The 57671-nt window shown below is 47.8% G+C and carries 53 protein-coding genes, 5 tRNA genes and 1 pseudogene (2 of these 59 cut by a window edge); 40 read left to right on the top strand and 19 right to left on the bottom strand.

Annotated features, from left to right (window positions below; genetic code table 11):
* Window positions 1-1004, bottom strand: the 5' portion of a protein-coding gene (locus tag C9I89_RS12040) for an efflux RND transporter periplasmic adaptor subunit (protein WP_107283598.1). It extends 103 nt beyond the left edge of the window; the window shows 1004 of its 1107 coding nt (coding positions 1-1004); the start codon lies at window positions 1002-1004; its stop codon lies beyond the left edge, outside the window.
* Between the two features lie 28 nt (window positions 1005-1032).
* Window positions 1033-1599, bottom strand: coding sequence for a TetR/AcrR family transcriptional regulator (locus C9I89_RS12035; RefSeq protein ID WP_107283597.1), 567 nt, complete (start codon window positions 1597-1599; stop codon window positions 1033-1035).
* Window positions 1600-1800: 201 nt separating this feature from the next.
* Here C9I89_RS12035 and rep point away from each other — a divergent pair, with 201 nt between their 5' ends.
* Window positions 1801-3816, top strand: coding sequence for a DNA helicase Rep (gene rep, locus C9I89_RS12030; RefSeq protein ID WP_107283596.1), 2016 nt, complete (start codon window positions 1801-1803; stop codon window positions 3814-3816).
* A gap of 224 nt (window positions 3817-4040) precedes the next feature.
* On the opposite strand, the gene C9I89_RS12025 is transcribed toward rep, so the two are convergent.
* Complete coding sequence (locus C9I89_RS12025) at window positions 4041-4451, bottom strand: c-type cytochrome (RefSeq protein ID WP_107283595.1); 411 nt, start codon at window positions 4449-4451, stop codon at window positions 4041-4043.
* A 295-nt stretch (window positions 4452-4746) separates the two neighbouring features.
* Here C9I89_RS12025 and C9I89_RS12020 point away from each other — a divergent pair.
* The 9 genes from C9I89_RS12020 (at window position 4747) to C9I89_RS11980 (ending at window position 11414) form a co-directional block, all read left to right on the top strand.
* Window positions 4747-4823 (top strand) — tRNA-Arg (locus C9I89_RS12020).
* Between the two features lie 40 nt (window positions 4824-4863).
* Window positions 4864-4939: transfer RNA gene (locus tag C9I89_RS12015), tRNA-His, on the top strand.
* A gap of 92 nt (window positions 4940-5031) precedes the next feature.
* Window positions 5032-5108, top strand: a tRNA-Pro gene (locus tag C9I89_RS12010).
* Between the two features lie 9 nt (window positions 5109-5117).
* Window positions 5118-5193 (top strand) — tRNA-His (locus tag C9I89_RS12005).
* Between the two features lie 47 nt (window positions 5194-5240).
* A tRNA-Pro gene (locus C9I89_RS12000) sits at window positions 5241-5317 on the top strand.
* A gap of 638 nt (window positions 5318-5955) precedes the next feature.
* Entirely contained in the window at window positions 5956-7674 is a 1719-nt protein-coding gene (locus C9I89_RS11995) for a dipeptide ABC transporter ATP-binding protein (RefSeq protein ID WP_107283594.1), read from the top strand.
* A gap of 106 nt (window positions 7675-7780) precedes the next feature.
* Window positions 7781-9340 (top strand): ABC transporter substrate-binding protein, encoded by a 1560-nt coding sequence (locus tag C9I89_RS11990; RefSeq protein ID WP_107283593.1) that lies wholly within the window; start codon window positions 7781-7783, stop codon window positions 9338-9340.
* Between the two features lie 151 nt (window positions 9341-9491).
* Complete coding sequence (locus C9I89_RS11985; protein ID WP_107283592.1) at window positions 9492-10469, top strand: ABC transporter permease; 978 nt, start codon at window positions 9492-9494, stop codon at window positions 10467-10469.
* Window positions 10470-10472: 3 nt separating this feature from the next.
* Window positions 10473-11414: an ABC transporter permease gene (locus tag C9I89_RS11980; RefSeq protein ID WP_107283591.1), complete on the top strand. Its 942-nt coding sequence runs from the start codon at window positions 10473-10475 to the stop codon at window positions 11412-11414.
* A 267-nt stretch (window positions 11415-11681) separates the two neighbouring features.
* Here the strand turns inward: C9I89_RS11980 and C9I89_RS11975 are convergent, their stop codons facing one another.
* Window positions 11682-13049 (bottom strand): YjiH family protein, encoded by a 1368-nt coding sequence (locus tag C9I89_RS11975; protein ID WP_107283590.1) that lies wholly within the window; start codon window positions 13047-13049, stop codon window positions 11682-11684.
* Between the two features lie 363 nt (window positions 13050-13412).
* Here C9I89_RS11975 and C9I89_RS11970 point away from each other — a divergent pair, with 363 nt between their 5' ends.
* Window positions 13413-14576 (top strand): conjugal transfer protein TraF, encoded by a 1164-nt coding sequence (locus C9I89_RS11970; RefSeq protein WP_107283589.1) that lies wholly within the window; start codon window positions 13413-13415, stop codon window positions 14574-14576.
* Window positions 14577-14653: 77 nt separating this feature from the next.
* On the opposite strand, the gene gorA is transcribed toward C9I89_RS11970, so the two are convergent.
* Both gorA and C9I89_RS11960 read right to left on the bottom strand, forming a co-directional pair.
* Window positions 14654-16021 carry a glutathione-disulfide reductase gene (gene gorA / locus C9I89_RS11965; RefSeq protein WP_107283588.1) on the bottom strand — a complete coding sequence of 456 codons (1368 nt, stop codon included), beginning with the start codon at window positions 16019-16021 and terminating at the stop codon, window positions 14654-14656.
* A 170-nt stretch (window positions 16022-16191) separates the two neighbouring features.
* Complete coding sequence (locus C9I89_RS11960; protein WP_107283587.1) at window positions 16192-17031, bottom strand: 23S rRNA (adenine(2030)-N(6))-methyltransferase RlmJ; 840 nt, start codon at window positions 17029-17031, stop codon at window positions 16192-16194.
* A 224-nt stretch (window positions 17032-17255) separates the two neighbouring features.
* Between C9I89_RS11960 and prlC the strand changes: the two genes are divergently transcribed.
* Window positions 17256-19298, top strand: coding sequence for an oligopeptidase A (gene prlC / locus C9I89_RS11955; protein WP_107283586.1), 2043 nt, complete (start codon window positions 17256-17258; stop codon window positions 19296-19298).
* 85 nt (window positions 19299-19383) lie between these two features.
* Here the strand turns inward: prlC and gppA are convergent, their stop codons facing one another.
* Window positions 19384-20877, bottom strand: a complete 1494-nt coding sequence (gppA, locus tag C9I89_RS11950) for a guanosine-5'-triphosphate,3'-diphosphate diphosphatase (protein ID WP_107283585.1) — start codon at window positions 20875-20877, stop codon at window positions 19384-19386.
* Window positions 20878-20886: 9 nt separating this feature from the next.
* The gene (rhlB, locus tag C9I89_RS11945) at window positions 20887-22203 is read right to left on the bottom strand and encodes an ATP-dependent RNA helicase RhlB (protein ID WP_107283611.1); all 1317 of its coding nucleotides are present in this window, start codon (window positions 22201-22203) and stop codon (window positions 20887-20889) included.
* A gap of 113 nt (window positions 22204-22316) precedes the next feature.
* Between rhlB and trxA the strand changes: the two genes are divergently transcribed.
* From trxA to fre, 6 genes and pseudogenes are all read left to right on the top strand, one after another.
* The gene (gene trxA / locus C9I89_RS11940; RefSeq protein ID WP_107283584.1) at window positions 22317-22643 is read left to right on the top strand and encodes a thioredoxin TrxA; all 327 of its coding nucleotides are present in this window, start codon (window positions 22317-22319) and stop codon (window positions 22641-22643) included.
* A 195-nt stretch (window positions 22644-22838) separates the two neighbouring features.
* Window positions 22839-24104, top strand: a complete 1266-nt coding sequence (gene rho / locus C9I89_RS11935) for a transcription termination factor Rho (RefSeq protein WP_107283583.1) — start codon at window positions 22839-22841, stop codon at window positions 24102-24104.
* A 239-nt stretch (window positions 24105-24343) separates the two neighbouring features.
* Entirely contained in the window at window positions 24344-25339 is a 996-nt protein-coding gene (locus C9I89_RS11930; RefSeq protein ID WP_245905476.1) for a hypothetical protein, read from the top strand.
* A 165-nt stretch (window positions 25340-25504) separates the two neighbouring features.
* Window positions 25505-26956, top strand: a pseudogene (gene ubiD, locus C9I89_RS11925) (4-hydroxy-3-polyprenylbenzoate decarboxylase); the annotation flags it as partial.
* 36 nt (window positions 26957-26992) lie between these two features.
* A complete protein-coding gene (locus C9I89_RS11920; RefSeq protein WP_107283580.1) occupies window positions 26993-27274 on the top strand; it encodes a 2Fe-2S iron-sulfur cluster-binding protein in 282 nt (93 codons plus the stop codon).
* A 9-nt stretch (window positions 27275-27283) separates the two neighbouring features.
* Window positions 27284-27994 (top strand): NAD(P)H-flavin reductase, encoded by a 711-nt coding sequence (gene fre / locus C9I89_RS11915; RefSeq protein WP_107283579.1) that lies wholly within the window; start codon window positions 27284-27286, stop codon window positions 27992-27994.
* Between the two features lie 121 nt (window positions 27995-28115).
* On the opposite strand, the gene C9I89_RS11910 is transcribed toward fre, so the two are convergent.
* Together C9I89_RS11910 and C9I89_RS11905 are read right to left on the bottom strand one after the other, a co-directional pair.
* Complete coding sequence (locus tag C9I89_RS11910) at window positions 28116-28991, bottom strand: carboxylate/amino acid/amine transporter (RefSeq protein ID WP_107283578.1); 876 nt, start codon at window positions 28989-28991, stop codon at window positions 28116-28118.
* 153 nt (window positions 28992-29144) lie between these two features.
* Window positions 29145-29567, bottom strand: a complete 423-nt coding sequence (locus tag C9I89_RS11905) for a universal stress protein (protein ID WP_107283577.1) — start codon at window positions 29565-29567, stop codon at window positions 29145-29147.
* Window positions 29568-29830: 263 nt separating this feature from the next.
* Between C9I89_RS11905 and ftnA the strand changes: the two genes are divergently transcribed.
* From ftnA to C9I89_RS11865, 8 genes are all read left to right on the top strand, one after another.
* The gene (gene ftnA, locus C9I89_RS11900) at window positions 29831-30358 is read left to right on the top strand and encodes a non-heme ferritin (RefSeq protein ID WP_107283576.1); all 528 of its coding nucleotides are present in this window, start codon (window positions 29831-29833) and stop codon (window positions 30356-30358) included.
* Between the two features lie 72 nt (window positions 30359-30430).
* Window positions 30431-30769: a universal stress protein UspB gene (gene uspB / locus C9I89_RS11895; RefSeq protein ID WP_170107689.1), complete on the top strand. Its 339-nt coding sequence runs from the start codon at window positions 30431-30433 to the stop codon at window positions 30767-30769.
* Between the two features lie 146 nt (window positions 30770-30915).
* Window positions 30916-32103, top strand: a complete 1188-nt coding sequence (locus tag C9I89_RS11890; RefSeq protein ID WP_107283575.1) for a BaiN/RdsA family NAD(P)/FAD-dependent oxidoreductase — start codon at window positions 30916-30918, stop codon at window positions 32101-32103.
* Between the two features lie 564 nt (window positions 32104-32667).
* Window positions 32668-33372: a UTRA domain-containing protein gene (locus C9I89_RS11885; protein WP_107283609.1), complete on the top strand. Its 705-nt coding sequence runs from the start codon at window positions 32668-32670 to the stop codon at window positions 33370-33372.
* 8 nt (window positions 33373-33380) lie between these two features.
* Complete coding sequence (locus tag C9I89_RS11880; protein WP_107283574.1) at window positions 33381-34328, top strand: sugar phosphate isomerase/epimerase family protein; 948 nt, start codon at window positions 33381-33383, stop codon at window positions 34326-34328.
* A gap of 177 nt (window positions 34329-34505) precedes the next feature.
* Window positions 34506-34889 carry a RidA family protein gene (locus tag C9I89_RS11875; protein WP_211315248.1) on the top strand — a complete coding sequence of 128 codons (384 nt, stop codon included), beginning with the start codon at window positions 34506-34508 and terminating at the stop codon, window positions 34887-34889.
* A gap of 12 nt (window positions 34890-34901) precedes the next feature.
* A complete protein-coding gene (locus C9I89_RS11870; protein ID WP_170107688.1) occupies window positions 34902-36164 on the top strand; it encodes an MFS transporter in 1263 nt (420 codons plus the stop codon).
* Window positions 36165-36634: 470 nt separating this feature from the next.
* A complete protein-coding gene (locus C9I89_RS11865) occupies window positions 36635-37174 on the top strand; it encodes a DUF3332 domain-containing protein (RefSeq protein WP_107283572.1) in 540 nt (179 codons plus the stop codon).
* 41 nt (window positions 37175-37215) lie between these two features.
* Here C9I89_RS11865 and C9I89_RS11860 read toward each other — a convergent pair whose 3' ends face one another.
* The 6 genes from C9I89_RS11860 to C9I89_RS11835 all read right to left on the bottom strand — a co-directional run bounded on the left by C9I89_RS11860 (window position 37216) and on the right by C9I89_RS11835 (window position 43260).
* The gene (locus C9I89_RS11860) at window positions 37216-37797 is read right to left on the bottom strand and encodes a TetR/AcrR family transcriptional regulator (protein ID WP_107283571.1); all 582 of its coding nucleotides are present in this window, start codon (window positions 37795-37797) and stop codon (window positions 37216-37218) included.
* 84 nt (window positions 37798-37881) lie between these two features.
* Window positions 37882-39315 carry a coniferyl aldehyde dehydrogenase gene (locus C9I89_RS11855; RefSeq protein WP_107283570.1) on the bottom strand — a complete coding sequence of 478 codons (1434 nt, stop codon included), beginning with the start codon at window positions 39313-39315 and terminating at the stop codon, window positions 37882-37884.
* Window positions 39316-39464: 149 nt separating this feature from the next.
* Window positions 39465-40043: a tRNA-uridine aminocarboxypropyltransferase gene (locus C9I89_RS11850; protein ID WP_107283569.1), complete on the bottom strand. Its 579-nt coding sequence runs from the start codon at window positions 40041-40043 to the stop codon at window positions 39465-39467.
* Window positions 40044-40140: 97 nt separating this feature from the next.
* Complete coding sequence (locus C9I89_RS11845) at window positions 40141-41187, bottom strand: COG3650 family protein (RefSeq protein ID WP_107283568.1); 1047 nt, start codon at window positions 41185-41187, stop codon at window positions 40141-40143.
* Window positions 41188-41266: 79 nt separating this feature from the next.
* A complete protein-coding gene (locus tag C9I89_RS11840) occupies window positions 41267-42088 on the bottom strand; it encodes a Cof-type HAD-IIB family hydrolase (RefSeq protein ID WP_425440414.1) in 822 nt (273 codons plus the stop codon).
* A 179-nt stretch (window positions 42089-42267) separates the two neighbouring features.
* Window positions 42268-43260 carry an alpha/beta fold hydrolase gene (locus C9I89_RS11835; RefSeq protein ID WP_107283566.1) on the bottom strand — a complete coding sequence of 331 codons (993 nt, stop codon included), beginning with the start codon at window positions 43258-43260 and terminating at the stop codon, window positions 42268-42270.
* Window positions 43261-43578: 318 nt separating this feature from the next.
* Between C9I89_RS11835 and rhtB the strand changes: the two genes are divergently transcribed.
* The 3 genes from rhtB to C9I89_RS11820 all read left to right on the top strand — a co-directional run bounded on the left by rhtB (window position 43579) and on the right by C9I89_RS11820 (window position 46665).
* Window positions 43579-44196, top strand: coding sequence for a homoserine/homoserine lactone efflux protein (gene rhtB, locus C9I89_RS11830; protein ID WP_107283565.1), 618 nt, complete (start codon window positions 43579-43581; stop codon window positions 44194-44196).
* 104 nt (window positions 44197-44300) lie between these two features.
* Window positions 44301-45521, top strand: coding sequence for an EAL and HDOD domain-containing protein (locus C9I89_RS11825; RefSeq protein WP_107283564.1), 1221 nt, complete (start codon window positions 44301-44303; stop codon window positions 45519-45521).
* Window positions 45522-45660: 139 nt separating this feature from the next.
* Window positions 45661-46665, top strand: coding sequence for an acyltransferase (locus C9I89_RS11820; RefSeq protein WP_107283563.1), 1005 nt, complete (start codon window positions 45661-45663; stop codon window positions 46663-46665).
* A gap of 34 nt (window positions 46666-46699) precedes the next feature.
* Here C9I89_RS11820 and C9I89_RS11815 read toward each other — a convergent pair whose 3' ends face one another.
* On the bottom strand, window positions 46700-47032 hold the full coding sequence (locus C9I89_RS11815; protein ID WP_107283562.1) for a DUF2500 domain-containing protein: 333 nt from the start codon (window positions 47030-47032) through the stop codon (window positions 46700-46702).
* 257 nt (window positions 47033-47289) lie between these two features.
* On the opposite strand from C9I89_RS11815, the gene C9I89_RS11810 reads away from it, so the two are divergent.
* The 4 genes from C9I89_RS11810 (at window position 47290) to C9I89_RS11790 (ending at window position 50534) form a co-directional block, all read left to right on the top strand.
* Entirely contained in the window at window positions 47290-47658 is a 369-nt protein-coding gene (locus tag C9I89_RS11810) for a DUF4145 domain-containing protein (RefSeq protein ID WP_107283561.1), read from the top strand.
* A gap of 1143 nt (window positions 47659-48801) precedes the next feature.
* A complete protein-coding gene (locus C9I89_RS11800; protein ID WP_107283559.1) occupies window positions 48802-49425 on the top strand; it encodes a lysoplasmalogenase in 624 nt (207 codons plus the stop codon).
* A 105-nt stretch (window positions 49426-49530) separates the two neighbouring features.
* Entirely contained in the window at window positions 49531-49773 is a 243-nt protein-coding gene (locus C9I89_RS11795; RefSeq protein ID WP_107283607.1) for a YecH family metal-binding protein, read from the top strand.
* 167 nt (window positions 49774-49940) lie between these two features.
* Window positions 49941-50534 carry a YhgN family NAAT transporter gene (locus C9I89_RS11790; protein WP_107283606.1) on the top strand — a complete coding sequence of 198 codons (594 nt, stop codon included), beginning with the start codon at window positions 49941-49943 and terminating at the stop codon, window positions 50532-50534.
* A 59-nt stretch (window positions 50535-50593) separates the two neighbouring features.
* Here the strand turns inward: C9I89_RS11790 and C9I89_RS11785 are convergent, their stop codons facing one another.
* A complete protein-coding gene (locus C9I89_RS11785) occupies window positions 50594-50860 on the bottom strand; it encodes a DUF1145 domain-containing protein (protein ID WP_107283558.1) in 267 nt (88 codons plus the stop codon).
* On the bottom strand, window positions 50857-51462 hold the full coding sequence (gene rsmD, locus C9I89_RS11780) for a 16S rRNA (guanine(966)-N(2))-methyltransferase RsmD (protein WP_107283557.1): 606 nt from the start codon (window positions 51460-51462) through the stop codon (window positions 50857-50859). The genes C9I89_RS11785 and rsmD overlap by 4 nt, the downstream gene beginning before the upstream one ends.
* Before the next feature lie 84 nt (window positions 51463-51546).
* On the opposite strand from rsmD, the gene ftsY reads away from it, so the two are divergent.
* From ftsY to glpT, 7 genes are all read left to right on the top strand, one after another.
* Complete coding sequence (ftsY, locus tag C9I89_RS11775; protein ID WP_107283556.1) at window positions 51547-52815, top strand: signal recognition particle-docking protein FtsY; 1269 nt, start codon at window positions 51547-51549, stop codon at window positions 52813-52815.
* A gap of 3 nt (window positions 52816-52818) precedes the next feature.
* The gene (gene ftsE, locus C9I89_RS11770) at window positions 52819-53487 is read left to right on the top strand and encodes a cell division ATP-binding protein FtsE (RefSeq protein ID WP_107283555.1); all 669 of its coding nucleotides are present in this window, start codon (window positions 52819-52821) and stop codon (window positions 53485-53487) included.
* On the top strand, window positions 53477-54403 hold the full coding sequence (gene ftsX / locus C9I89_RS11765; protein WP_107283554.1) for a permease-like cell division protein FtsX: 927 nt from the start codon (window positions 53477-53479) through the stop codon (window positions 54401-54403). The genes ftsE and ftsX overlap by 11 nt, the downstream gene beginning before the upstream one ends.
* 149 nt (window positions 54404-54552) lie before the next feature.
* Window positions 54553-55413 carry an RNA polymerase sigma factor RpoH gene (gene rpoH, locus C9I89_RS11760; RefSeq protein ID WP_107283553.1) on the top strand — a complete coding sequence of 287 codons (861 nt, stop codon included), beginning with the start codon at window positions 54553-54555 and terminating at the stop codon, window positions 55411-55413.
* A gap of 472 nt (window positions 55414-55885) precedes the next feature.
* Entirely contained in the window at window positions 55886-56212 is a 327-nt protein-coding gene (glpE, locus tag C9I89_RS11755; protein WP_107283552.1) for a thiosulfate sulfurtransferase GlpE, read from the top strand.
* Window positions 56213-56215: 3 nt separating this feature from the next.
* Window positions 56216-57052: a rhomboid family intramembrane serine protease GlpG gene (gene glpG / locus C9I89_RS11750; RefSeq protein ID WP_107283551.1), complete on the top strand. Its 837-nt coding sequence runs from the start codon at window positions 56216-56218 to the stop codon at window positions 57050-57052.
* Between the two features lie 392 nt (window positions 57053-57444).
* Window positions 57445-57671: the 5' end (the start) of a glycerol-3-phosphate transporter gene (gene glpT, locus C9I89_RS11745; RefSeq protein ID WP_107283550.1), read on the top strand. Its footprint extends 1144 nt past the window's final position; the window shows 227 of its 1371 coding nt (coding positions 1-227); it begins with the start codon at window positions 57445-57447; the stop codon falls past the right edge of the window.

Raw genomic sequence — 57671 nt, 5'->3', positions numbered from 1 at the left:
TCACCGGCCTTCACACCATCAAGAATGTGGACCACATCGCCTTTACGTTCACCGGTTTTTACTACCGACTGACGTGCGCGTAAATCACCGTTTTCATCTTTACCTACCAGGTAGACGTTATCGCCATATAAGGTAAAGGTGATCGCTGTTTGTGGCAGAATTATTTGATTTTCCAGCGTTGGCAGAATGATGTGAGCACGGGCAAACATACCGCTGCGAAGTTGACCTTCGTTGTTTGGAATATCGGCTTGTACCTGGATCAGACCACTTTGATAGTTTACCGCGGGTTCAATCGCGCTGATTTTGCCGCTAAAGGGGGTTTCCGGATAGGCATCGACAAGAATCTCGATGTCCTGTCCCAGGCGGATATCAGAGATATCTGTTTGTGGCACAGTAAAGCGCAGTTTCATCAGTGTGGTATCTTCCAGGCGAACAACATCGGCACCCGGCTGGATATACTGGCCTAGGAAGACATTACGCAGGCCCACAACACCATCGAATGGTGCGTTGATATGACGGCGGTCAATGGTCGCTTTCAGGCTTTCAATATCGGCCTGAAGCGAGAAATAAGACGCTTCGGCATCATCAAAGGCTTCTTTTGAAATAGATCCTTTCTTATACAAACCCTGATAGCGGATATATTTTGCTTTTGCGGCCGGCAGACGAGCCTGAGTACTTTTCAGGTTTGCCATTTCAACATCTGAATCAAGCGCAACAAGTTGTTGATCTTTCTTCACCGTTGCACCAGATTCAAAGTCGATGCTATTGATCACACCTGATGCTTCTGTACTGATGGTGACACCCTGATTAGGTTCGATAAAGCCTATGGCTTCGATCGCGGGAACCCAGTTACCCGCTTTGGCATCCAAAACGGTGACTGGGAACTCAGGCTCAGGCATATTGGCCATGTATTCTGCTATTCCTCGTTGCTTGATCAGGTTCCAACCAATCACGCTACCAAACAGTAGTAGCGCAAGAAGTAGCATCACTATCCATTTTTTCATTTTATGGTGTGCTCCGGTATTGCTAATGTTAATGCTGAAGTATGGCGTCCCAAGAGGCATCGATGGCGGCTTCGAGAGCCTCATCACTGACCTTGAAAACACCGTTCACATGTTTGCGAGCCAGGCAACAGCTTGGCTCAAGGCTTAATACACTGAGAATTTCATTGTCGAGGTTTTTAAACAGGCCGCAGGCTTTACCTTCATCGAATAACTGGTCAACTTTGACAAACAGCTGTTTCTCCAGCAGACGCTGTTCATGGCTGTCACGTCGGGGCAAATTGTCAAATTGTCCGCGGTTTATCAGCGGTGCGTCACCTCTGGTCGCCATTTCCCAAATATTCAGGCACATGGTGTGAAACCGTTGTTTTAGCGGCATATCATCAGACACATTCTGGCTCAGTTTGATTGCTACGTAGCCCAAAATATGGTCATGAAGTTGATAGAGCAGATCGTCTTTATCTTCAAAGTACCGATAAATGGTACCCGCTGCGACCCCGGCTTCTTTGGCGACCATTTGCATGGATAAGCCGTGAAATCCGTATTCCGCAAGGAGCTTTTCTGTTGCCTGTAATATGCGCTCTTTTTTATCACTCATGGGCTTAAAATTTTGTAAATAAAAGTGGTGAATGAATGTTCATTCATTATTTTAAGATGCAAAAATAATTGTGCAAGTGTTTTCTTATGATTGCTATTGTCTGGAATGGATAAGCCATCCGGTTTGATAGACAAGCCACAAGAACCCGTTACAATGCGCCTGCTGATGCGAAAATGATCAAATACGAAACAGGATAAGCTGATGAAACTGAACCCAAGGCAAACAGAAGCGGTGAAAAACGTCTCAGGTCCATGTCTGGTGCTGGCCGGAGCAGGATCGGGTAAGACCCGAGTGATCACCAATAAAATTGCTTACCTGGTTCAGCATTGCGACTATAAAGCACGCAACATCGCAGCACTGACTTTCACTAATAAAGCCGCCCGCGAAATGAAGGAGCGGGTCGGGCAGACTCTTGGCCGCCAGGAATCTAAGGGGCTGATGGTTTCTACCTTTCATACCTTAGGTTTGAATATCATTCGTCGTGAATATAAAACACTTGGGTTAAAAGCCAGTTTCTCCCTGTTCGACGACCAGGATCAGATGGCATTGCTGAAAGAGCTGACCGAAGCAGAGCTTGATGGCGATAAAGATCTGCTGAAGCAATTAATGTCATCCATTTCCAACTGGAAAAATGACATGTTGTCTCCCGCAGATGCTAAAGCGCATGCCCAAAGCGAACGTGATCAGCTGTTTGCCTATTGCTATGAGATGTACCAGAGACAAATGAAAGCGTATAACGCGCTGGATTTCGACGATCTTATTTTAATGCCAGTGTTATTACTCAGAGATAACCAGGAAGTGCGTCAGCGTTGGCAGAATCGAATTCGTTACCTGCTGGTGGATGAGTATCAGGATACCAACACCAGCCAGTATATCTTTGTAAAATTACTGGTGGGTGAACGCTCGCGTTTTACCGTGGTCGGCGATGATGATCAGTCTATTTACTCCTGGCGTGGGGCGCAGCCTGAAAACCTTGGCTTATTGCAGAAAGATTTCCCGAACCTGCGCGTGATCAAGCTGGAGCAAAACTATCGCTCAACCAGCCGGATCCTGCGTACCGCGAATATCTTGATCGCCAATAATCCGCACCTATTTGAGAAAGCACTTTTTTCTGAGATCCCTGACGGAGAAATGCTCAAAGTCATTACGGCTAAAAATGAAGAGCATGAAGCGGAAAAAGTAGTGGGGGAGCTGATTGCTCATCGCTTTTTGAATAACACCGCCTATAAAGATTATGCGATTTTGTACCGAGGTAATCATCAGTCGCGGCTGTTTGAAAAGGCGATGATGCAAAACCGGATCCCTTATAAAATCTCTGGCGGTACCTCTTTTTTCTCGCGCTCCGAGATTAAAGATATTATGGCTTACCTGCGTTTGCTGACCAATCTTGATGACGATAATGCCTTCCTGCGTATTGTGAATACCCCGCGACGTGAAATTGGTCCGGTGACATTAGAAAAGCTCGGCACCTATGCCAATATGCGAGGCAAGAGTTTGTTTGCTGCCAGTTTCGAGCTGGGCCTGGAACAACACCTGAGCGGGCGAGGGTTGGAATCCCTGCAGCGTTTTACCCGCTGGGTGGTCGAGCTGTCTGATAATGCAGAGCGGGGTGATACGGTTGCTGCAGTACGACAGCTAGTTCGTGATATTAATTATGAGGACTGGTTGTACGAAAGCTCACCGAGCCCGAAGGCGGCGGAGATGCGGATGAAGAACGTCTCCGATCTCTATAGCTGGATTACCGCGGATCTGGAAGGTGATAACTATGATCAGGAAGTTAAGACGCTCAAAGAAGTGGTGCAGCGGCTGACACTTCGCGACATGATGGAGCGGGGTGAAGATGATGACGATGCTGATCAGGTGCAGTTGATGACCCTGCATGCATCAAAAGGTCTGGAATTTCCTTATGTTTATCTTATTGGGGCTGAAGAAGGTATTTTGCCGCATCAGACCAGCATTGATGAAGATAATGTCGAGGAAGAGCGCCGCTTAGCCTACGTCGGGATCACCCGGGCCCAGAAAGAGCTGACCTTTACCTTGTGCAAAGAGCGTCGCCAGTACGGTGAATTGATCAAACCGGAACCGAGCCGTTTCCTATATGAATTGCCTCAAGATGATCTGGCGTGGGATGTTGATAAACGCCCGGTGACTCAGCAGGAAAGAATGCAGAAAGGTCAGTCTCATATTGCCAATATTCGGGCGATGCTTAAGAAATAGGTTGGTAGGTACGAGTTCTTGGTTCCTAGGAAAAGCGGGTAGAGCGGTGTTGTGGCCCTAAGGATTTATGGCATCGCTTAGTTTTGGCCGCCGTCGATCAGGAAAGCAAAAAAGGGTTGGTGCGCCGGCATCAACCCTTTATTTTTTCTAGTTTCTAGTTTCTAGTTTCTAGTTTCTAGTTTCTAGTTTCTAGTTTCTAGTTTCTAGTTTCTAGTTTCTAGTTCTTACAGCCCTTCAATCATGAGATTGATAGCAGCGACGATTTCATCATCGCTACAGTCCATACAAGAGCCTTTTGCTGGCATGGCATTAAAGCCATTAATAGCATGATCAGTCAGCACATCCAGGCCTTGGGCAAGGCGTGGGCTCCAGTCATTCCCATCACCTTTCTTCGGTGCGTTCATTACCCCAGTGCCATGGCAGGCGACACAGAAGGTGCCATACACGGCATCGCCCGATCGAGGGCCTGAAGCCGCTGCGGTTTGTTCAGTAGCAGCACCTTCTAAATAAACCGCACCGACAGGTTTGATCCGTTCTGCGATAGCTTCGTCTGACATATCTGCAGCCACTGCAGATCCGGCAAAGGTTAATGCAGCTAAAGTGGCCACCATTAGTTGTCGAAGAGAAAATTCCATTGAGCTCACCTTACACTTCCAGATTATTTATGTGCGATTGCCACAGTCTTCTTATGTGAATTGTTGTTTGTTGTACTTGTTGAGACAAGGCAGTGATTATTTACAGAATGTTTAAAATGTAAAAACCAAGTGAGTATATCTGCTAAATTTGCCGTGATAAACATGGTGGCCGTGTTTGTATGATGCGAATCAATACTTATTTGTTCATATTTAAAGCGAACGATAAAAAAAAGAAAAAAAAGACTAGACGAGGGGCGGCGTGATCCGTAATATTCACCTCCGCCGATAGGGCAAGGCGCCCGTAGCTCAGCTGGATAGAGCGTTGGCCTCCGGAGCCAAAGGTCGAAGGTTCGAATCCTTTCGGGCGCACCAATCCGGTTTATTGGCAAGAAACAAAATTAGTAAAACATTGGTGGCTATAGCTCAGTTGGTAGAGTCCCGGATTGTGATTCCGGTTGTCGCGAGTTCAAGCCTCGTTAGCCACCCCATATTTTAGAAGATTGATTTTATCATCAGTTTTCTCAGGCAAAAGCCTGGAAGTATCGACAACAAATCGTTCGATACAAGCAACAGATTTCGTCGGTGAATAGCGCAGTTTGGTAGCGCATCTGGTTTGGGACCAGAGGGTCGGGGGTTCGAATCCCTCTTCACCGACCACTTACAATGGTGGCTATAGCTCAGTTGGTAGAGTCCCGGATTGTGATTCCGGTTGTCGCGAGTTCAAGCCTCGTTAGCCACCCCATATTCAGGTAATGCACGCATTTCCTTGGCAATAAGCCTAAAACTGTTCGGTGAATAGCGCAGTTTGGTAGCGCATCTGGTTTGGGACCAGAGGGTCGGGGGTTCGAATCCCTCTTCACCGACCACATTAAGAAAGCCCCGTCGAAAGACGGGGCTTTTTTTTTGATCAAAACTCAGTGAATAGCGCAGTTTGGTCGAGCATCTCCGGCTTCTTAACCTTGATTTTTTAGCCAGCCCTCCTCTTGAGCATGTCAGCTAAGCATTTGGCCTACGACCTTGACTCCCATTAATAACTCTCATTTTCTGTAGTGGTATTCACTAACTATTCGGTTCAAAACTAGATATATATCTCACATCCCCCGCTATACTTAATGGAAATCACCATAAAGAGCCTATTTCGTGGTCGTATGTTTATGGCTTGTTAATGGGTGCTGGTTTGCCGCGTGATGTTTTATGCACTCTTTATTTCTTTTAAAGTAATAACTTATAACTCAAGCATTAGAGCTAAATGCTGCTATCATGGCGCGTGTCAGGTGAGGTCGGAGCTGATTTCATACTTGGCATGTTCGCTTCCCTTAAAAAGGATAGTGACTATTTATTCGTTGTTTTCTCTATTTTTCAGTTTTTCACTTTGTGTTGTTGATTTTCTGTGAAATTTTTGACAGATTGTTGAATGAGCAAAGGTCCAGCCATTTATGCTGGAAGCGAAAGGATTCAGTTTTTCAGACAGGGCAGAACGCTGCCAAGCAGTTGAGGTCTGGTAATGGCATTATTAGAAGTAAAAAATCTCCGTATAGAATACCCGTCACGTCACGGTACGCATGCGGCGGTAAAATCGCTGTCGTTCTCGATTGAGCGCGGTGAAATCGTCGGCGTGGTTGGTGAGTCGGGTGCGGGTAAATCCACCGTGGGAAATGCGGTGATTGATTTGCTGAGCCCTCCGGGACAAATTCCCAGCGGTGAGGTATACCTGGATGGTGAAAAAATATCGGGACTCTCGCCTGAAAAAATGCGGAAAATTCGCGGATCTAAAATCGGCTTTATCTTCCAGGATCCGATGACGTCACTTAATCCGCTTTTTACAGTTGAGCAGCAACTGACCGAAACCATCTTAACTAATCTTAAGGTGAGTAAAGCAGAAGCGTATTCCCGTGCAATAGGTCTGATGGAGCAGGTGGGGATCCCTGAACCAGAGCTGCGTATCAAACAATATCCGCATCAGTTTTCCGGTGGTATGCGTCAGCGTGTGGTTATTGCAATTGCACTGTCTGGTGAACCTGATCTGATCATTGCCGATGAGCCAACGACAGCACTGGATGTCTCGATTCAGGATCAGATCCTGACCCTGATCCGTGACCTGTGTATTAAGAAAAATGTCGGTTGTATGCTGGTGACTCACGACATGGGGGTGGTCGCCAATGTCACCGATCGCGTTGCGGTGATGTATCGTGGCGATCTGGTTGAAATCGGTACCACAGAGCAAGTACTCGGTCGTCCTAATCACCCCTATACCCAAAGCCTGATTTCAGCGGTACCGCGTTCTGATGTGAAATTAGAACGTTTCCCACTGGTGAGCTATATCGAAGAAGCACAAGAGCTGACTCAGCTGGATGTAAAAAATCACTGGCTGGGGCAAAGTGAAGATCAGCGCAGCTACACCGGTGCATTATTGCAAGTGGAAAACGTCAATCTGCGTTTTGTAACCAAAGATTCATTTTTCGAAAGCCGCCGTGAATATGTTCAAGCCTCTAACAATGTCAGCTTTGAAATCTTCGAAGGTGAAACATTCGGTTTGGTCGGTGAGTCGGGTTCGGGCAAATCGACGATTGCGCGGGTAATTGCCGGTCTGTATCCGCCAAATTCCGGGAAGGTGACTTTTGAAGGTATCGATCTGACCGCATTGAAGAGCGAAAAAGAGCGTCGTCCCTTGCGTCGTCAGATGCAGATGGTGTTCCAGAACCCATATTCTTCAATGAACCCGCGAATGAAGATCTTTGACATTATCGCCGAGCCTATCCGTTTCCATAAATTGACCGACAATGAAGCACAAACCCGTCAGATTGTGCATGATTTGCTGGATCACGTTGGATTAGGCCGTGCTGCCAGTGTGAAATATCCCCATGAATTCTCAGGTGGTCAGCGTCAGCGTATTTCGATCGCCCGTGCGCTGGCAACCCGTCCTCGCCTGCTGATTTGTGACGAACCGACATCGGCACTGGATGTATCGGTACAGGCACAAATTCTCAATCTGCTAAAAGATCTGCAGGATGAACTGAACCTTACCATGCTGTTTATCAGTCACGATCTGCCGGTTATTCGCCAGATGTGTGACCGTATCGGTGTCATGCAAATGGGAACCCTGTTGGAAGTCTCGCCTACCGAGCAACTGTTCACGGCACCTCAGCATGAGTACAGCAAGCACCTGATTTCACTAATGCCTGAATTTAAGGGCATGAGTCAGGAAGGATTGAAGTTAGCTTAACCGTTGGTCTCTGACTGGGGATGTTATCTTGGTTGGATTCAAAAAAACTAATAACAAGCAAACATAACAGCAAGGGAGCTTTCTCCCCGCATAAAGGAGCTATGCAATGAAAACCATCAAGAGCAAGCTGGCAGTCGCTTTAATCGCCGCAGGTCTGAGTTTTAGCGCAGCAGCAGCTGACATCAAAGTAGGCTACAGTGCTGACCCTGTTTCACTGGATCCGCATGAGCAACTTTCCGGTGGTACGCTGCAATTGTCCCACATGGTCTTTGATCCATTGGTACGTTTTACCCAGGATATGGATTTCGAACCACGTCTGGCACAAAGCTGGGAGCGTGTTGATGACACCACTTTCCGCTTCAAACTTCGCCAGGGCGTGAAGTTCCACTCTGGTAACACCATGAGTGCGGATGACGTCGTATGGACGTTCAATCGCCTGAAGAATTCGCCAGACTTTAAAGCGATCTTTGAACCGTATACCGAGCTGAAGAAAGTTGACGATTACACCGTCGATCTGATCTCAAGCGGCCCTTATCCGCTGGTACTGCAAACTGCTACTTATATCTTCCCAATGGATAGCAAGTTCTATAGCGGCAAAACAGAAGACGGTAAAGACAAAGCTGAGCTGGTTAAGCACGGTAACTCTTATGCTTCAACTCATCTTTCCGGTACCGGTCCGTTCATCGTGACAGAGCGTGAGCAGGGCGTAAAAGTTGAGTTTGAACGCTTCAGCGATTACTGGGATAAGGCATCGAAAGGCAACGTCGATAAGTTAACGCTGGTACCAATCAAAGAAGATGCCACCCGGGTAGCGGCACTGCTTTCCGGTGGTGTTGATATGATCCACCCTGTTGCACCGAACGATCATGAGCGTGTTCAGAGCGCAGAAGGTATCGATCTGGTGACCCTGCCTGGCACGCGTATTATTACCTTCCAGATGAACCAGAACAGTAATGAAGCGCTGAAAGACGTCCGTGTCCGTCAGGCGATTGTTCACGCCATCAACAACGAAGGCATTGTGAAGAAAATCATGAAGGGCTTTGCTACCGCTGCAGGTCAGCAGGGACCATCAGGTTATGTCGGGTATGATGAAGCACTGGTGCCGCGGTATGATTTGAAAAAAGCTAAAGCATTAATGAAAGAAGCCGGTTACGAGAAAGGCTTCAAGTTAACCATGATGGCGCCGAACAACCGTTATGTGAATGATGCCAAAGTGGCCCAGGCTGCGGCGGCAATGTTGTCGAAAATCGGTATCAAGGTGGATCTGAAAACCCTGCCAAAAGCGCAGTACTGGCCTGAGTTTGACCTGTGTTCTGCTGACATGATGATGATCGGCTGGCATTCCGATACGGAAGATTCAGCGAACTTCACTGAATTTTTGACCATGACGCGCAATGAAGAGACCGGCAAAGGCCAGTACAACTGTGGTCATTACTCAAACCCAGAAGTCGACAAACTGGTAGAAGCTTCGAACGTTGAAACCGATCCGGTGAAGCGTGCCCAGATGCTGCAGAAAGTAGAAGCGACGCTATATAACGAGGCCGCGTTTGTGCCACTACACTGGCAGAGCGAGGCATGGGGTGCTAAATCAAACGTTCATGCCGCAGACATTGTTAACCCGATGGTAATGCCATACTTCGGTGATCTTGTTGTCGACGAGAAATAATAGAGACAGACGTTAAGTCACCAAGAAAAACAGCAATAGAAAGTAATCGCAGTGCCGAAAACCGTTTTTCGGCACTGATGCCCATCTTAGCCAATTGCTACTTGCAGTGATTGAGGTGGGTATATTTTAAGGATGATAAAAGGGGCAAGGAATGTTTACGTTTCTGGTCAAGCGCCTGTTTCAGGCACTGATAGTGATGTTTGTGATCAGTCTGGTGGCATTTGCCATCCAGGATAACCTTGGCGACCCATTGCGCGAGCTGGTGGGGCAGTCTGTATCAGAAGCTGAACGTCAACAATTACGCGATGATTTAGGGCTTAACGACCCGTTTATTACCAAATACAGCCGTTTTCTCGGCAATGCCGTCCAAGGGGATTTAGGAACGTCGTATACCTTTAAACGCCCGGCAGCAGATGTGATCCTCGATAAACTGCCAGCGACCCTTGAGCTGGTTTTCGGGGCAACACTTATTATTATTGTGGTTGCTATTCCTTTGGGGGTCTATACCGCGATTCACCCCAATAGCATATTTACTAAAACCGTGATGGCCTTAAGTAGTATCGGGATCTCAATTCCGGTATTTCTGACCGCTATCATGCTGATGTATATCTTTTCCATCGAACTTGGCTGGCTGCCTTCCTTTGGCCGTGGTGAAACCCTGAACTTATTGGGCTGGAAATCTGGCTATTTCACAATCGATGGCCTTAGGCACCTTGTTCTGCCTTGTATTGCACTGTCCTCTATTATGATGCCGCTTTTTATTCGTCTGGTGCGTTCCGAAATGCTCGAAGCGTTAAGTTCTGAATACATTAAATTTGCCAGAGCCAAGGGCTTGGCAATGAACAAAATTTATTACCAACATGCACTGAAAAATACCATGTTACCGGTACTGACGGTGGGCGGGGTACAGATTGGTACCATGGTCGCCTATACCATTTTAACTGAAACCGTTTTCCAGTGGCCGGGTACCGGTTTGTTGTTCCTTGATGCGATTAACCGTGTTGATACACCGCTGATCACCGCTTATGTTATTTTCGTTGGTCTAATCTTTGTGGTAACCAACACGATCGTTGACCTGCTGTATGGCCTGGTTAACCCGACTGTAAATCTGACTGGCAAGGGAGAGTAAGTCATGAATACTACGACAGTAGCCACTCCAAGCCGTTGGGAGCGTTTTAAAAACTCTGACATCGTCTACTATTTCCTGAAAGATAAAGTCGCGATGTTCAGTTTTGCCCTCTTCCTTGCCTTTGTGACCGCCTCGGTGCTGGCACCGTTTATTGCACCGACGGATCCCTATGATTTATCGGTAATTGATATCATGGACTCTGAACTGCCACCGTCTTGGATGGAAGGCGGTGATAGCCGTTTCTTATTGGGTACCGATGATCAGGGCAGAGATATTTTCTCGACCATTTTATACGGTTCGCGTTTATCCCTGACAATCGGCTTGTTGGCCGTGGGCCTGCAGCTGATCCTCGGGGTTTCGATCGGTTTGAGTGCCGGTTACTTTGGCGGACGTATCGACAGCTTTTTAATGCGCTTTGCCGATGTGCAGCTATCATTTTCAACCATGATGGTGGCGATTATTGTCTCGGCTATCTTCCGTACCGCGTTGGGTGCTGAGATGTTTGCCCAGTATGCGGTGGTCATGCTGGTGGTGATCATCGGTATTGCCGAATGGCCGCAGTATGCGCGTACGGTGCGTGCTTCGGTACTGGCTGAGAAGAAGAAAGAGTACGTGGAAGCGGCACGGGTGATGGGCTTTAAATCAGTCCGTATTATGTTCCGTCATATCTTACCGAACTGCCTGTCGCCAATTTTGGTGATCTCTACGGTACAGGTGGCGAACGCGATTATGTCGGAAGCTGCCCTGTCATTCCTTGGCTTAGGTCTGCCGGTTGATCAGCCATCACTGGGTTCATTGATCAGCATCGGCTTCAATTATATCTTCTCCGGTTCGTGGTGGATCACTGCCTTCCCAGGGCTGGTACTGGTTACGTTAGTACTGGTGATTAACTTGCTGGGTGACTGGCTGCGTGATGTGTTTAACCCGAAGATTTATAAGGGCTAGGGCGAGTAGCAAGGTTAGAGAGGCGAGACAGGGAAAGGCGACCGGATGGTCGCCTTTTTTATTACTGGTGTTTCAGCGCGACTACAAGGGTATTGTGGGATAATTCAGTTGGACTCCTTCTGACTATTCATGTGGCAGGTTTTGTAGAGAGTTCATATAGCCAAGTTGATAATATGGGCTCGATTAAGCAGTATTGATTTAAATCTCAGATACAAAAAAGCCAGCGGTTGAGCTGGCTCATGCTTTATCTAGATACCGGGCGATGACTTAGAAGAACATATGCGCCATTAATGCGATGACTGGCAGAGTCACCAGGGTACGCAGAATAAAGATAACGAACAGTTCCCATGCTTTGACCGGTACTTTACTGCCTATCAGCAGGGCACCAATTTCAGACATATAGATAAGCTGGGTGACCGACATCGCCGCAATGACAAAGCGGGTCAGGTCACTTTCAATGCCAGATGCCAGAATCGATGGTAGGAACATATCGGCAAAACCCACCACTATCGTTTTTGAAGCTGCAGTCGCTTCCGGGATCTGGAGCAGTTCCAGGAACGGAATGAACGGCATACCCAGGTAATCAAATACTGGGGTATTTTCTGCAATGACCAGCGCCACTGTACCGATGGCCATAACGACGGGCAGGACACCAAAGACCATGTCGACGGCATTTTTTACGCCATCAAGGGCGATAGCACGCAGGCTTTTTACTTCTTTAGCCTTGTCTAGCGCTTGTTCTAAACCATAAGAGAAAACGTTATGGCCAGCAGGCACGGCCTCGCTGTCAGCAGAGATTTCAGTACCATCAATGTAAACGTTTTTCTTGTTTGATAGCGGGGGCAGACGCGGCACGATGATTGCAGCAACCAGACCAGCCAGACAGACGGTCAGATAGAATTGGGCAAACATATGCTCAAGGTTAACCTGAGAAATCACGACCAGGCTGAAGGTAATTGAGACCGCAGAGAACGTCGTACCAATAACCGCGGCTTCACGCTGGGTGTAAAGACCCGTTTCATACTGTTTGCTGGTCAGTAATACACCAACACTGCCATCACCCAGCCAGGAAGCGATACAGTTTACGGATGAACGTCCCGGCAGACCGAAGACTGGGCGCATTACTTTAGTAAATAGGGTGCCAAAAAACTCAAGCAGACCAAAATTCAGCAGTAGTGGTAGCAACATACCCGCAAAAATGAAAACAGAAAAGAGAACCGGTAATAAGTCGTTTAAGACTAAGCCTCCGGTTGCGCCATCATGGATCATTTCCGGGCCGAATCCGAAGTAGGTCATCAGCACAAATACCGCCCCCATCTGCTGGACAAAAAACCATGGCAGAGTCGGGTTGAGCAGGCCGCCCAGGAAGCTGTTGTTGGTGATAAAACCAGGCTTTGCCAGCTTAGTGAGTACAGACATAATAGCAGTCAAGCTGATGATGAAGGTTACCATCGCAGTTAACATACCATCAAAAACGGTTTGTACGGATTTTGCCAGCACGGCAATCGGAATGGTGATCGTGCCTTGGTAATCGATAGGTGCCATAAAGAGGAAAACACCTAACAGAGAAGGAAGAAGGAACATCAGCCAGTTGGCTTTGCTGCTCGATGATGTTGTGATTGCCTGATCCTGCATACTCGACCTTTAACTAGCTGTATTGATGGGTGGAAATAACTGCGTTTATTCTTCTGGAATAAATATTCACCGATTTTCCATAATCAGCGGTTGGAAGGTTACAGTTTTTATGCGGTGATTGGAATACTTCGCGTGTTTCTTTGTGTATTTATTCATTTTATGCTGGGTGTGATTGAATGTGCAGTGATGTGTACTTCATTTTTGTATGTGAAGGCCAGTCGAAAAGGGCAGAAGATGATCACCATTCCATTTATTGATTAAACTATCACTAAGTATCACTGTTGCTTATTGTTTGACCAGTTTGGCTACCTATAATGTGGCCGCTCAGTCGTTGGATAACTTTAACAATAAGCACAGATAACCATGAAAACAGACCTAAAAGGACTTTCTTTGGCCGTTGCTGCTGCACTGCCTTTTGTTTCAATTTCGTCATTGGCTATGTTTAACGGAGCGGATGCGCGCGGTGGTGCAATGGGGGGGACAGGCGTAGCCTCTGCCCAGTACCTGACAGCAAGCTTCTACAACCCGGCAATGGCGACTAATTACGCCATGAGTGATGACTTCGGTATGGTTCTGCCTGTCGTTGCTGCCGGTGTGCATGATAGCGATGAGTTGTATGACAAGGTGGAAGATTTTCAGAAGCTCAATAACCGCCTTGGCAATACTACTTCCCTGCAAGAACTGGAAGAATGGCGTGATGCACTGCTGGCGTTGGATAAAGGTGAAGTGGAGATGGAGGTGATTACCGGTGCATCGTTAGCACTGCCTAACCGCTATGTCAGTGCTAACCTGTTCTTAAAAGCCCAGGTTGCCAGTATGGTAAGCGCGAATATTGCCGAGAGTGACTTGGTTGATCCTGATCCGGATAACCTCAACTCGAACGTACAGGGGCTGGCTGGCGGTACGATTGATATGGGTATGACTCTGGCGAGGGAGTTTGCCTTGCCGTTCCAAGGTCACCGGCTTTCAGTGGGGGTTTCACCAAAGCTTCAGAAGATAGTGGCATTGAATTATCTGGCGAGTGTCAGTGATTTTGACGAGAATGAGTTTGACCTCGATGAGCGCAAGGAAGATAACGCATTTAACGTCGATGTTGGTTTTGCTTATAGGCCGAGTGACAACCTTACATTTGGCCTGGCAGCACAGAATCTGATTAAGCAGGAGCTGGACACCAATATTTCACGTGAGACGAAGGCGACATTCCTTGTTGAGCCAAAGTACACTGCTGGTTTGGCCTACGATAATGGCTGGTTGTTGCTGGCAGCCGATCTAGATCTTAATAAGCAGCGCTATTTTATCGGGGCTGATTATGAAACCCAGTTTGCCCGGGTTGGAATCGAGCTTAATGTCTGGCAGTGGGTACAGGTACGGGCCGGTTACAGCCATAGCATGACGGATTATTCGGAAGATATGCTGACGGCAGGTTTGGGCTTTACCCCGTTTGGCCTGTTCGGACTAGAGGTTGCGGGCCAGTACGGTGAAGATGAGCACTATGGCGTTGCAGCACAGTTGGCGTTCATGTTCTGATCACTCGCAAATTCTTGCATATAACAAAAAGGAGGCTAAAGCCTCCTTTTTGTTGTAGAGACTTTCCAGACATCCATCTACATGGTAACAAATTCTTCCGATCCGGTTGGGTGGATAGCAACAACGCTGTCGAAGTCTGCTTTGGTTGCGCCCATTTTGATTGCAACACCAAATCCCTGGATCATCTCATCGACGGTAAAACCGATGCCGTGCAGGCCAACCACTGTTTCTTCCGGGCCGGCACAAACTAGTTTCATCTTGCAGGGCTGACGGTGTGAGGTCACGGCCGTGTACATCGCCGTGAAGCCCGATTTGTACACTTTCACGTTGTCTTCGCCGTATTCGGCAATGGCTTCAGGCTCGGTCAGGCCAATCGTGCCGATTGGCGGATGGCTGAAGACCACCGTCGGGACCAGTTTGTAGTCCATCTTAGCATCGGTTTTGCCGTTGAACAGGCGCTCAGAGAGCTGACGGCCCGCTTTAACGGCCACAGGGGTCAGCTCGATACCGCCTGCCATGATATCACCCACACAGTAGATACCTTTAACATTGGTTTGCTGATATTCATCAACCTTGATGTAGCCATGCTCCGTGGTTTCTACGCCCGTTGCTGCCAGATTGATTTTATCTGTGGTCGGGTTTCGGCCGATGGCCCAGATCAGCAGGTCGGTATTGTGCGACTCGCCGTTTTCAAAGTGCAGGGTTGTTGTGCCATCGGCCTCTTTAACCACTGCTTTCGGAATTGAATGGGTATGAAGTGTCGGGCCTTCCGTATCCATCACCTCTACCAGCGTTTCGATGATCATCGGATCGAAACTGCGTAGCGGTGACTCTTTACGAACGAACAGGTGGGTATCGGTACCCAGTGCGCTCAGTACACCGGCGATTTCGACCGCAATGTAACCAGCACCGATCACGGCTGTGCGCTTAGGCTGCTCGTTCAAATCGAAGAAACCGTTTGAATCGATACCGTGCTCTGCGCCAGGAATGTCAGGGATAGTTGGTTCGCCACCGACGGCAATCAAGATATGATCGGCGGTGTAGTGCTCGCCGTTTACTTCGATGGTCTTAACATTACCGCCATTAGTATCAACAAAGGTAGCAAAACCAGTGATCACTTCGATTTTGTTGTTACCAAGAACGTTGTCATAAGCTTTATGGATACGGCCGATATACGCTTCGCGGTTTTCTACCAGCTTGCTCCAGTTAAAACTTTTCACGTCTACGTCAAAGCCGTAATCTTTGGCATAAAGGTGCATAGCCTCAGCAATTTGCGCGCCGTGCCACATCACTTTCTTCGGAACACAACCCACGTTGACACAAGTACCGCCAAGCGCCTTGGCTTCAATCAGGGCCACTTTTGCGCCATACATGGCAGCCCGGTTTGCCGATGCAATCCCGCCACTACCACCGCCGATACAAATGTAATCAAAATGCTTTGCCATGACTTTCTCCGCTTATTGTAGGATTTATTAGCTGAACCTAGTGTAATCAAGAACGTTGAGAGTTACGAGTAGCGGGGATCGAGAAAGTCGGACGGGAAGGGAATAACTTATTAAAGGTAAGAATAAGGCGGGCATGCACCCGCCTGCAAAGTTGTTGGGTCGTCGGAAGGTTATTCCGGCACAATCCATTCTATTTTGTGGTGTCCGTGAGTCGGGGCAATGGCTTGTTGCAGCCAGGGCAGAATCGCCTTCATCTGGCTTTCTAATTTCCACGGAGGATTGATCACAATCATGCCCGATGCCGTCATGCCGCGTTCGGTCGTGTCGGGCTCAACCCCTAATTCAATCTGCAAAACCTTACGAATGCCGCTTTTCTCCAGCCCTTTAAGCATTTTATCGATGTTTTCACGATATACCACTGGGTACCAAATCGCATAGGTGCCAGTTGCCCAGCGCTTGTAGCTATCTGCGATCGCGTTGACCACATCCATGTACTCATGCTTGAGCTCATAAGGCGGGTCGATTAACACCACACCACGGCGTTCTTTCGGTGGCAAGCTGCCTTTTAAGCGCAGGAAAGCATCTTCTTTATACATCCGCACCTGGCGATCGCCTCGGAACTCCTGCAGCAGCAGCGGGAAATCTGACGGGTGCAGCTCAGTCAGCACCATCCGGTCCTGTTCGCGAAGCTGAGCGCGGGCGACTCGCGGTGAACCTGGGTAATAACGCAGTTCATCACTGTCATTGAGCGCTTTGATCGCATCAATGTATGACGCGATTTCAGCGGGAATATCATCACGAGACCAGATACGGGCAATGCCTTGTTTGAACTCACCGGTTTTTTCACTGCGCTCATCTTGCAAATCGTAACGGCCAACGCCGGAGTGAGTGTCGTGATACACGAAAGGCTTATCTTTTTGCTTGAGTGCATCCAGGATCAGGCTTTGGACGATGTGTTTAACCACATCGGCATGGTTGCCGGCGTGGAAGCTGTGGCGGTAACTCAGCATGAATCGGTCTCTATGAGTATTAAGTGATGACAGTTGGTGGCTATTATGGCGAATTGTCCGTGAATAGCCAGACAGCGGCAGGAACTTTAGTAAAGCGATATGTGGATTTGAGATTAAAATAATAGAGCTGACAGAGAAAATTCGCTCATAATTCGGGGTAAGGGATTGAATTGATATGCCCGAAGACACATTTAATAAAGGAAGAATGAATTAAGGATATGCACATGTCTAACCCATTATTAACCATGACGGATCTGCCTCCGTTTTCTCAAATTAAGCCAGAACACGTAAAACCCGCGGTTGAACAAGCCATTGCTGACTGCCGTCGCAACGTTGACGATGTGCTGGCCGGCGAGGCAGTACCGAGTTGGGATACGATTTGTGCACCACTGGCTGAAACCGATGATCGTCTGAGTCGTATATGGTCACCGATCGGTCATCTGAACGGGGTGAAAAACAGCCCTGAATTGCGCGAAGCCTATGAGAGCTGTCTGCCGCTGCTATCTGATTACAGTACCTGGGTCGGCCAGCATAAAGGCCTGTATGACGCTTATAAAACGATTAAAGCCAATGATGACTTTGAACAGTTAAGCCAAGCACAACAAAAATCGATCACCGATGCGCTGAAAGAATTTGAATTGTCAGGTATTGGTTTGCCCGCTAATGAGCAGCATCGCTATGGCGAGATCAGCAAGCGCCTGTCAGAGCTGGCATCGTCATTTAGCAACAATGTCCTGGACGCCACCATGGGGTGGAGCAAGCAGATCACCGATGAGGCTGAATTATCCGGCTTACCGGAATCCGCGCTGCAAGCGGCCAAAGCCGCTGCTGAAGCTAAAGAGCTCGATGGCTACCTGTTTACCCTCGATATTCCGTCTTATTTGCCCGTGATGACATACGGTGAGAACCGGGCTTTACGCCAGGAAATGTATGAGGCATTTGTGACCCGTGCCTCCGATCGCGGTCCGAATGCCGGTAAATGGGATAACAGTGACATCATTGCCGAGAAACTGAAACTGAGCCATGAACTGGCACGCCTGCTTGGTTTTAATTGCTACAGCGAAAAGTCACTGGCAACCAAAATGGCCGAAACCCCAGAGCAGGTACTGAGTTTCTTAAATGATCTGGCGATCCATGTGAAACCTCAGGGTGAGCGAGAGGTGGCTGAGCTGCGTGATTACGCCAAGAGTGAATTTGGTGCCGATGAGCTGGAACCGTGGGATTTTGGTTTTTATGCAGAAAAACTGAAGCAGCATCGCTACAGTATTTCAGATGAACTGCTGCGCCCTTACTTCCCTGAACATAAAGTGGTTGCAGGCCTGTTCGAAGTCCTCAAGCGTGTTTTCGGGATGGAAGTACAGCAGCGTGAAGGGGTTGATGTCTGGGACGATAGCGTCTCCTTCTACGATATTTTTGATGCCTCGGGCGAACTGCGCGGCAGCTTCTACCTCGATCTTTATGCCCGCGAGCACAAAAATGGCGGAGCCTGGATGGATGAGTGTATGGTTCGTCGTACCCGTCTTGACGGAAGCTTGCAAAAGCCGGTAGCGTACCTGACCTGCAACTTCAATAAGCCGCTTGGTGATAAGCCGGCGCTGTTTACCCATGATGAAGTGGTCACCCTGTTCCATGAAACGGGCCATGGCATTCATCATATGCTGACAAAAGTGGATGCGCCAGCTGTATCCGGGATCAATGGCGTACCCTGGGATGCGGTAGAGCTGCCAAGCCAGTTTCTGGAAAACTGGTGCTGGGAAGAAGAAGCTCTGTCATTCATCTCGGGTCATTTCGAGAGCGGCGAGCCATTGCCAAAAGAGATGTTAGACAAGATGCTGGCAGCGAAGAACTTCCAGTCCGCCATGGGTATTTTGCGTCAACTGGAATTCGGCTTGTTTGATTTCAGTCTCTACACTCACTACGATCCGGAAGTGGGCGCACAGGTACTTGAGACCCTGTCTGAGGTGAAATCTCGCGTGTCGGTGGTACCAAGCCCTGAGTGGGGGCGTTTCCCGCACGGCTTCAGCCATATTTTTGCCGGTGGTTACAGCGCGGGGTACTACAGCTACCTGTGGGCGGAAGTGCTGTCATCAGACGCGTTCTCACGTTTTGAAGAGGACGGTATTTTCAATACCGAGACTGGCGCAGATTTCTTAGATTGCATCTTAGAGCGTGGGGGCAGTGAAGAGCCGATGGATCTGTTCAAGCGCTTCCGTGGCCGTGAGCCGAAAATAGATGCCCTTCTTCGTCACAGCGGAATAACTGGCTAATTTGTGGTTAAAATTGGTCGTTTAGAGAATAAAAAAGGCTCCCGGGGGAGCCTTTTTTGATCGGATTGGGATTGAAGCTAAGCGTTTATTTGCTTTCTTCGATCACCAGTGGCCAGCCCATGTCGGTTTGGCGGGTGGCTTCTTGTTGTAGTTCAGCACAGGTGAGCGGGTTGGCGGCAAGCCAGCCGGCAGGAAGAGCAAGAACCAGGGTATTATCAGCAACCGATAAGCTAAATGGCGGCTGCTGGGTATGGTCGCGGCGATGGCAGAGAATGACCGCTAACCGTAACAGACGTAAAAGACGGGCTGCACTATGGGCAGACAACGCGTGCTGTTCCGGCAGGCTGGTCAGCTGTTCGCGGAAACGACGTAACAGCTCGGCGATCAGGTGCTTCTGGGCCCGGGTAAATCCTGGTAAATCGATGTGATTGATCAGGTACGCGGCATGTTCACCACTTTTCTTGAACTCAATACTGGCACCAATTTCATGTAGGGTGGCACTGGCATGCAGCAGATATTTAGCCTGAGGTTCCAGTTGCCATTCTTGCTCACAAGCTGTCAGCAACGCCATTGCACAATGGGTAACCGCATTGGCATGCCGGATATCAAGCTGAAATCGCTCCTGAACACTGATAAGCGTGCGTTCGCGTACATCATGGTGACGCATCTGGCTCATCATTTCATACACCATACCTTCACGTAAGGCGCCTCCGGCCAGAGTCATAGACTGGATATTCAGTGACTCAAACACGGCGATTAAAATGGATAAACCGCTTGGAAATACCAGCGCGCGTTCCAGGGTCAGCCCTTCAATATCAAGATCTTCCAGGCGTTCATATTGCATTGCCTGACGTTGCATGCGTTTTAACTTTTGCAGGGTGATAATTTCATCCATCCCTTGCGCCAGCATAATTTCCTGCAGGGCTTGTACGGTACCACTGGCACCGACACAGGTTTCCCAGCCTAACTGGGTGTAATGCTCGACAATCGGCTCAATGGTATGTTTAGCCGCATTGATGGCCGCCTCAAAATTTTCAGCCGTTAAGTAGCGATCTTTAAAATAGCGTTCTAACCAGGTAACACAGCCGATCTTCAGGCTGGTTAATGCGCTGGCATCAAAGCCTTCACCGATAATCACCTCGGTACTGGCACCGCCGATATCGACCACTAAACGCTTGTCGCTCCCCCCGGAGGTATGGGCGACACCCTGATAGATAATTCGGGCTTCTTCTTCGCCGGGAATGATCTCGACATCGTAACCAAGAATGTCTTTTGCTTTGGAAAGAAAGGTCTCAGCATTAACCGCAGTACGTAACGCTGCCGTCCCGACAATACGGATGCGTTTGGCCGGAATATCCTGCAAGCGTTCCGCAAACAGGCTCAGGCACTCCCAGCCACGTTGCATCGCTTCTTCACTCAGTTCGTTGTGGGCATTAAGCCCTGCAGCCAGACGCACTTTGCGCTTAATTTTAGCCAATGTCTGCACACTGCCGGCGACTTCACGAACAATCCACATATGAAAGCTGTTGGAGCCTAAATCAATTGCGGCGTACAGAGGTGATACTGAACTTCTTTCCATCGGCATTTCTTACTGTGGTTTCTGTGGTTGTGTGCGTCGGCGGTTATTCCGTTGACGCGACTGGCCCTGTCCCTGACCTTGACGTTGTGAACTATTGCGACGGTTACCACCCTGACGCGGTGAACGATGAACGCGAATAGCGGCAGGCAGGTCATCGAGCAATGCCTCGGCATCGTACTTTGACTGCGGAATAGCGTGCTCGATATAGGTTTCAATGGCAGGCAGGTTGATTGCATACCCTTCACAGGCAAAGCTGATCGAGTGACCGCTTTCGCCGGCACGACCGGTACGACCGATACGGTGTACATAGTCTTCAGCATCATCTGGCAGATCATAGTTAAAGACGTGTGTCACCTGGGGAATATGCAGACCACGTGCCGCCACATCCGTCGCGACCAGAATATCGAGTTCACCTTGAGTGAATTGTTCCAGAATATTGATACGTTTTTTCTGTGGTACATCACCGGTTAGCAGGCCAACACGGTGTTGATCGGCGGCAAGGTGTGCCCAGATATCTTCACAGCGGTGCTTGGTATTGGCAAAGATAATCGCGCGATCGGGCCACTCTTCTTCAATCAGGGTCTGTAACAGACGCATTTTGTCCTGATTGGATGGGTAGAACAGCTCTTCCTGGATGCGATGACCTGTTTTTTGTTCAGGCTCGACAACCACACTTTCCGGGCTGTTCATGTGCTCGAATGCTAGCTCTTTCACACGGTAAGACAATGTTGCAGAGAACAACATGTTTACGCGTGCTTTAGGCGCAGGCATACGGCGGAACAAGAAACGGATATCTTTAATAAAGCCCAAATCGAACATGCGATCCGCTTCATCAAGAACCACCGCTTGAATTGACGCCAGATCAATAACACGTTGCTTATAGAAATCGATAATACGGCCACAAGTACCGATCAAGATATCTACGCCAGCTTCCAGTGTTTTTTGCTGCTTCTCGTAGGCTTCGCCACCGTAGGCAAGACCTGCTTTCAGGCCGGTGCTTTCGAGTAACGGTTGAGCATCATTGAAAATCTGGATCGCCAACTCACGCGTTGGGGCAAGGATAATTGCCCGTGGGTGGTTAGCCTTGTGATCTTCTGATGCAGGGTTAAGGATCAAATGGTTAAAAGTCGCAGTCAGGAATGCCAGGGTTTTACCTGTACCTGTTTGCGCTTGACCTGCAATGTCTTGGCCGGCGAGCACGACCGGCAATGCCAAGGCCTGGATAGGGGTACAATAATGATACCCTTTAGCTTCCAGTCCTGATAAAACCGTAGGGTGTAAACCTAGGTCGGCAAATTTCTGCTCTGTGATGTGAGTCGTCTTCATTCGCATAGAATATCAGCTTAGGGTTGCAATACGAAACGGATTCCATTCAAATAGGGCATCGATTTGCTGGTTAAAATAAAATCAGCTAAAAAAATCAACCATTGGAGTGGAAGATGAGCGACAAGATTGTGCAGCTTACAGACGCAAGTTTTGACAGTGATGTAGTTAATGCTGCGGGCCCGGTACTAGTCGATTTTTGGGCTGAATGGTGTGGTCCTTGCAAAATGATTGCCCCAATTCTTGACGAGATCGCGAACGAGTACGAGGGTAAACTGACTATCGGTAAATTGAATATCGATCAGAATTCAGCAACCCCGCCTAAGTTTGGTATCCGTGGTATTCCGACATTGTTATTGTTTAAAGATGGCGGAGTAGCGGCAACGAAGGTTGGTGCGCTGTCTAAGACCCAACTTAAAGAGTTCCTGGACGCGAACCTATAAGCCGTCATACGCGAACTGTGCGCAATTTCTCAGTTGTGCGCAGTTTGTCTTCCGACTATGCTAGACGGAAGGAATATTTAGTGATAACTTGTTGCACGTATACTGTTGTATCGTTCATTTCTTGACCAGCCCATAGGTCAATTCTATCCAAACTAATATAGAACCCCCATTTTGACAGACAAGAAACCCACCACTATGAATCTTACAGAACTGAAGAACCAACCTATTCCAAAATTGGTTGCGCTTGGCGAAAGCTTAGGATTGGAAAACCTGGCGCGTTTGAGAAAGCAGGACATTATATTTTCCATTCTCAAACAGCACGCAAAAGGTGGTGAGGACATTTTTGGCGATGGTGTTCTAGAGATTCTCCAAGATGGCTTCGGCTTCCTCCGCTCCTCAGACAGTTCATACCTTGCCGGTCCCGACGACATCTACGTTTCTCCTAGCCAAATCCGCCGTTTCAATCTTCGCACTGGTGACACTGTTGCCGGAAAGATTCGTCCTCCTAAAGACGGTGAACGTTATTTCGCGTTATTAAAAGTAAACGAAGTTAACTACGATAAGCCGGATAACGCCCGAAACAAGATATTGTTTGAAAACCTGACGCCGCTGCACGCGAACGATCGTATGCGCATGGAGCGTGGTAATGGTTCGACAGAAGACATCACAGCTCGTGTTCTTGATTTAGCATCACCGATTGGTAAAGGTCAGCGTGGTCTGATTGTTGCTCCGCCTAAAGCGGGTAAGACCATGTTGCTGCAGAATATCGCGCAAAGTATTGCCTACAACCACCCGGAGTGTGAGTTGATGGTATTGCTTATCGATGAACGTCCGGAAGAAGTGACCGAGATGCAACGCCTGGTTAAAGGTGAAGTAATTGCATCAACGTTTGATGAGCCAGCATCGCGCCATGTTCAAGTGGCAGAAATGGTTATCGAGAAAGCGAAGCGTCTGGTTGAACACAAAAAAGACGTGGTTATCCTGCTTGATTCCATCACCCGCCTGGCACGTGCATACAATACCGTTGTTCCTTCATCGGGTAAGGTACTAACCGGTGGTGTTGATGCCAACGCACTACACCGTCCTAAGCGTTTCTTCGGTGCAGCACGTAACGTTGAAGAAGGTGGTAGCTTAACTATCATCGCAACAGCGCTGGTTGATACTGGTTCTAAGATGGATGAAGTTATCTACGAAGAATTTAAAGGTACAGGTAACATGGAACTGATCCTGTCTCGTAAGATTGCTGAGAAACGTGTTTTCCCTGCGATTGACTTCAACCGCTCTGGTACCCGTCGTGAAGAGCTATTGGCGAAAGCGGATGAGCTGCAGAAAATGTGGATTCTGCGTAAGATCGTTCACCCAATGAATGAAACCGATAGCATGGAGTTTTTGATCGACAAGCTATCGATGACTAAGACGAATAATGAATTCTTTGACGCGATGCGCCGTCAGAAGTCTTAATCAAGACTGCTTAAGTCACAAAATAATAAACGCCACCTAGTGTGGCGTTTTTTATGGGTTACAATTACGGCATACTAAAAACAGCATTCGATTAATGTTTTTTAGCGGTGAATCGTAAACATGCCATAACGGCAATACTTGACCAGGACGGCGGGTAGACATTGCACGATCACTCTCGACGACGGCAAAACCTCGACGATAAAAAAACAGAATGGATTTACTTACCGTAAGGAGACGGCATGCGACAAGGAATGTGCATGGCACTCTTGCTATTAGCTGGATGCATTAACTCTGCATTGGCGATTGAAGTGACAGAGCAAGAGGTCCAACAGGCTGCAGTATCATCACAAGTGGTGAGCCGGGTTGCGGCATTAACCCGCTTATATAACAACAGTGATTTTCGAGCCTTAGAGTTTAACTTGTCTCAGCTGGCACCGTTACAGCAGGAAGCGGTGCGGGCACAACTGGTACAACATGCGGTTGAGTTTGGCCAGTTAGATCAAATGAAAGCAGACTGGCTGCAAACCCAGGCCGATCGTAAACCTGCTTTTACCGTGGTTGAGCAGGGAGATGGCTACCTGGTCACTAAGTCAGCCTTTCACTATGGCGCCCAGTCACGTGGTCTAGTGTTGCACTGGCAGCAAATTCTGCTGGCCCAAAAGATGGTGCAACAGGCCGAAGCCGGTTCCTTGATCCTGTCCAAATGGCTGACGGGAGATACCCATACTCAGAAACAACGCCGTAATATTTTCCTCGAACAGTTATCCAGCTTATCATCCGATGCGATCGCGAAGCTGGTGGCGCAATTTTCTTCCGACTCGCATCTGATGTGGCTGCCTGATAATGCCATTATTGCCAACCTGGCGGCATTATCCGGTGATCAGCCCTTGTATCACCTGCTGTGGCGCCGCCGTACCGATCAATATAGTCTGGCTGAGCTGAATCGTTTGGCTGATCTGGCACCATCGCCACAGGCTGTTGAGCAGTTGATGGCAGCAACAATAAACCCTTCCCTTAAGCAACAGGCATACCGTGCACTGGCGGTGCAGAAACCGATGTCACCGCAGATCCGTGAGTTTCTGGTGGATAAACTTAACGAAGTCGATGACGGTCATGTGGTCGCGACGCAACTCGCTCAGCAAGGCTATGTCGGCTGGTTAAAGCAAATTGCAGCATCGAGCCGCAATCAGGTGTTGCAGAAAAACCTGCAGCTGGCGCTGACTGAGTTGCCGTAACTGCGCACTTCATTGATGAAGACAACTTATCCTTCTGTTGCTGGTGTTTGCTTGGTTTTTGCAGTGTGTTCAGGTTAACAAATCGTTATAATGTCGCGAACTTGATAGCAGATAGCAGCAACCCTTTGAGTCTTGCTGCTTTATTATTGGCAACGGGTAGAACCTATGAAATTCAAGGATCTGCGAGACTTTATTGATTACCTCGAACAAGAGGGGCAATTAAAGCGTATTCAGCAGCCGATCGATCCAAATCAGGAAATTACCGAAATTTGCGACCGTACCTTGCGTGCGGGTGGCCCGGCACTGTTATTTGAAAACCCTGTCGGCTATGACATGCCGGTGCTGGCTAACCTGTTTGGTACCCCGGAGCGTGTTGCCATGGGGATGGGCCGAAAAGAGGTCAAAGAACTGCGCGAAGTGGGCGAATTGCTGGCGTACCTGAAAGAACCTGAGCCACCGCGCGGTTTCCGTGATGCCATAGATAAGCTGCCGGTGTTCAAGCAGGTTTTGAATATGCCGACCAAGCGGCTGCGCAAGGCCCCGTGCCAGCAGATTATCTGGCAAGGTGACGAGGTGGATCTGGACAAGATCCCGGTGATGAGCTGCTGGCCGGGGGATGTCGCTCCATTGCTGACCTGGGGCCTGACCATCACCAAGGGACCGAATAAAAAACGCCAGAACCTCGGTATCTACCGCCAGCAGAAAATCGCCAAGAACAAGATCATCATGCGCTGGCTGGCCCACCGTGGCGGCGCACTGGATTTACGTGACTGGACGGAAACCCACCCGGGCGAACCGTTCCCGGTGACGGTGGCTTTTGGTGCCGATCCGGCGACGATTTTGGGGGCGGTAACCCCGGTGCCTGATACCTTATCGGAATATGCGTTTGCCGGTTTGCTGCGTGGCAGTAAGACGGAAGTGGTGAAGAGCCTTAGCAATGAGCTGGAAGTACCCGCCAGTGCGGAAATTGTGCTCGAAGGCTACATTGACCCGAATGAATTTGCTGACGAAGGCCCGTATGGCGATCATACCGGTTACTACAACGAGGTCGAACGTCACCATGTCTTTACCATCACCCATATTACGATGCGTAAAGATCCGATTTATCACAGCACCTACACCGGTCGTCCGCCCGATGAACCTGCGGTTTTAGGTGTCGCACTCAACGAAGTGTTTGTGCCTATTCTGCAAAAGCAATTCCCTGAAATCGTTGATTTCTATCTGCCACCGGAAGGATGTTCTTACCGGATGGCCGTGGTGACGATGAAGAAGCAATACCCTGGTCATGCCAAGCGCGTGATGATGGGGGTCTGGTCATTCTTACGGCAGTTTATGTACACCAAGTTTGTGATTGTGTGTGACGATGACGTTAATGCACGTGACTGGAATGATGTGATCTGGGCGATCACCACCCGTATGGATCCGAGCCGGGATACTATGTTGATCGACAATACCCCGATTGATTCGTTGGATTTTGCCTCGCCGGTTGTGGGGTTGGGCTCTAAAATGGGGCTCGATGCAACCAACAAATGGCAGGGGGAAACCGATCGTGAATGGGGAACCCCGATCACCAAAGATCCTGAAATTGTTGCCAAGGTCGATGCCATTTGGGATGAGCTGGGTATTTTAGAGAACGTTTTAGATTAATTAACCATGTCAGAAATTACCGCGAAGCATCAAATACACCTGTTGCCGCACGATATTGTATTCACTGCCAGCGAGCAGGAAACCGTATTGGAAGCTGCGCTCAACGCAGGCATTGCTTTTCCTAACCGCTGTCAGGTCGGTGTTTGTGCCATGTGCATGTGCCGTAAAAAAACGGGCGAGATAAGTTACCAACTAGAGCCTATGCTTACTGAGAACGAGCAAGCCGAAGGTTGGATCTTTGCCTGTCAGGCCGTAGTGAAAAGCGACTTGGTATTAGAGCTAGACTAGAGGAAGATAATGTCCATCAAATGCGAAGTAAAGTCAGTAGAGTCATTAGCCTGTAATACATTTAAGATTTTATTACAGCCTGAAGCGCCCATTGAATTTAAGGCCGGTCAATACTTGTTGGCAGTAATGGGTGAGAAAGACACACGCCCGTTTTCGATTGCCAGCAGCCCTTGCCGTGAAAATGAGCTGGAGCTGCATATTGGTGCCGCTGAGCATAACCCTTATGCCATGGAAGTGGTTGAGGCGATGAAGGCTGCTCTGGCTTCTGGTGAGCCTGTCGAGATTGAAGCCCCACACGGTGATGCATGGGTTCGTGAAGATAGCGACAAGCCTTTGTTGTTGATCGCCGGTGGTACGGGTTTTTCATATGTGCGTAGCATTCTGGATAACTGCTTAAGTCGTGGCGTTAGCCAGCCTATTTTTGTTTATTGGGGTGGCCGTGATGCGTGCCAACTGTATGCTAACGATGAGCTCACTGCATTGGCTGAGCAGCACCGTAATCTGACTTACGTGCCGGTTGTAGAAACAGCACCAGAAAATTGGCAAGGTAAAGTGGGTAATGTACTGGAAGCGGTGAGCAATGATTTTATCAGCTTGTCGGCTTACGATATCTATCTGTGCGGCCGGTTTGAAATGGCAGGGGCTGCGCGCGAGCTGTTCACTGCAGAAAAAGGCGCTGATCGCGAGCGTATGTTTGCTGATGCGTTTGCATTTATTTGATGAAAAGGCCCTAGGAAGAGCAGGTTCTAGGCCCTAGGAAAATCAAAAGCGAGAGGCAAATGCTTCTCGCTTTGTTGTTATATAGGAGGGAGGGGTGTCCACAAGGGCCACAGAACCGCTCTTATCCCGTTCTTTCCATTTCGACTTTTCGCTTCACCCAGGTTTCATTGAACCACAGCGATGCCACGATGATCGCGCCGCCGATAATCAAGCGCGGGTAGTCCACATCGCGGTTCCAAATCACAATATTCACAATTAAGCCCGCTGGCACCAGGGCATTATTCATAATCGCTAGAGCGCCGGCATTGACCATCGTCGCTCCTTTGTTCCAGATGAAATAGCCCAGCCCGGAAGCGAACGTACCCAGGTAAATTAAAATACCCCACTGGGTAGATGTCGTTGGCAGCTTGTCGATATTGCCAAATAACAGGAACATCGGCAGCGCGACACAGATCGCCCCTAAGTAAAACAGGCCAAAGACCGTATGCTGCGGTAAATCGGCCTGTTCCTGCTCCATGATGTGCTTGTAACCGACCTGGCCGATGGCAAAGCAGAGGTTGGCACCTTGCACTATCAGGAAGCCGACAACAAAGTTCTCATTGATCCCGGCAAACTTGATCACCGCCGCACCCAAGACCGCAATCACGGCGGTCAACAGATACCAGGCAGAGAATTGCTTGTGCAGCAAATCATAAATAAGGGTGACGTAAATGGGGGTGAAGATGGTAAACAACAGCACTTCCGGTACGCTTAAATAGAGGAATGACTGATAGTAGAAGCAGTACATGATCCCGAGCTGAAAAGCACCGACGACCATGAGCTTCAGTGCCAGCTTTGCATGCAGGTGTTGCTTGCGCAGAAAGGGAAGAAAAACCAGCCCTGCCAGTGTGACTCGGGTCAGAACCGAAAACCAGGCATCAACCTGACCCGCCAGATAGACGCCAATCAGGCTGAAGGAAAAAGCCCATAACAGGGTGACAGCAGATAAATATCCCATTTGATAGATAATTTTATATTTCTATAGGTGGCGCTAGTTTAACCGAATTTGCACCGTTGAAATATGGAAAAATCAAGAGGGAGAGCCGTCGAGCAGAGATAAGGCGAACAGATTGAACCCTGCTCGCCGGGTATATACTCAAAACACCTTTTTTTATTTCAGAGGAACGATCAGCAGATCGACCGGGGTGTGGTTCATCAGCTGCTTGGTGGAAGAGAGGATTTTGCTCCAGAAGTCCTGATGGTGGCCACAGACCACCATTTCCACATCCAGATCATTGATGGCCAGACAGATTTCGTCACTAAGATCACCGCTGCCTACCAGAGTATGGGAAACCGGGTAGTTAGCCTTATTGGCCAGTAGGTGCAGTTGCTTCTGGGCATCGTCAGCCATGCGGTGCTGGGCATCAGCCAGATTGATGTCAATCAGGCCGGTATAGAGTTCGGCATAATTGACATCAATATGAATAAGGGAGAGTTTTGCGTCGAGCGACTTGGCGAGCTGGGCTGCTTTATCGACCAGAACGAAACTGTCTTCAGAGAGATCGATAGCGACTAAAATGTGTTTATAAGCCATACCTTGCGTTCCTTATCATGGTTTTTTCTCATGCTAGCACTGAGTATAAGGGAAAAATATCGGCTGAGTCGCATCCTTAATGCAGATGGGGCAATGTGATGCTGATAATAAATCACTCTAAAATTTAAGCTTTTTTTTAATCTAGTTCGTATGTTATGTGATACAAGGGGATATTAAGCGATTATTTTGTTTGCACGAATTGCAAACTTAGTTATGCACAGTAGCCATGTGTTTATTACACTAAAATAGATAGGAGTAGTGCAATGTTAGCTCAAACAATGGTTGAGAAACTGAACGAGCAAATCAATCTGGAGTTCTTCTCTTCAAACCTTTATTTGCAGATGAGTGCGTGGTGTGAAGATAAGGGCTTTGAAGGTGCTGCAGAATTTCTTCGTTCCCATGCTGTTGAAGAAATGGTGCACATGCAACGTTTGTTCACGTATGTGAGTGAAACCGGTTCAATGCCGCTGCTTGGTGCGATAGAGGCACCAAAGCATGAGTTTGCTTCGTTGGGTGCCGTTTTCCGTGAAACCTATGAGCACGAGCAGCTGATCACGGAAAAAATTAATAAGCTGGCTCATGTTGCATTTACGACTCAGGACTACTCCACATTTAATTTCTTACAGTGGTATGTCTCAGAGCAACATGAAGAAGAAAAATTGTTCAAAGGGATTCTGGATAAGATTGAGCTGGTTGGTGAAGATGGTAAGGCACTGTTCTTTATTGATAAAGACCTGGCTGCCATGGCCAAAGCTGAGTCAACATCTGTGATGGATACACAGGCTGGCTAACAGCTCTGAGGGCGTAGCCTTGCGTCCTCTCTGCTCCCCCAGCTTGTGACGGAAGTTGTTTGGGGGTTTGTTATGATTAGTGGTGATGCCTTTTTATTGGCACTGTTCTTAGTTGCTGTTGTTAATGTCTCCAGATATATCAGCACCTTGAAGACGCTGCTGGCGGTGATGCGGGAATGTGACCCGCTACTTTATCAGCAAGTTGACGGCCGGGGGTTTTTCACCTCTCAGGGGAACGTCAGCAAGCAGATCCGTCTGTTTCACTATATACGCAGCCAGCAATATCAAAAGCATCATGATCCTGTCTTTATAGCCAAATGCGTCAAAGTACGTAAGTTGTTTGTACTGGCCAGTACTTTTCTGATGGTCTTTTTTGTTTCTATTTTTGTGGTGGCTTATCTGGGCATATAGCTGGAGTCGTCACCGTATTTATAGAATTACGGTTGGTATTCACGGGCGAGGCGGTTAAAATAAATGCAATTATTGAAAGGGATGCTGACCGGTAGGTATAGGCATCCCTTTTTCATTGCAAGGTGATTCAGGGTTTAGGTACAGAGATGGCAGACAAGTTTGATGTAGTGATTGTTGGTGCAGGCGCGGCAGGGCTGATGTGCGCGGCGGAAACTGGTAAGCGGGGACGCTCTGTGCTGGTGGTCGATCACGGTAAAAAGCCGGGACGGAAAATTCTGATCTCCGGTGGTGGCCGCTGTAACTTTACCAACTATGATGTGGCGGCGAATAATTTTGTCTGCCGCAACCCGCACTTTGTGAAATCGGCACTGTCGCAATACACCCAGTGGGATTTTATCGCCATGATCGCCAAGCATGACATTGGCTATGAAGAGCGCGATCACGGCCAGCTATTCTGCGAAGATTCAGCCAAAGAGATCGTCAGCATGCTGCTGGCAGAGTGTGATCTGCCAACGGTAGAGCAGCGCTATCGCTGTGATGTGCACAGTATCAGCAAGACGGAAACAGGCTTTAGTCTCAAGCTCAACGCCAATACCGTTGAATGTGAGTCGTTGGTGATTGCCACCGGCGGCCTGTCGATGCCGAAGCTGGGTGCAACCCCGCTTGGCTATCAGGTCGCTGAGCAGTTTGGCCTGAAGATGGTGCCGACCACGGCCGGACTGGTGCCTTTTACTTTGCATAAAGAAGAAAAAGAGGCTTTTGCTGAATTATCGGGTATTGCGATCCCGGTGGCGGTTGACGCCGAAGACGGCACCCATTTTAAGGAAAACCTGCTATTTACTCACCGCGGCTTGTCCGGCCCGGTGATCCTGCAGATCTCGTCTTACTGGACGCCGGGACAGAAGGTGACCATTGATTTATTGCCGGATCTCGATCTGGCGGAAACTTTCAACGTTATGCGCGAGAAACACCCGAACCAGAGCCTGAAAAACTCGCTGTCGCGGCTGTTGCCAAAACGCCTGATTGAGGCCCTGATTGAGCGAGGGGATCTGTCAGACAAGCCGTTGAAGCAGTATAACGAGAAAGAGATTACCGCGATGGCCGCATATTTCCATCAGTGGGCGATCGCGCCAAACGGCACGGAAGGCTACCGCACGGCAGAAGTGACCTTGGGTGGCGTCGATACGGATGAGCTGTCATCAAAAACGATGGAAGCGAAGAAAGTGCCGGGTCTGTTCTTTGCGGGCGAGGTGATGGACGTCAGCGGTTGGCTGGGCGGCTATAACTTCCAGTGGGCGTGGAGTTCCGGCTATGTTGCCGGCCAGCATGCGTAAGTGTAATCGTGAAATTATAACGAAGACATTTTGAATTAAACGAAGACAATTCCGCTATTAACATAATCATATGAATTTAAAGGTTATATAGTTGCAGGTTTGTCTTTGTTTTATCCCGACACCAAAGGTAAAGTTGGTCGGTATATATCTCAAAAAGGGACATAAATGAGTTAGAATATTCACTAATTTGAAGTATTAGGCACCTCTGCTAGCCCCCTCGTTCTTCCTCTCAACATTCCAATAGATACTTGCCAGCTTCGATAGAGGCACTGGTTAAGCCGCAAGTATCGTAATTATAAATGCCTTCCTCATGATCTCGAAGCATGGAAGAGAAGTAACGCAGGCTGAGCATCACCGAAGCGTATGCCAGCTGGCACCAAGCATCCAATCGATTAGTCACTTAGCGGTAGGTCTTGCATTACCAATGACTTTTCAGTGGCTCCCTCAAACTTTGTTACAAACTCCACAAAATTACGATTTTGTTTTCGAAAGATCTTGAGAATTTCACTGGCAGGACTATTCTACACAAAAATGCAAATTGGTTTAAACCAGATGAGGGTTTCGGTGGAAGTAACTAATTATGTGGATGCTACTCGTGAGCGTTTTGAAGCTTGGTTATTGAAGGCCAACTTACCAACTGGGGCAAAATTACCTTCTGAAAGGGAATTATGCGAACTATTAGATACTAAGCGAATGACATTACGGCAAGTACTAATAGAGCTGGAGGTGGAATCACGGATTTTCAGAAAGAATAGAAGTGGTTGGTTTATTACGCCTAGTAGGTTTGTGTATAACCCAAAAGCTCTCTCCAGTTTTAATGCAGAAGCAATAAAACAAGGACGACAACCTTTTTGGGGATACTTAGAACAAGATTTAGCTCAATCGTTACCATCAGAAATAAAACAAGTATTTCCTCTAAAGGAAAATACATACAAAGTGACGGGGTGGTGTGGTCTTGATAAACACAAGGTGTTTTACCATGAGTCCTATATTGACGCTAATTTTGCACCAGATTTCATCAAGAAATTGAAAGGCCAGTCATTTGCTAAAGTATGGGAAGAAGAGTATGGACAAGTTCTAACATTAAAAAAACTGTCATTCAAACCTGTGAATATGCATTTATTTGCCTGTAAGGAGTTGGGGGTCGCGCCAAACTCTTTTGGGATATTAATCGAAAAACATCGTGCAACAAGCGATAAAAAAGTGGTTCAAGTCGACTTGGAATATTGGCGTTTTGAATCAGTTGAATTAGTCATTGAGGATTTATAAGGGAAGTCATGAAAAATATTGATCATTCATTACTTGTAGAGCGTGCTCGCAATATACCATTGTATTTACACGCTTATGCTTTCCATCTGAATATGCGGTACGAACGTTTAATACCTAGTGACTTACTCGATATTGCCCATCAGCAGGATTTATGTGGAGTGAAAATCCACGTCGAAGATGGTGAATCGCAGTCTCTTCAAAAACTTAGTTTAGAAGAATTAACTAAGTTTAAATCAAAAGCTCAAGAATATGGTTTGGATATTCATATTGAAACTAGTGCTTCTGATAAAGATACATTGGATGAGGCTATTCGTATTGCAAGGGCTACAGGAGCGAGCTCGGTACGTTTTTATCCTCGTTATGAGGGTTATCTATATGATGTACTTACTAAAATATCGGTAGATCTGGATTATTTACGACAATATGACAACTGTGGCTTGAGCTTTACCATAGAACAACACGAAGATCTTAAAAGTCACGAGTTGGTCACGCTGGTTAAGAATAGCGGAATGAAAAATCTATCAATACTCTTTGATTTTGCAAATATGATAAATGCGAATGAATTACCATTGTCAGCACTTGATGCTATGGCTCCTTATATTACTCAGGTTCATGTAAAAGATGCCAAAATTATCAGAGAGGGTTCAGGTTGGGCTCATGAAGCATGCCGCACAGGAAAAGGTGATTTACCGATCAAGGAGTTACTCATAAAATTACTTATGCTAGGTGAAGAACGACAACAAATTACATCTTTTGGTCTGGAAGAAGAAGTTGATTATTACGCACCTGCATTTCGCTTTGATGATGAAGGTGGGAACCCATGGATTCCTTGGCGTGATGCTAGTTTTACCCCGCTGCCTGATGCGGAATACCTTGACGAGCGATTAGAGTTAGAAAAAATGCATGCGTTGGACCAAATTACTTATATTCGCAACCAGTGTAATGACTTGGTCTAAATAACAAAATAAAGTTCACATTCAAATTTAATTTACTCCATCAATAAAAGTGGAGTGATTATTTACATCTAAAATATCATCTTTTAGTAATGGGGTTTTATTAAATTAATATCCTAGGTACAGATTTATATAAAAATAATCCTTTAACAAAACAAAAGTATCAAAAACTGAAGTGGAATAATTATGATAATAGAAACAAACCATGCCCCAAAAGCTATTGGTCCATATTCTCAAGCTGTAGTGGCTGGTGATTATGTCTATGTGTCAGGCTGCTGCCCGTTCAGCACTGAAGACGGTTCTGTCGTTGGCACAACCATTGAAGAGCAAGCTATGCAGGTGATGGAAAACCTGAAAGCCATTGTTGCTGCCGCTGATCTCACTATGTCTGACGTGGTAAAGACAACTTGCTTTATTAGCGATCTGGAAAACTTCGCCACGTTCAATACAATTTATGCTGACTACTTTTCCGGTGGCACTTTCCCGGCCCGCTCTTGCGTCGAAGTCGCTCGCCTGCCTAAAGACGTACTGATTGAAGTAGAAGCCGTTATATATAAAAAGTAAGGATATATTTTCATGTTGATGAATAAATGGATACGCCTGTGCTTCCTTATTTTAGGTGGCGGTACCATCTTTAAACTGTCCAGTATGAAAGATGTGTTCTACGTTCCAATGCAGGAAGATTGGGGGCTGACAAATACTCAAATTGGTATGAGTTTTACTGTTTATACCATTGTCCAGACCGCGGGTCTTTTCCTGTCGCTATATATCGCGGACCGTTTTTCTAAAAAAATTCTTTTACCCGTGGGCTTGATCGGGGTTGGTTTATGTGGCCTTTATCTGTCTACGCTGCCTCCGTTCACCGGGTACTTAATTTGCTTTGCGGCAATGGCTTTCTTCGCTGACGTTCTTTACTGGCCTGTATTACTCAAAGCCGTTCGACTGCTTGGCACCAAGGAAGAGCAAGGGCGTATGTTCGGTTTCCTAGAGGCTGGACGTGGCGTCGTTGATGTCATCGTCGCTTCTGGCGCACTGTTCGTATTTGTTCAATTTGGTGAAGGTAAAGCAGGCATGCAGGCTGGCCTGATTTACTATACGTTGATCACTATCGCTGTCGGTATAATCACCTACTTTATCGTTGATAATGATGACAAGGTTGAAAGCAAGGATAATGCAAATGCAAATATCGAAGTCCTTAAAGGCATTAAGCACGTACTTACTTGCCCTAACGTATGGCTGGCTTCATTCGGTGTTTTCTTTGTCTATGCAGCTTATTGTGGTCTGACCTACTTTATCCCGTTCCTGAAGGATATTTACGCCCTTCCTGTAGCTCTTGTTGGTGCCTACGGCATCGTCAACCAGTACGCACTAAAAATGGTCGGTGGTCCGATTGGCGGCTTCCTGGCAGATAAGGTTGTTAAATCTCCGACAGTCTATTTGAAATGGACTTTCCTTATTTCGGCTATTGCTATCTTCATTTTCATACAGTTACCACATGATTCTATGAATGTTTACTTAGGTATGGCCGCAACGTTAGGCTTTGGTGCGATCATCTTCTCTCAACGTGCAATTTTCTTTGCACCAATGGATGAAATTGGAACACCGCGTAAGTACGCCGGCTCTGCCATGGCCTTTGGTTGTATTATCGGGTACATGCCGGCTATGTTCGCTTATACGCTTTACGGCTGGATGCTGGATAATTTCGAAGGAATTACTGGATATAACTATGTATTCAGTACCATGATGGCATTCAGCCTGTTAGGCTTTGCCTGCTCTGCAACACTTGCCAGAAGAATAAAAAAGCAAAAACTGCTTGCTACAGCTTCAGCAACAGCTTAACGAACAGAAAAAAAGCGGCTTCTTAGCCACTTTGGACTGATGACAAAGCCCTGTCCATTTTGACAGGGCTTTACTCGAAGAGAAAACGTCTAATAAGCAACGGCTTATCCCATCCAGCCCACAACGGTTTTGTTGAAGCGCTCAAATAATCCTTACTGCTATATTCGAATTGAGTTCAGTTATCATAGCCAACTTTTTATTTGTTTTTTACAAAATGATGAACTTAATCAGTAAGACCAAGCTACTGAAAACCAGCCCAAAGTGTGATGCCTAAAAAGCTGTTAACACGATAAGGACAGCAGGCGTGCAACCATCATAGGCTAGAGATTAGCTGTTTCAAGAGAAGCCCTATATACGCACGCATCTTAACTGACTGAATGATTTACTTTGTAAATACACACATCGGGGCAAACTTACCAAGTTAGCCTCGGTTTTTTATTCATTATTATTAAAGTCGGAGTTAGCCGGACATGAGAAAGACAGCGTTGAAAGTGGTTGCCATGACTATCTTAGCGACATCATTAACAGGGTGTATTGGGCAGATGGGAACCTCTCAGCTGGTGACGAAAGCGAACTTAGCCGCTGTTGATAACCGTTACGGCCGTGCGGGTCTGTTTGTACTGCTGAGCCCGGTCTATGGCCTCGCGGCAACGGCTGACTTGTTCATCTTCAACTCGATTGAATTCTGGACCGGCAAAAATCCAATTACAGGAAAATCACATGCCGTTGCCGATCTGCCTGTAGATGCGATCTTCAAAGTGAATGGTAGCCTCGACAAGTCACTGACTTCAGCTCCGCTGGCGAGTATTCAGAACAGCAATATTGAAGCAGCAAGCTTCCGCCAGCTAGATGAGAAAACGCTGGAAATGAGCGTTGCTTACCGTAACGGTGAAAGTGCCGTATTGCGTGGCGAGAAAGCGGGTGAGGATGTGAACTTCTATCTCGACGGTGAATTTGTTACTGCGGTTAGCGTTGATGAGTTAAACCAGTACGCACGTAACCAGGCATAATTACCGGGCTGAATAGAAAACGGGAGCATGGCTCCCGTTTTTTATGCCTGCTCCCGGATGGCTGCCAACCCTTGCCAGAACATCTGAAACGCCCCGTCCTGATAGGCTTGCTGGCGGGCTAGTTCCGGTTGTTCAACAAACAAGGTTGCGGTTGCCAGGTAATGATAGTGGCAATAGTTGAGCACCAAATCGAGTGGCAGGCTCGCCAGCTCCCCCTGCTGTTGTCCCTGCTTAATCACATCAATCAGAAAGGCCATGGAAGAGCTCATCACTTCTTGCTGCTGACTGATGCCAAATTGCGGATTGTTGGCAATCTGCTGTAAAAACTGCAATTTCTGCGGGTTATCGACGGCCCATTGCAAGGCTCGTTGCCAGTAATGGTGCACGAGAGCATGCAAATCATCATTAGCCTCGGGTTGGTCAATCGCCTGGCCGAGATCCGATTTGATTTCATGGTATAGCGTCATAACCAGCTCTTGCTTATTGGCAAAGTGGTGAAACAAGGTACCTGTGGCGACATTGGCCTGCTTGGCGATTTTGGCGGTGGCGGTAGCCTGAATACCTTGCTCGACAAAAAGGCTGAGTGCGGTGTCTAACAGTTGCTGTTTCTTTTCAGTGGCCATGTTGGGATTCTTCGGTTTGGCTGGTAAAGAACCAGTCTGACAGAGCCAGACTGGTGCGGTACAGTGTTAAGGGAAAGATAAAGTTTAACGTAAAAAGAAAGCCAGCATCATTTTTTGCAGCCAGCCACCATAGGGTGGAGTAACCAGCTTGGCGGTATTGATCTTGCCCCGGCTGAGTACTGTCTTGGCTTTAGAAAAAGTCAGGAAGCCTTCTTTACCATGGTAGTGCCCCATCCCTGACGATCCGACACCGCCAAACGGAGCATCATCGGCCGCGGCATGGAACACTGCTTCATTGATGCACATACCTCCGGCATGGCTGGTGGCTTTAACCCGTTGTTGCAGCTCAGCATCGAAACTCATCAGATACAGTGCCAGCGGGCGAGGGCGTTGCTGGATGTATTCCAGTGCATCATTCACCTCACGGTAAGGAATCACGGGCAGTAACGGGCCGAAAATTTCTTCCTGCATCAGCGTCATCTCGTTGCTGGTATTAAGTACCAGGTGGGTGATCATCCGGTGTTGCAGATCATCTCGGTTATGCTCATGACAAGGGATCACGGTGGCCCCTTTGTGTTCAGCCTCTTCGAGCCAGCTGCTCAGGCGCTGGTACTGACGTTCATTGATGATTGAAGCAAAGTCTTTATTGGCAACACCCTTCGGGTACATTTTATTGAACTGTTTTTTGTATTCCGCGACAAAGTTATCGACTTTATCTTCCGGAACCAAGACATAATCCGGCGCCACGCAGATCTGGCCGGCATTGAGGCTTTTGCCATAAATCATCCGCTCGACAGCAAGCCCAACGGGCATATCCGGGGCTATAAGGGTCGGTGATTTCCCGCCCAGCTCCAGGGTGACAGGGGTAAGATTATCAGCGGCGGTGCGCATGACATGGCGGCCGACGGCGGTAGAGCCGGTGAAAATCAGGTGATCAAACGGCAATGCGCTAAAGGCGGCGGCCACATCGGCCTCACCTTCAAAGACGGCCACTTGCTGAGGCTGGAAGATCTCAGCCAGTAATTTGCGCAACACTTTATTGGTGTGCGGGGTAAATTCACTGAGTTTGATCATCGCGCGGTTACCGGCAGCCAGGGCAGTAATTAACGGGCCAATGCTCAGCATCACCGGGAAGTTCCACGGTACCACGATACCAACGACGCCGAGCGGCTGGTAAACCACTTCGACTTTTCCCGGCGCCAGCAATAAACCGGCATGACGCTTGGACGGCTTCATCCATTTCTTCAGGTGCCTGATGGTGTAACTGATATTCATCACGCAAGGCAGAATATCGGCCATCAGACTATCTTGTTGGCTGCGCTGGCCATAGTCCTGATTGAGCGCTTCACATAATGCGGTTTTATGCTGGAGCAAGGCGTGTTTGAGTGCTTTAAGCTGGCTGATCCGCAGCGCGTGATCCGGCATCGGCTGGGCCAGGAAGCGGCTGCGTTGCTCCTTTAATGTATTTTGCATGGCTGCATTATCTAAATTGCTGACTATCGGTTCTGCTATCGTCATCACTGTTCCCTCTCTGTTTGCCTTGTTATGCCCGGCACGCGCCATGAAACCGACTGATTGGTCGGTTAAAGTATAGTGGATAAACAGGGAGGAGCAACATTAGTCATAATTTGGCCGTCATTAGTTGTGGCATGCAGTGGCATTGATGGTTATTGCTTGGTATGGCCACTTTTATCGGCATGGAATACGTCGCTAAATGCGGTGAAATAGCGATGAAGCTGTGTGGCTTGTTGTGGTTCAGCCAGAAGCTCCAGTAGTGCAATACCGGCTTCACAGGTACACAGGTTACCGGCTTGCTGGTTGCGTCGTAGCTGGTAGGCCGATGTGTGTTGCGGGGCTAAGGCCAGTCGTGGCAGTGCTGCCAGCCAGGGGCTTTTGCGTACCATTTTCCGAGCTTCCTGCCAGGTGGCATCAAGGATCACAAACAGCGGGATTGTGCCGGGTGTGGGTTGAAAAGGGCTGGCCGGGTGCTGTTCATCGCTGGGAAATAACAGCCAGGGCTGAAACTGACTGTCGCTGAGCTGTTGCAATAATGCTTGCGGCGGATTGACCCGATCCCAGAGGTAACGTTGGCAATGAGGCAACGTGCGCTCTAGCAGGACACCGGTATTCGTGTCTTTATGGCATTCTTTGGGGTGGGTGAGCAGGATAAAGCGAGCATTGCAGCTCAGTTGCGGCTCAACATGACAGATGCAGTTATGGTGAAAGCCACAGCGCGGGCAAGACATAATATGATTTCTCTGGAAGTAGTTGGGGTATATCGCCGGGGGAGTCTGGCACATCCCTGGCGATAAGAGCAAGCGGGCGGTTTGCGGCTGCCGGTGACTATTGCTTGTCTAACTGCAACCCCTCACGGCCTAAACTGTAGGTCTGGCCGTTGATCCTTTCTTCATACACAGTGAGACGCTTTCCGGCGAGGGTAAACAGACGCTCACTGTTAAGGCGCCGGCCCTGATGTTCGGTCATCATCACCTGTACGGTATTTTCTCCCGCCTGTTGCCAGAAGCCGGTTTCCACAATACTCGGATCCTCATTCTGATAATCATAGGTCGTGGTGGCAGAGTGATCCGGATTAAGGGTGACAATGGTGGTCAGCCCCGAACTCCCCTGAGCGCTGCTACGGTATTGGCCGGCCCAGTGCAGGGTGACATCCGTTGCGCCTAAGGTCGCACATCCCTGATACCGCTTGCCTTGCCATTGAAGCACCGACTGCCAACCGAACAGAGCATCGCTCATGGTGTCGCTACATTGTGCTTTGGTTAAGGTGAGATCGAAGTCTTTGCCATGGTATTGCTGTTTGCCGGCAACGGCCGATTGCCTGGTGATGGCTTGACTCTGGCGATCCTGCCCTATTTGCAGCAGGGTTACGTGACTGTCTTTAATTTCGGCGGCCCAGCCAGGCTCATTGCCAAAAGCGCGCGTGGTGTGCGGCGGTTGCTTGCACCCGCCGCTCATTTCGGCTGAAATCAGGTTGATCTGCTTGGTGTTAAAACGGCCGTCGTAGTCGGCGGCGAACCCTTCTGTCGGTGCCGGCTCTAAGTAACCGATCACTTCGGCATACATGGCCTGATACCCTTGCGGGGTGATCAGGGCCAGTGCCTCGCGATCGGAAATTGGCGTGTTGAGCCAGAATTGCTGGCTGCTGCCACAAGGTTGGATACTGTTGCTTTCATGGCCGAGGATGACCATACCGCGCATCATAAAGGCTTGAACGGTTGTGCCATCAGCTGTTTTTTCTGCGGATTCCGCGGTGATCTCGATGGCGCTTGAAGATATCGGGTCTGAAGGCTCCGGTGATGATGCTGTTGAGCAACCCGTTAAGACGGCAATTGCAGCAAAGGGTAAGGCTAGCCGAATCCATGGGTGTGTCATTCAAATACCTCTTCACGATCGACGGTTCGTTAACCTCAAAAAGCTGCCTGGAGCAGCTTTTTGGGGGGGGTGGGGCGTATTACAGTAAGTTGTTAGCCAGGTAATGGGCGACGGCTTCATCACTACTAGAGCCGATGACTTCATGATTTGGCAGGGCTTTTTTCACTTTCTCGTGGGAGGTACCCATCACCAGCCCTTTACCGGCCATGGTTAACAGTTCGACATCATTCATACCGTCACCGAAAGCGATGCAATCATTCAGCGCATGGCCTTTTTCCTCGGCAACCGCTTTCAGCGCATGGCCTTTGGAAACGCCGGCATCCATCACTTCCAAGCACCACGGGGTGGAGAACGCAACATTGGCCCGCCCAGCCAGTTGCTCTTTGAATCGATTTTCCCATTTTACCAATTTGTCGTGATCTGCGTCATGGCGAATAAAGAAGACCTTGGCAACCCCTTCCAGTGGCGGGTTGTTGACGTCAAAAAGCTGGTAGCTAAAGTTGTCATGAAAGTCTTTTAAACTGTCGTCTTCTTCGCTGAGCAGCCAGTCATCGTTACGATAAATATGGATTTTCATTTCATTATCGTCTTTGGTCATCTCTATGAGGGTTTTAACAACCTCTGCCGGTACATCCTGTTGGAATACCACCTCTCCCTGACTGTTGTGTACCCGGGCACCGTTTGAGGTGATCATATACGCAGGGATCCCCAGGTGTTCACGCATACCCGCCACATCAATGTGATGACGCCCGGTGGCAAAAACAAAGTCTTTGCCTTGCTGGTGTAAGCGATTAAGCACGTCTTTGGTGAATGGGGTGATTTTATGGTCCGGGGTTAAAAGCGTACCGTCTAGATCTGAAGCAACAATTTTGTACATGAAAACTCTCGATGATAGGGACAGGGGAGAGGTGCAGGTCGCCTAGCCTGTACCTAATTAGTATGATGAATTCTAAACTACTTTTGGTCAGAAAAAAGAGGCTATTATTATGTTATTACACTTCCGCTTTTCGGTCCGGATTTTCTTATACCAATATTGTTAATTATCCTGTTATTCCGGTGATTACTGGATTCAAGATTACGTTAAAGCGTACTCTGGCTCAGGTGAAAGAGGGTCGCGGCCAGCACCGGATTACGGTATTGGTCTTGCTCAAACAACAATTCATGGCGAGCGCCTTCAATGATTTTTAACTGGCACTGGCGATCGGCCTGTAGCATGGCCTGATAAAAGCGCTGGTGGGCCAGATTATCAACAATATGATCGGCGCTGCCCTGGAGGAGTAAAATTGGCGTGGTGATTTGCGCTGCCTGCTCAATACAACGGTTAGCCGCAGCCATGCCTTGCCAGACCCAGCGGGCACTCGGGCCGCCAATTTTCAGCTCCGGTTTGCTTTCATACAGATCGCGGAACCACTGATAGCGCACCTGACTCTGACAAAGCGGGTTATCGATAAAGGGTTTGGGATAATAAGGTACCTGCCCCGGCGCGTAATCTGGCTGGCGCTGCAATTGCTCGACAACTCTGGCGAGCGGCGAGGCAATGGGCTTCATCCAGTTTGAAATTCGGATACCGTGCATTGGCGCGCTAAGGACGGCACTATCGATCAGCGTCGGATATTGAGCGAGAAACAAGGTGGCAATCGTGCCGCCCATGGAGTGGCCCAGCATAAAGTGCTGCAGGTAATCTTTCGGTTTGACTACCGTATCGAAAAAGGATTTCAGATCGCTGACATAGTCATCAAATTCTTCAACATGCCCCAGCTCGGTATCTTGCGTAAGGCGATCAGAAATCCCCTGACCGCGGTGATCCAGGGCATATACGTCATAACCTTGCTTGACTAAATCGTAAAAGAGCTCCTGGTATTTCCAGTAACTCTCGATACGGCCGTTGACAACGATAATCGCTTTGTCATGGTTATAACCTGTCAGGCTGACCCAACCAATATTGAGGTTATCGACACCCTGAAACATGCCTTCCTGCCTGTGTTGCCACATTTCCGCGACCGGGCCAGCCATGGTCTCGGTGAACTGAGGCTCCTGAGTAAAATCAAAGTAGTGGGGAGGTTGGGCTGTCATGGTCTCTCTCTGTTTGGTTTTCGGTAAAGAAAGCAATAACGATGAATAGCAGCTGTGCGAATGGCTGAAGCCAAAGGCTCATCCGTTATTTAGCCGGAATGAATAACTCTGGCCTTACAGTATAACCCAATACGACTGCTTATATATAATTGAACAATTAGTCGATATGATGCCAAATGGATTAATCCAGCAGTAGGAACACTATGGTCAGATTGCTTTAATTATCATTCTTCTGTTAACTAATCTGAATATCGGTCGCATTTGTAATACTAATGGTATCAATGAGCTGGCCGGTATCGTAAATTATGGAGTATTGCTGTGAGTATTGACGTTTGGCTGGCCTATCTGGCGACGGCCGTGGTTTTCAGTTTTGCCCCGGGCTCGGGCACAGTGAATTCTATCAGTAATGGGATGGTTTATGGCTTTCGTAAGTCCCTGGCGTCTATTGCAGGTCTGCAGATAGGCTTGGCTTTCCATATTATTTTGGTGGGGATCGGGCTGGGGGCGCTTGTCGCGCAGTCAGCACTGGCATTCACGGTGATTAAATGGGTCGGGGTGGGGTATCTGCTCTGGCTTGGTTTACAGAAGTGGCGCGAGAAAGCGACCTTTGAGGTTAAAACAAAGACTGAGCCGGTGTCTGGCTGGTTGCTTTTTAGGCAGGCCGTCATGGTTAATCTGACAAATCCTAAAACAATTGTGTTTCTGGTCGCTTTATTCCCTCAGTTCCTTAACCCAGCTGAACCGCAAATAGTGCAAATCACGGTGCTGGGTATTACCACCGTTGCTATCGATACTTGTGTAATGTTGTGTTATGTCACATTGGCATCGAGATTAACGGGGTATATTCGCTCATCTCGGGTCATGAATACCTTAAATCGTGTCTTTGGTTCAATGTTTATTGGTTGTGGTGCTTTACTCGCCTCTGCTCGTGCTTAATGATGGTGCATCAGGAAGCGAGCGCTGTATACCGTTATGCTGATATGATCTGAACCGCTGTTCGATCATCATTTTATTGATTAAAAGGATAATTACAGTCACTCATGTATTCTTATGTCGCTCGTCAGCCTATTTTTAACCGTCAGCAACGCACTGTCGGTTACGAGCTGCTATTTCGTGATGGTGAGAGTAATGCGTTTCCGTTAATTGAAGCCAATAAAGCAACTAGTCGGCTGCTGGTAGAAAACTATATGGCAGTGGGAGATAACCTCGCCACTTCCGGTCAGCGCACCTTTATCAATTTCCCCCATGAAAGCCTGGTACAGTTACTGCCTCTGATGTTGCCGAAAAAACGGGTGATCATCGAAATACTGGAAACCTGTGTGCCCGATGATGAATTGTTTGGGGCAATTCAATTCTTATACCGCAATGGTTATGTGATCGCCCTTGATGATTTTGAACTGTCTCCGCAGTGGCTGCGCTTCTTCCCGTATGTACACATTATCAAACTGGATTTGATGACGCTGGGGGTGGAGCAAGCGTGTCAGTTTGTGGCTCGGCACCAGAAGCATAAGCTGAAATTTCTGGCCGAAAAAGTGGAAACCCATCAGGCTTTTGAAGCCGCTTACCAAGCGGGCTTCCATTTTTTTCAGGGCTATTACTTCAGTAAGCCGGAGCTGTTAAAGAATCGTCAGGTGGAGCCGGAAAAACTGACCACGGTAAGGCTCTTGCAAGAGATCTGCCGTGACTCGGTTGATTTTCAACGGGTGGAACAGATCATCGGCAGTGATGTCTCACTGTCTTATCTGTTACTGCGTTACGTTAATGCGGCAGGTACCCGCACTATTGAGCCAATCAGTTCGTTTAAACAGGCCTTGGTGTATCTGGGGGAAGATAAAATCCGGATGTTTGTCGGTGTGGTTGCCACGGCACATGCCGCGCTGGATAAACCCAAAGAGCTGTATTTACTGTCATTGCAGCGGGCGCGGATGTGTGAGGTACTGGCGAGAAATAGCAGCCTTAGCGCGAAAGCCGAGCTGGCATTTCTCACCGGTATGTTTTCTTTACTCGATGCGTTGCTCGATAGCTCTCTGGAACAGTTACTGGCATTATTGCCGCTGGAACAGGAAGTGCAAGACGCGTTGCTGAACCATCATGGCCAACTGGGCCAGATGCTGGCTCTATTAGATGCCTATGATCAGGCCGACTGGCCGCGAGTTACTGAGTGCTGTCATGATTTAGGCATTAAAGAAGATTTGGTCGCAACAAGTTACCAGCAGGCCGTGATCTGGGCTGCAAAATATAGCCAGTATTCATCCTCATAATCCTCACTACCGGTAAAATGACAGGGCGTCCATGAAGTCAGAGTAAGTTCAGGTACTTATTCTGGCTTACTGCTATATTCAGAGGCGAGAGATGAGATCGTAGCGTCTCTCGGAACGGGTCCGGCTGGAGGTGTGGAGCGTGAGAGAAAAGGTGTGGTTTTTTGATCTGTTGCGATGTATTGCAGCGGTAGCGGTGGTAGTGATCCATGTGCTGGGGCCGTATCGTGATCAGCTCGGGGTGATCACCGATAGTGAATGGATCACGGCCATTAGCTTTAACAGTTTCAGCCGCTGGGCAGTACCGATCTTTATTATGATCACCGGTGCCCTGATGCTGAGTGACACCCGTGATTTTGATGTTAAATACTATGTGAAACGCCGTTTGGGCAAAGTACTACTCCCCTTTTTAGCCTGGTCTGTGTTCTACGCCGTGTTATCCGGATTGACTCTGGCCGGTTTTGATCCCGCCGAAGCGGTGCAAACCCTTCAAACCTTACCGGTACATGAAACCTACTACCATCTGGGTTTTTTCTATTATTTCATTCCTCTCTATTTTGTTGTGCCGTTCTTCCAATGGCTGGTGCGAAAGTATGATCGTGGCAGTGTGATTGGCATCACCGGCGTCTGGCTAGCCCTGTCAACCTTATTTCTGTTCAAGGTTGATGGGTTCTGGAGCAATGAACTGATCCTTTACAGCGGCTACCTGCTGTTAGGTTACTGCCTGTTTCAGTTTCGCTGGCCTCCGTTGGTGTGGCTACTGCCATTAGGCATTGCTGCGTTGCTGTTAACGGACTATATGGTGGTGAGCAACAGCCTGATCAAAGGGGAATACACGGTCGGTCGCTGGCTCTCGTATAAGACATTGAATACGGTACTTATCGCCGCGATGATCTTTGCCGTATGCCAGTGCTATGGTGAACAGCTGGGTGAATTCTGGAAGCAGAAACTGGCGTTTATCAGTCGCTACAGCTTAGGTATTTACTTATTGCATCCGATATTTTTATGGCCGGTAAGAGAATTTAGCCTCTATTTTGCCCATCCTATTATTATGATCCCGTTCTGGACCTTGATCTGTGGAGGTTTGGCTCTGATAGGCAGCTGGTTGTTAGCAAAAAGCAGTAAGACGGCCTGGCTGGTGCCCTAACCAGGCAGAAATAGCAGAGATGCAAAGGTCGGGATTAGTCTCTTTGCAAAGCGAAGTGAACAAAGGTGCGGCCTTTATAGGTCATAATACCTTTATCGCCTCGATTTAAGGCGTGATAGTAGTGAATGCCCACCATGAATTCACGCTTAGGGCCCCCTTGTTCGGGCTGAACATAAATCCAATAATCTTCGTTGTCTTCGCCTGGCCGCGCACCGATAACGGGGACATTTTGCTTATCTAAAATCTCGACTTTAATTTTTTGTTCCGGGGCGTTTTCACCCAGCATATGGCGACGATAAAACCGCACATAGTAAAAAACGGAAACAATGAGTAGCGTGACGATTGCCAGGATAATCCATATTGGCACCTGTCATCTCCTTAATAGGTTCGGTAACGTTTTGTATAACAGCATTATTATCTGCTCAATCTTATGACGGTATCACCAGGTGACGAATCCGTGACCCTGACAGGATTTTCGGGTGAACTGAGCAAAGAGATCGGACACTGAAGTATAATTGTCATGTCAGAACAGGGACAATTTGGTTGTAAATCAGTGTCAGCATGCTTTGCATGGCTGTCGACTCGCGCTAAGGTAAAAGAAATAGCAGTAAGGAAGGAAAGGCTATGGCAAATATCGAAATGGTAGTGACACGCTCGCGACGTATCGAGCATTTGCTTCGTCAGCATTATCATGCTGAAGGAAAAGGGCTGCACCAGTTAATCAATAGTTGCGAAGAGCGTTTACCTCACGAAATTCTGCCAAAGCTGCGGTTTATTGCTTCAGTGCGCAATAAAACGGTGCATGAAGAGGGTTACCAGTTAGACGATAAACAAGGTTTTCTTAGGGCTTGCCATGATTGTGAAAAGGAATTGACCCCACGGAGCGGACGCTTTGTCTGGAGCGTGGCCGTTTTACTGGTGCTGGGCTTTACTGCGCTGGCTATCTGGTTCTATTCCGTTCACTGGCATCATATCGACTTATCCCCGAAATAGATTCTTAATCTTCTACCGCAATACGCTCTGGGCTCTGTCTTTTTACAGGGCCTTTTTGTCTCTCAATGCATTGTATTTACTTCATTGTCGCAGCTATCTGCCTGATCGCAGCGCTTTTCAGTGTTTGAGAAAGTTCATATGTGTAAGCGCAAATGTGAGGCTTTGACAGGTAGAAAAATGGCGCCGAAAGGCGCCATTTTTATGAATTTTTATTTTGACTTAGTAGATCACAGGCAGTGTCATCAGACCAACCACAACTGCGATCATCATAAGCCCTTGTTTTTGTGAAGGGGTTAACATGGTTAGGCTCCTTTGTTTGCTGCTCAATTGATCGTGTTAAAAACAATAGCATCTTTTTTGGTGGTTAGGCAATAGCGCTGGCTGTTTTTGTTTGATAAAAACAATTTAAATGGCATTTGTTTGCCTTTTTTCGTGAAGGAAACAGTGTTTTTTGGGTTGATTTAAAATTGTACGCATTGGTTCTTCTTTTGCCTTTTGGTTTTTAAGTTGTTGTTTTTAATTGATTAGTTATGGGTGGTAAGTGAGCACTTTTGTGGGGCTAAGTTGTTTGTTTGAAATAATGGATCAAATTCAGTGTGGGGCTGCTTAATGGTTTTTAAGTGGGGTTGGTTATCTGGTGATACTCATAATATTTAGTGTTTAACGTAAAGTCAGAATAAATACCTGCTTTTGTTGGGCATTTTAGGCTTATAAGTTGCTGAGTAAAGGTAATGGCAGGAGGCGGTGGCAATTTGATGGTGGATGAAGGTCTAATTCGATTAACTGAGATGTTTTTTCTTTTAAGTCGTTGATTTTGAATGGGTCGTTGTGTTTCAAGATTGTCGCAATACAGCTGTTATTCGTCCGGAATCTGATCCCGGAAGGTAAAAAAAAGCGAACCAGAAGCCGTTTGATCTCAGTGAACCGCTGTATCTGCGAATTTCCCCTTTCTTTGTTGTTACAGCAGGCCCGGAATAAGGCCGTACCATTTGTTCTATCTGGATAGTATCAACGCAACCGTGATAGGGACTTGCTAGGTTTAGTAACTGTTTTTCAAGCGGGGTCTTGTTATGGAGGTTCCATGCTAGACAATTTTGGTTTGGTTTCTAAACTGTCTTTGCTTATAACAATAACGGTGATGCTATGTGGGTTTGGTTAGCCATTTTTTTATCCGGTTTATTACATATTAATGCTGCCTATCATGGCCCTAAGTGGCAGTTTTTCTTCTTTAAGCCATTTACCATGTTTTTGCTTCTGTCCATTACGTGGCAGACAGGGCTGACTGGCTTTTATCAGCAGGTGATTTTTACAGGGTTGCTCTTCTCGACGGTTGGGGATGTGTTTTTAATGCTTCCTAAAGATCGTTTTATCCAGGGGCTAGCTTGTTTCTTTCTGGCTCATGTAGCTTATTCCGTGGCTTTCTGGAGTCAGCTTTCAGGAAGCATGGTGTGGTGGTTGCCGGCTATGTTGTTTGGTGGCGGGATCATTGTTTTCTTATTATTACTGCCTGCTTTGGGGCGCCTGATGTTTCCTGTGGCAGTTTATATTGTCATGATCGCTCAGATGACCTGGGCGGCCGGGGAATTCTGGTTAACAACGCATTCCACCACTGGCTTGCTGGCCTTTGTCGGGGCGCTGATTTTTATGGCTTCCGATACGGTGCTGGCTGTTGACCGTTTTAGGGGGCCATTTAAACGATCAACTAGTATCATTATGTCAAGCTATTACCTGGCGCAGACACTGATCGTAGCGACATTACTATTTTGAATTGCATAAGATGCATTTTAAATGCATTTATTTGTTCTGGGTCAAAACGTCCCTTCGTCAGCATGGTTAAATAACGGCCAAGCCCCTTATGTTGCGAGTACTACTATGAGCCAATCAGTCCATGGTCACAATGTGTTAAATATGCTGCTTGCTGAAAACGCGTCGTATACCTTAGTTTCCCTAAAGCAAGCAGTCGTTGCTGAATATGGCGAAGATGTCCGTTTCTACACTTGTAGCCAGCAAGACTTAACGTTTGAAGCATTGTTAGCATTTTTACTTGATCGCCAAAAAGTCGTTCAGGATGGCGAGACTATTGCGGCGAACCGTGAACGTATGTGCAGTCACTAATCAGCTGATGGGTAAAAAATAGCGGTTTAATTCTGATTGAGGTGGCAGTTTTCATCGCCACCTTTTTGTTCGTTTGTTATACTCCCCTGCTCTTAATCAGCTGTCCGGCTGATATTATTGTTTTTCATCTTACTTCGTATTACGAATCTCTGTTTGAGGTCTGCCCTGTGGAAATAATGTCTGCGGCGGTCATGTTATTTTTAATCATGGATCCGCTGGGTAATTTACCGGTAATGTTGTCGATCCTGCGGCATATTGAGCCGAAACGTCGACGATTTATCATGGTTCGCGAGCTGTGCTTTGCGCTGGTTATTCTGTTGCTGTTTTTGTTTGGCGGTAAACAGATGCTGACGTTCCTGCATGTCTCGACAGAAACGGTCAGTATTTCCGGCGGGATTATTTTGTTCCTGATTGCGATTAGGATGATCTTCCCGCAGCCGGGTGGTGTAACTGGGTTGGCGGCAGGTGAAGAACCCTTCCTGGTGCCAATGGCAATACCCATGATAGCCGGACCATCAGTGCTGGCATCGTTATTGTTGCTGTCAAACCAGGATCCAACTCGGATCTGGGACTGGGCGTTCGCGGTCATACTCGCGTGGGGAGCGTCGTTTGTTATCCTGATGTTCTACGAGGTCTTCAACCGCCTGTTGGGCGAGAAAGGGTTGAAAGCGGTTGAAAGGCTGATGGGCTTGTTGCTGATCATGATTGCAACCCAGATGTTCTTAGACGGGTTACGTAAGTACCTGGAAATCGGTTTATAACTGAGTTACGAGTGGCGAGATCCTAGAATCTAGTAACCTCGCTTCTCGTATCTACATTTTCACATCATATGCTTACGGCGAATATCTAACAGGGCAAAGATACCAAAGATCAGAATTGACCCTTTTTCCCATTTCGACATATTGATCTTGTCGCCAAATGCCCCGATGAAAATCAACATCTGCAAACCATGCATCATAAATAAAAATCCTGTCATGATGTACAGCGCGATGGCCGCTACCCCAGGGAACGGGTAAAAGATATTAATCAGTAGTATCAGCCAGACAAAACCGATAGCGGCTTTCGCTAATGTGATCAGCGCCTTCATGCTTCCTCTCTTTCGAATAAACGGTAACAGACCTGACCGGCTGTTTTTTCACGGTGCAAACGCCAGTGTGCCGGCGTCGTGAGTTCACCCAATTCTTTCTCCGCTTCAATATAAATCATTGCATGGGGAGTGAGCCAGTGGTTGGCTTCCAGCCGTTCGATGACATTTTGTATCAAATCTTTACGGAAGGGCGGATCGATAAACACCACATCATGAGGTGTACCTGGCTGCGCTAAATACTTCAGGCTGTCAGTATTGATCACCTCCGCATTGGTTTCACCGATAGTGGCGAGGTTCTGTTGTAGCTGATTGGCCGCTTTTTTATCTAATTCCAGCATGGTGATGTATTCTGCACCACGAGACAGGGCTTCAAACCCTAAACTGCCACTGCCAGCAAACAGATCGAGGCATCTTGCCTGGTAGATATCTTGTGCTAACCAATTGAAAACGGTCTCTTTTACCCGGTCTGTTGTGGGCCTTAGCCCTTCGACATCATGAACAGGGAGTTTTCGTCCGCGCAAACGGCCACTGATGATTCTGATGAACCCTTCCCGGCGATTATTTTGCACATTTCGTCCCGTTTGTTGCCTGTGTCTCGTCATAACTTTTTTCGACCGTTTAGAAAATGATAGTATACACCTGTTTTTAGACTGCAAATTGTACCAATCAAGGGCTAGGATTTGCCAATGGCAGAGAAAAAGAAACGCGGATTATTTTCGTGGCTGGGTTTTGGTTCTGAGGAACAAACCGAGCAAACCGACCAAACAACAGAAAAACAGACTGTAGAAACAGATGTTGATTCTCAGCAATCAACTGAACAAAAGGAGCAAGCAGAGGGGGCAGCCCAGCAAGAAGCGGAAGCGTTAGCTGCGGCGAAGGCGGCAGAAGAAGCGGAAGCGTTAGCTGCGGCGAAGGCGGCAGAAGAGGCGGAAGCATTAGCGGCGACGAAGGTTGCTGAAGAAGATGTGGAAGCGCTAGCGGCGGCCAAGTCGACAACTGAAGCCGTGGTGCACGAACAGGAGAAACCAAAAACCGAAGGTTTCTTTACCCGCTTAATGCGGGGTTTAAAGAAAACCAAAACCAATATTGGTTCTGGCTTTTCGGGTCTGTTTCGTGGCAAGAAAATTGATGATGATTTGTTTGAAGAGCTGGAAGAGCAGTTACTGATAGCTGATGTGGGAATGGATACCACATTGAAAATCATTGAAAACCTGACAGAAAAAGCGAACCGTAAGGAACTCAAAGACGGTGAAGCTCTCTATGGTTTACTAAAAGAAGAATTAGCCAGCATGCTGGCGCAGGTTGAACAGCCTCTGGTTGTCGATACCAACAAGAAACCTTTTGTTATTCTGATGGTGGGCGTAAACGGGGTCGGTAAAACGACGACGATCGGCAAGCTGGCGAAGCAGTTTCAGGCTGAAGGGAAGTCTGTCATGTTGGCGGCCGGTGATACGTTCCGTGCGGCGGCAGTAGAGCAACTTCAGGTATGGGGTGAGCGTAATAATGTACCAGTGATCGCCCAGCATACCGGGGCGGACAGTGCGTCTGTTATCTATGATGCGATAGAATCGGCGAAAGCGCGCAATGTTGATGTTGTGATCGCAGATACTGCGGGTCGTCTGCAGAATAAAGGCAACCTGATGGAAGAATTACGCAAAATTGTCCGCGTAATGAAAAAGGTTGATCCTGCTGCGCCGCATGAAATTATGCTGACAGTTGATGCGGGGACTGGTCAAAACGCCATCAGTCAGGCTAAATTGTTCAGTGAAGTGGCGCCGGTTTCAGGTATTACTATTTCCAAACTGGATGGTACAGCCAAAGGCGGGGTGATCTTTGCCGTCGCCGATCAGTTCAATATCCCAATTCGCTATATCGGTATTGGTGAAGGTATTGATGATCTGCGACCATTTGCCGCGGATGAGTTTATTGAAGCGCTGTTTAGTGACGAGGAATAGAGTGTGATTCGGTTTCAGCAGGTAAGTAAAGCCTATCGTGGCGGCAGGCAAGCCCTGCAAAAAGTGGATTTTCATCTGCAGCCGGCAGATATGGCATTTTTAACCGGGCACTCCGGTGCGGGTAAGAGTACCTTGCTGAAACTGATCTGCGCGATAGAGCGGCCAAGTGATGGCCGTATCTATTTTAATGACCATGAGATCACCCGGCTCGAAAACAAACAGATCCCGTTTTTACGGCGTAATATCGGGATTATTTTTCAGGACCATAAATTGCTGATGAACCGCACGGTTTACGATAACGTGGCGTTACCTTTGCGGGTAGAGCAAGTCCCTGAAAATGATATCAAGCGTCGGGTATCTGCCGCGCTTGATAAAGTCGGTTTGCTCGACAAAGCGCGCTGCCTGCCGATCCAGTTATCGGGGGGAGAGCAGCAGCGGGTGGGGATTGCTCGTGCCGTGGTCAATAAACCTATGCTGCTACTGGCTGATGAACCCACCGGTAACCTTGATGCAGAGCTATCACAGCAAGTGATGCGTCTGTTCGAAGAATTTAATCGGGTCGGCGTCTGCGTGCTGATGGCGACTCACGACACCTCATTGTTATCGACCCGTAATTATCGTCGATTAGACTTACAGCAAGGTCACCTGCGGGAGATGGCACATGGCGCGTAATCAGATTGGCTTTTTTGCAATTCATAAACAGCAAGGTATCGAGGCGCTCAACGATCTGATACAGCGGCCATTGGGCAATATCTTAACCCTGGCTGTGTTGGCGTTTGCCTTAACCCTGCCGGCCAGTTTTTACTTGCTGGCGAAAAACATCACGCTGGTGGCACAGCCCTGGCAGAACCCCACGCAGCTTACGCTGTATTTAGAGCGTGGTGCGGCTGAGCCGGCGGCCATACGCTTTACGGAACAAATCCAGGACTGGCCTGAAATTGAGGCGGTCGATTATGTTTCTCCGCAGCAAGGCTTGCTGGATTTCCGTGAGCATGCCGGCTTTGAACAGGCGTTAAGCCTGTTAGATGAAAATCCGTTGCCGGCGGTGGTGATTGTACGTCCGGTCCCCGCCTGGCAAAGCAGTGAGAAAGCCACAGAGCTGGCAGCAAAAATTCGTACCCAGCCAAGCGTTGATGAAGTACGCCTGGACAGTGACTGGCTGCAACGTCTGGCTGCAATCAAAGAGCTGGCCGTAACCTTAGCGTTGTTGATGTCAGGGTTAATGCTGTTTGCCGTATTCTTAATTGTCGGTAATACTCTGCGCCTGCAGGTTCTGAATCAGAAAGATGAAATACAAGTGATGAAAATGGTCGGGGCGACAGACAGCTTTATTCTCCGTCCTTACCTGTATGTCGGGGTGTGGTACGGATTAATTGGGGCGATTATCGCCTGGGTACTAACTGCGATAGTGACTATACTTCTTGACGGCGCCGTTGCTAAACTGGCTGCGCTTTATGATAACAGCTTCCGGTTAGTCGGCCTGGGCTGGGATGAAAGCTTGATTTTACTGATGACCGCTTCTTTTCTTGGTTTGTTGGCGGCGCGGCTTTCTGCCGGACGTCACTTGAAAGAAATTGAACCTGTCTGACATTTTTGAGTCTACAAATGATGTAGATTATGCGACCCGCTTGCAAAGTGACCCGTTTTCTTGGCATTATTGCAGGTTCATATGACGTTATGGATGTTCACATAGCGTTGCATTGGTATAAAAAAACACAAAACACATGAGGTTTTTGCATGACAAAAGCGATGTATTCAATGGCTCTGGTTTCTGCAGATAGCCTGGATAGTTATATCCAGACCGTCAACCGCTACCCTATGTTGTCAGCGGAGCGAGAGAAAGAGTTGGCGGAGCGTCTGCATTACGAGGGGGACATTGACTCTGCGAAAAGCTTAGTGATGTCTCATCTGCGTTTTGTTGTGCATGTTGCCCGTGGCTATTCTGGTTATGGTTTGCCAATGGCCGATCTGGTGCAGGAAGGTAACATTGGCCTGATGAAAGCGGTAAAACGCTTCAACCCTGAAGTCGGGGTACGGTTGGTCTCTTTTGCGGTGCATTGGATTAAAGCTGAAATTCATGAATACGTGTTACGTAACTGGCGTATCGTAAAAGTTGCGACGACCAAAGCCCAGCGTAAACTGTTTTTTAACTTGCGCAAGGCAAAGAAACGCCTGGGTTGGTTTAACAATGCCGAAGTTGAAATGGTTGCAGAGCAACTTGGTGTGAATGCCTCAGAAGTGCGTGAGATGGAATCCCGTCTGGCGGCACAGGATCCGGCATTTGAGATGCCGACGGAAGATGATGATCGCGATGTCAGCTATACCGCTCCCGTGTATTTCCTTGAAGATAAATCTTCCGATGTCGCCCTAAGTTATGAAGAAAATAACTGGGAAAGCCACGCCAATAACCGTTTGTCGAATGCCTTGGCGGGGCTGGATGATCGTAGTCAGCACATAGTTCGTTCTCGCTGGTTAGACGATGATAAGTCCACATTGCAGGATCTGGCTGATCATTATGGTGTGTCAGCGGAAAGGATCCGACAGCTAGAGAAAAACGCCATGAAAAAACTGAAGCAAGCGGTTGGTGACGTGTTCTGAGGATCCTGCTCAGCTATCCACAATGGATGACGATAAGAAACCGGCCAAGAGTCGGTTTTTTTATGCCTGAATATTGAGAGATAACTCACACTTGTGAGTATCACTGTGAATTACCCCGATAGTTATCCACAGCTTGTGACGGATCCAATCTATATGTAGTGGATCCTATTTTAATTAGACACATTATCAACGCAATTCACAGGCTTTTCCACAGCTGGTTGAAATATGATCAGTGGCGGCGGGGTAAGATGGAACGGCTGATCGCTAAGCCCTGTAATTGTTGAGTTTCAGCGCGAGTTTCAAGTGTGGATAAGACCTTACATTATGTGCAAGGTTGTGAGTAACTGAGTGAGGTACAATAAGTGCAGTATAAAATGCGCCGCTTTAAAAGCGATAGGATCCCGTAGTGGATGATCATCACATTTTTGCGGCAATGATGACGCATAAAGATCAACAATAGATGAGGCAGTCAATGGAGCAGTTTGAACATATCTCGGCAGAGAAGGCGTACACTTTATTACAGCAGGCAGGATCTGAAGCGGTACTGGTTGATATCAGGGATCCGCAGTCATTTGCTTTGGCTCATCCTGAACAGGCGTTTCATCTGACCAATGATACGATGGTTGAATTTATGGATCGGGTTGATTTTGAGCAACCTGTGATTGTGATGTGTTATCACGGTGTAAGTAGTCAGGGTGCGGCCCAATATCTGATTAATCAAGGTTATGAAACAGTGTATAGTCTTGAGGGTGGTTTTGAAGGCTGGCGCCGACAGGCGTTGCCATATTCAGCGGAGTAATAGATGCATCGGTTAGCCGGATTTAATAACCCTCGCCAAGCACAGTCTTTTATTGATTACATGGCCTCACGTGGTATTACATTAACGCTGGCATCCGAGCCGGAGGGGGTGTTTGCACTCTGGTTAACGGATTCACAACACCTGATAGAAGCGGAAGCGGAATTAACGGCTTTTCTGGCGAATCCTCACAATGCAAAATATCAGGCAGCGTCGTGGCAAGTGGCAGAAAGCCGTACGGCCAAGTTTCATTATGGTAGTCCGAGTTTAATGGCCATGATCAAATCCCAGGCAGGCCCTTTCAGCCTGTCGGTAATGGTGGTGGTCATTGGCATTTATCTGCTGTGGTTCTTCGGGCTGCAGCAACCGATATTTGATGTGCTCCACTTTCCGCTGATGAACGGTGATCAGTGGCAAGTCTGGCGCTTTTTCTCCCACGCCCTGATCCATTTCTCGACTTTGCATATCGTCTTTAACTGCCTGTGGTGGTGGATTTTAGCGGGACAGCTGGAACGCCACAGTGGTGGCGGCAAGCTGGTTCAGATTTTTCTGGTGTCGGCACTCATTTCAGGTTTTGCGCAGTTCTGGCTTCATGGTGCTAATTTTGGCGGTTTGTCTGGGGTTGTATATGCCCTGCTTGGGTATATCTGGTGGTCAGGTTGGTTAGCACCGGAGAGGCGCTTATCTATTCCTAAACCCTATGTTGTTTTCATGCTGGTCTGGCTGGTGATTGGTTTTGCCGGGCCTTTAGGTATGTCAGTGGCCAATATGGCCCACTTATTTGGTTTGATCAGTGGCAGTGCGATGGCTTTGGTCGACATTAAGCTGATAAAGACCCGCTGAGTGATCTTATACCCAAACCATCTCAAGATGCAGAGTTCAGCGAGAATTCATTGGCTTTTAGTCAAGGCTGCCATTTGAGTGAATAGTGGTTCTATTCAGATAATGGGTATATACCAATCAGGGTAATGGCACCGATTGGTATTATTCATGACGAGTGGTATTAACTTTATTTGTTGATTTAGTTATCTGGTGAGGAATTTTTTCCAAAACCTAGAGTAAAACATCTATTCTTGGTAAATAAATCTTCGTTTTTGATTGCTTTCACATTATTACATCTCCATTCGCGCAATAATTTTCCTGTATTGAGCGAAATCGATTGTTTCTCTCGCCCTACATCTTGCGTTTGCGCAAATCATCACTAAAAACAACAACAACCTTTTAAGGAACATCTTATGTTTGGCATATTTACTCCCGCTGCTCATATAGAGCGTCTGCCTGACGGGCAGACAGGCTCTGTATATAAGCGTCTGCGCTGGCAACTCTTTATCGGTATTTTCTTTGGCTACGCCGGTTACTATCTGGTACGTAAAAACTTCAGTCTGGCAATGCCTTTCTTAATTGAAGAATACGGCTATAGCCGCGGTGATCTGGGGGTGGCATTGGCTGCCGTATCAATCGC

The organism is Photobacterium lipolyticum (assembly GCF_003026475.1).
In the GTDB taxonomy this organism is placed as follows: Bacteria; Pseudomonadota; Gammaproteobacteria; order Enterobacterales; family Vibrionaceae; genus Photobacterium; species Photobacterium lipolyticum.
Note: the sequence above shows the minus strand (reverse complement) of the source record. Positions and strands in the feature narration are given on the sequence as shown.

What these genes read in the sequence shown, in the direction of transcription:
- C9I89_RS12035 (WP_107283597.1), bottom strand. Translation starts at nt 1,599, where the DNA reads ATGAGTGATAAAAAAGAGCGCATATTACAGGCAACAGAAAAGCTCCTT.
- rep (WP_107283596.1), top strand. Translation starts at nt 1,801, where the DNA reads ATGAAACTGAACCCAAGGCAAACAGAAGCGGTGAAAAACGTCTCAGGT.
- C9I89_RS12025 (WP_107283595.1), bottom strand. Translation starts at nt 4,451, where the DNA reads ATGGAATTTTCTCTTCGACAACTAATGGTGGCCACTTTAGCTGCATTA.
- C9I89_RS11995 (WP_107283594.1), top strand. Translation starts at nt 5,956, where the DNA reads ATGGCATTATTAGAAGTAAAAAATCTCCGTATAGAATACCCGTCACGT.
- C9I89_RS11990 (WP_107283593.1), top strand. Translation starts at nt 7,781, where the DNA reads ATGAAAACCATCAAGAGCAAGCTGGCAGTCGCTTTAATCGCCGCAGGT.
- C9I89_RS11985 (WP_107283592.1), top strand. Translation starts at nt 9,492, where the DNA reads ATGTTTACGTTTCTGGTCAAGCGCCTGTTTCAGGCACTGATAGTGATG.
- C9I89_RS11980 (WP_107283591.1), top strand. Translation starts at nt 10,473, where the DNA reads ATGAATACTACGACAGTAGCCACTCCAAGCCGTTGGGAGCGTTTTAAA.
- C9I89_RS11975 (WP_107283590.1), bottom strand. Translation starts at nt 13,049, where the DNA reads ATGCAGGATCAGGCAATCACAACATCATCGAGCAGCAAAGCCAACTGG.
- C9I89_RS11970 (WP_107283589.1), top strand. Translation starts at nt 13,413, where the DNA reads ATGAAAACAGACCTAAAAGGACTTTCTTTGGCCGTTGCTGCTGCACTG.
- gorA (WP_107283588.1), bottom strand. Translation starts at nt 16,021, where the DNA reads ATGGCAAAGCATTTTGATTACATTTGTATCGGCGGTGGTAGTGGCGGG.
- C9I89_RS11960 (WP_107283587.1), bottom strand. Translation starts at nt 17,031, where the DNA reads ATGCTGAGTTACCGCCACAGCTTCCACGCCGGCAACCATGCCGATGTG.
- prlC (WP_107283586.1), top strand. Translation starts at nt 17,256, where the DNA reads ATGTCTAACCCATTATTAACCATGACGGATCTGCCTCCGTTTTCTCAA.
- gppA (WP_107283585.1), bottom strand. Translation starts at nt 20,877, where the DNA reads ATGGAAAGAAGTTCAGTATCACCTCTGTACGCCGCAATTGATTTAGGC.
- rhlB (WP_107283611.1), bottom strand. Translation starts at nt 22,203, where the DNA reads ATGAAGACGACTCACATCACAGAGCAGAAATTTGCCGACCTAGGTTTA.
- trxA (WP_107283584.1), top strand. Translation starts at nt 22,317, where the DNA reads ATGAGCGACAAGATTGTGCAGCTTACAGACGCAAGTTTTGACAGTGAT.
- rho (WP_107283583.1), top strand. Translation starts at nt 22,839, where the DNA reads ATGAATCTTACAGAACTGAAGAACCAACCTATTCCAAAATTGGTTGCG.
- C9I89_RS11930 (WP_245905476.1), top strand. Translation starts at nt 24,344, where the DNA reads ATGCGACAAGGAATGTGCATGGCACTCTTGCTATTAGCTGGATGCATT.
- C9I89_RS11920 (WP_107283580.1), top strand. Translation starts at nt 26,993, where the DNA reads ATGTCAGAAATTACCGCGAAGCATCAAATACACCTGTTGCCGCACGAT.
- fre (WP_107283579.1), top strand. Translation starts at nt 27,284, where the DNA reads ATGTCCATCAAATGCGAAGTAAAGTCAGTAGAGTCATTAGCCTGTAAT.
- C9I89_RS11910 (WP_107283578.1), bottom strand. Translation starts at nt 28,991, where the DNA reads ATGGGATATTTATCTGCTGTCACCCTGTTATGGGCTTTTTCCTTCAGC.
- C9I89_RS11905 (WP_107283577.1), bottom strand. Translation starts at nt 29,567, where the DNA reads ATGGCTTATAAACACATTTTAGTCGCTATCGATCTCTCTGAAGACAGT.
- ftnA (WP_107283576.1), top strand. Translation starts at nt 29,831, where the DNA reads ATGTTAGCTCAAACAATGGTTGAGAAACTGAACGAGCAAATCAATCTG.
- uspB (WP_170107689.1), top strand. Translation starts at nt 30,431, where the DNA reads ATGATTAGTGGTGATGCCTTTTTATTGGCACTGTTCTTAGTTGCTGTT.
- C9I89_RS11890 (WP_107283575.1), top strand. Translation starts at nt 30,916, where the DNA reads ATGGCAGACAAGTTTGATGTAGTGATTGTTGGTGCAGGCGCGGCAGGG.
- C9I89_RS11880 (WP_107283574.1), top strand. Translation starts at nt 33,381, where the DNA reads ATGAAAAATATTGATCATTCATTACTTGTAGAGCGTGCTCGCAATATA.
- C9I89_RS11870 (WP_170107688.1), top strand. Translation starts at nt 34,902, where the DNA reads ATGTTGATGAATAAATGGATACGCCTGTGCTTCCTTATTTTAGGTGGC.
- C9I89_RS11865 (WP_107283572.1), top strand. Translation starts at nt 36,635, where the DNA reads ATGAGAAAGACAGCGTTGAAAGTGGTTGCCATGACTATCTTAGCGACA.
- C9I89_RS11860 (WP_107283571.1), bottom strand. Translation starts at nt 37,797, where the DNA reads ATGGCCACTGAAAAGAAACAGCAACTGTTAGACACCGCACTCAGCCTT.
- C9I89_RS11855 (WP_107283570.1), bottom strand. Translation starts at nt 39,315, where the DNA reads ATGACGATAGCAGAACCGATAGTCAGCAATTTAGATAATGCAGCCATG.
- C9I89_RS11850 (WP_107283569.1), bottom strand. Translation starts at nt 40,043, where the DNA reads ATGTCTTGCCCGCGCTGTGGCTTTCACCATAACTGCATCTGTCATGTT.
- C9I89_RS11845 (WP_107283568.1), bottom strand. Translation starts at nt 41,187, where the DNA reads ATGACACACCCATGGATTCGGCTAGCCTTACCCTTTGCTGCAATTGCC.
- C9I89_RS11835 (WP_107283566.1), bottom strand. Translation starts at nt 43,260, where the DNA reads ATGACAGCCCAACCTCCCCACTACTTTGATTTTACTCAGGAGCCTCAG.
- C9I89_RS11825 (WP_107283564.1), top strand. Translation starts at nt 44,301, where the DNA reads ATGTATTCTTATGTCGCTCGTCAGCCTATTTTTAACCGTCAGCAACGC.
- C9I89_RS11810 (WP_107283561.1), top strand. Translation starts at nt 47,290, where the DNA reads ATGGCAAATATCGAAATGGTAGTGACACGCTCGCGACGTATCGAGCAT.
- C9I89_RS11800 (WP_107283559.1), top strand. Translation starts at nt 48,802, where the DNA reads ATGTGGGTTTGGTTAGCCATTTTTTTATCCGGTTTATTACATATTAAT.
- C9I89_RS11795 (WP_107283607.1), top strand. Translation starts at nt 49,531, where the DNA reads ATGAGCCAATCAGTCCATGGTCACAATGTGTTAAATATGCTGCTTGCT.
- C9I89_RS11785 (WP_107283558.1), bottom strand. Translation starts at nt 50,860, where the DNA reads ATGAAGGCGCTGATCACATTAGCGAAAGCCGCTATCGGTTTTGTCTGG.
- rsmD (WP_107283557.1), bottom strand. Translation starts at nt 51,462, where the DNA reads ATGACGAGACACAGGCAACAAACGGGACGAAATGTGCAAAATAATCGC.
- ftsY (WP_107283556.1), top strand. Translation starts at nt 51,547, where the DNA reads ATGGCAGAGAAAAAGAAACGCGGATTATTTTCGTGGCTGGGTTTTGGT.
- ftsX (WP_107283554.1), top strand. Translation starts at nt 53,477, where the DNA reads ATGGCGCGTAATCAGATTGGCTTTTTTGCAATTCATAAACAGCAAGGT.
- rpoH (WP_107283553.1), top strand. Translation starts at nt 54,553, where the DNA reads ATGACAAAAGCGATGTATTCAATGGCTCTGGTTTCTGCAGATAGCCTG.
- glpE (WP_107283552.1), top strand. Translation starts at nt 55,886, where the DNA reads ATGGAGCAGTTTGAACATATCTCGGCAGAGAAGGCGTACACTTTATTA.
- glpG (WP_107283551.1), top strand. Translation starts at nt 56,216, where the DNA reads ATGCATCGGTTAGCCGGATTTAATAACCCTCGCCAAGCACAGTCTTTT.